Genomic DNA, 47,550 nt, shown 5'->3' on the forward strand with positions numbered 1-47,550 from the left:
CATTACGACAGCCTGTTCATCGGCGGCCGCTGGACCGCGCCCGCCGCCACCGAGCGCCTCCAGGTCATCTCGCCCGCGACGGTCGAGCCGGTGGGCAGCGTCCCGGTGGTCGGTCGCGCCGATGTCGACGCCGCCGTCGCCGCCGCCCGGCACGCCTTCGACAACGGTCCGTGGCCGTCCACGCCGCCCGCGGAGCGCGCCCAGGTATTGACGCGCGCCGCCCGCCTGATCGAGGAGCGTTCGGCCGATCTGCTCGCCACGCTCACCGCGGAAATGGGCGCACCGCAGATGATCGCCATGACGCTCAACCAGATTCCGGCGGTGGCCGCGCTCGACGCGTACGCCGGATTGGCCGAGTCCTTCCCCTGGCACGAAACCCGCACCGGCTTGTTCGGCACCACGCGGGTCTCGCGCGAGCCGCGCGGGGTGGTCGCGGCCATCACGGCATGGAATGTCCCGCTGTTCCTCGCAGCCAATAAGCTCGCGCCCGCATTGCTCGCCGGATGCACCGTGGTGCTCAAGCCCGCGCCGCTGACTCCGTTGACCGCCAATAAGATCGGGGAAATCTTCACCGAGGCGGGCCTGCCCGAGGGCGTACTGTCGATCCTGCCCGCCGAGGCTGATGCCGCGGAGTATCTGGTCTCGCATCCGGGCGTCGACAAGGTCACCTTCACCGGCAGCACCGCGGTCGGCCGCAAAATCGGCGCCATTGCGACCGGACAGCTCAAGAGCGTCTCGCTCGAGCTCGGCGGCAAATCGGCGGCAATTCTGTTGCCGGATATGGATATCGCCAATATTCCGGTGCTGGCCTTCTCCGGTCTGATGAACAGCGGCCAGGGCTGCGTCGCGCAGACCCGCATTCTCGCGCCGCGCAGCCGCTACGACGAGATCCTGGACGCCCTGGTCGAGCATGTGCGGACGCTGAAGACCGGCGATCCCACCGATCCGGCGACCACCTTCGGCCCCCTGATCTCCGAACGCCAGCGCGACCGCGTCGAGGGCTACATCGCCAAGGGCAAGGAAGAGGGCGCGCGACTGGTGCTCGGCGGCGGTCGCCCGGCTGGTGTGGACCGCGGGTGGTTCGTCGAGCCGACCATCTTCGCCGATGTCGACAACAAGTCGACGATCGCACAGGAGGAGATTTTCGGCCCGGTCCTGTCGGTCATCCCGTACGAGACCGAGGACGAGGCGGTGGCCATCGCGAACGATTCCGTATACGGCCTGGCCGGCTCGGTCTGGACCGCCGATATCGAGCACGGTGCGGAAATCGCGGCACGGGTGCGTACCGGAACCTATGCGATCAATTGGTATGCGTTCGACCCGAGCTCGCCGTTCGGCGGGTACAAGAACTCCGGCCTCGGCCGCGAGAACGGACCGGAGGGTCTGGACGCATTCTGCGAGCAGAAGTCCCTGCTGATGCCGTTGGGATGGACGGGATAGGAGCAGTCCACCGCTGGAAACCGGGTAACACCAGGCTGAGGCCAGGCGGTGGTACTGGGAACGGCAGTCAAGCCCCGGCATCAACCACCCGGACTACCGGCTGACGACCCGGTGCGTCGACGATGCTCGGCGCATCGGGTGGGTCGACGATTTCGACCTGCCAACCCGACGGCAGCGCATCCTGCAAACGTCCGACAGCGCGCTGCAGCGGGGTGCTCGCGGGCGCCGACTCGATACCGGCGACTTGCGGGCCGATGTCCAGATCGTTCATGGTCCAACCACCTCTCACGCGTCGATCTCATCGCTGGCCGCGAGTATGCGGATTCACGAATCGAAAGGGAAGTAGTTCAGTCGATTCAATTAATAGGTTAATAGTTGGCAATCGAACTGGGCGGTCACGTGACGGAAAACATGTGAAGCATTAGGCCCCTCCCGAGCATGCTTCCTTTTGATACAAAGCGCGGCCGGGCAAATCAACCGTAGCGTACCGGCGGCTCCAAATCCGCCAATCCGAGAACATCAGCCGATCGATACCGTAGGGCATGCACCAGTCGCCGACGAGATCCGCTAGCGGCGCAGCGACCGGCGATAACCAGCGGGCGTCGTCCCGGTAGCCGCGCGCAGATGCACCCGCAATGCGGTGACGCTACCGAATCCGGACTGCGCCGCAACAACTTCGACGGGCAGCTCGGTAGTCTCCAGCAACTCTCTGGCACGCACCGTGCGCTGCGCCTCCAACCAACGCCGCGGCGTGGTGCCCACCTCCGCCCTGAACCGGCGGATGAACGTGCGCTCACTCATCAGCGCATGTCCAGCAAGCGCCGAAACATCCGGCGCCGCCGCCGGATTCGCCACCGCCCAAGCCATGGTCGCGGCCAGGGCGCCGGGAAAGTCATTGCCGCCCAAAGCATCCGGAATGTATTGTGCCTGACCGCCCTCTCGGTGCGGTGGTGTCACATTCCAGCGGGCCAGATCGGCCGCCGCCCCCGCGCCCAGCTCTCGACGCGCGATGTGCAGGCACAGGTCCATTCCCGCGGACAATCCCGCCGAGGTGAGCACATCGCCATCGTCCACATACAGTGCGGCGGGGTCGAGCTTGACCGCCGGGAACAGTTCCGCGAATTCATCGCAATATGCCCAGTGGGTGGTGGCCGGCCGCCCGTCCAGGAGTCCGGCCCGCGCCAGGATGAATGCGCCGACGCAAATGCTCACCATGGTCGCGCCTCGTGCCGACGCGGCCCGGAGCGCATCGAGCACCGCATCGGCCGGCGGCAGCGTCGGCAACCCGATTCCCGGAACCACCACAATGTCGGCGCTGTTCAGCGCCTCGAGCCCCGCGTCGACCGCGAGTTCGAACCCGTTCGGAGTCCACACCGGGCCGGGCCGCACGCCACAGGTCCGCATCTCGAATCCCACCGGCTCCCCCGTCTTGCCCGGCCCGTGGCGGAACACCTGGACCGCACACGCCAGATCGTACGCCATCACGCCATCCAATGCCAACGCGACTACCCGCTTCACCCCATCAGCTTGGCACCAATCCGAGCACTACCGTAATTCCCGCCAAACAGCACTCGTGCGCCGACGCACCGGCTCTGGCCATCACACCTTGTGCGGACCAGTCGATTGCTTTGCCAGGCAAGCCGTCAAGACAGCGCTGAGAGGTTAATCGAGCTGACCCTCGAGGTGTTTCCGAGGAACAGGCCCGCGTGGCACTGAGCAAGACCACGCCGAAGATCAGCGTCGAGTCCGTCCCGGCCGATTGGAAGCCCAGACTCACCGAACCACCCCAGGTATCGACGATCGTCGCATCGGATCAAAGATCAGGTGGCGCTGGTGGCGGGGGCTTCTCGGGCGTTTGCCGCCACAGTTTCCACGTGATCACCCGTCCAGCGGGTTTCTGTGGTGGATTGGCGGGAATCCGAGGGTTACTGGCATTTGTGCCACTCGTCGGGGGGCGGTTGGGGGGATTCACTGGACAGCGAGATGTGGTTCAAGGAGAAGGAGAGCGACGTGGGTGCGCCTGTTGGGTTGGATTGGGAATGGGCGAGGCGTACCGGTGGGGTGCTTTCCGGTGGTCAGCGCAGGCAGCTGACCGCCAAGCTGGTTGCGGGAGTGCCCCGGCTGGTTGCTGGGCAGGTCGCGTTGGCGGTCGGTAGGCGGGGCAGCGGACGGGTGGATTTCGCGGCGCTGCAACTGCCCGATTCGACGCTGGCCAAGGCCGCGGAAGAGCAAGCGCGGGAATGCCTTTCGGTGCACGTGTTGGCGCATTCGTATCGGAGTTACTTCTTCGGACGGGCGCTCGCTGAATTCGATGGCACGCGATACGACGACGAGTTGGCCTACGTCTCCTGTCTACTGCACGATTTGCAGCTCGAACACCCGACACCAGGAAGGTGTTTCGCGGTGACCGGGGCGGAGCGCGCCGTCGAATTCGTCATCGGCGCGGGTGCGACACCGGAGCAGGCCGAGACGGTCGGTGCCGCGATCGCCGCGCATCTCACCGTCGGGGTGGCCGATACGGTCGACGATCTCGGCTTCGTTTCCGCCGGTGCGGCCGTTGACGTGTTCGGGGCGCGGATGTCGGATCTCGACCCGAGCTGGGTCGAGGAACTACTGCGCCGTCATCCGCGGCACAACTTCAAACAGCATATGACGGAAGCGTTCACGAACGAGGCGGCCGCGGTGCCGAACGGACGCGCCCAATGGCTCCTGCGAACCGCGGGCTTCCGTCAGCTGATCAGCCGCGCACCGTTCGCCGAATAAAACTCCGCCACAACCGAAACCGCCCGCACCATCCGAAAGATGGTGCGGGCGGCGCCGTGAGTTTCGGCGATTGCTCAGCCACGGAGCGAGAGCCTAACGAGCGAGGAGTTCGCGGCCCGTCTCGCGTCCGCGCGGAGGCGCGGCCATCGACTAGCCGAGCCGTCGAAGCGCACGCCCAGGCGCGCGTCTCGACACGCGTACCTCAGGTGCCGAACAACCCGCCATCACCGACCACCACGGAGCGAGTCTTACCAGCGACCCGTTCGCGGCCGCGCGGCCAACAACAGAGCACGCCGCGCCGAAGGCGCGGCAAATCAGGCTCAGCCCAAGCGCTCCTTCAGAGCCTCGAACTCGTCGCGCACACCGGACGGCAACTTGTCGCCGACGAACTCGAACCACTCCTCGATGAGCGGGATCTCCTTGCGCCATTCGTCGGCGTCGACGGCAAGCGCCTCGTCGACATCGGCGGGGTCGACCTTCAGACCCTCGAGGTCGAGCTGGGCAGCGGTGGGCACATTGCCGATCGCGGTCGCCTCGGCCTGCGCCGACCCCTCGATGCGGCCGACGACCCACTCCAGCACGCGGGAGTTCTCGCCGAATCCGGGCCACAGGAAGCGGCCGTCGCCACCGCGACGGAACCAGTTGACGTAGAAGATCTTCGGCAGCTTGTTCGCATCGGCGTTCTTGCCGACGTTGATCCAATGGTTCAGGTAGTCACCGACGTGGTAGCCCATGAACGGCAGCATCGCCATCGGGTCGCGGCGCACGGTACCGACCTTGCCCTCGGCGGCGGCGGTCTGCTCGGACGACAGGGTCGCGCCCATGAAGACGCCGTGCTGCCAATCGAAGGATTCGGTCACCAGCGGGACCGTGGTCTTGCGGCGGCCGCCGAACAGAATGGCCGAGATCGGGACACCCTGCGGATCGTCCCATTCGGGAGCCAGGATCGGGCACTGCGACATCGGCGTGCAGTACCGCGAGTTCGGGTGGGCGGCAAGGGTTTCGGTCTCCCGCAGGTACCAGTCGTTACCCTTCCAGTCGATCAGGTGATCGGGCTCGCCCTCCAGGCCCTCCCACCAGACGTCACCGTTATCGGTGAGCGCCACATTGGTGTAGACCGTGTTACCCGCCTCGACGGTTGCCATGGCGTTCGGGTTCGAGCTGCGGTTGGTACCCGGCGCGACACCGAAGAATCCGTACTCCGGATTCACCGCGTACAGGCGGCCGTCCTTACCGAAACGCATCCAGGCGATGTCATCGCCCAGGGTCTCCGCGCGCCAGCCGGGAACTGTCGGCTGGATCATCGCGAGGTTGGTCTTACCGCAGGCGCTCGGGAAGGCCGCGGCGATGTAGTACGCCTTGTTCTCGGGGGAGATCAGCTTGAGGATCAGCATGTGCTCGGCCAGCCAGCCCTCATCGTGGGCCATGGCCGAGGCGATGCGTAGCGAGTAGCACTTCTTGCCGAGCAGCGCGTTGCCGCCATAGCCGGAGCCGTAGCTCCAGATCTCCCGGTCCTCCGGGAAGTGGGTGATGTACTTGGTGTCGTTGCACGGCCACGGCACATCGGCCTGGCCCTCGGCCAGCGGCGCGCCGACCGAGTGCAGCGCCTTCACGAACGGCTTGTCGGTGCCGAGCTTGTCCAGCGCGGCCGCGCCCATCCGGGTCATCACGCGCATCGAGACCACGACGTATTCGGAGTCGGTGATCTCCACACCCAGCTTGGGGTCCTCGGCACCGAGCGGGCCCATGCAGAACGGCACCACGTACATGGTGCGGCCCTTCATCGAGCCGCGGTACAGCTCGGTCATGGTGGCGCGCATCTCGGTTGGGTCGACCCAGTTGTTGGTCGGGCCTGCGTCGGCCTCGGTCTTCGAACAGATGTAGGTGCGGGATTCGACACGCGCCACATCGGAGGGATCGGAGAGGGCGAGGAAGGAGTTCGGCTTCTTGTCCTCGTTGAGCTTGGTGAAGGTGCCCGCCGCGACGAGCTGGGCGGTCAGCCGATCCCACTCTTCATCGGAACCGTCCGCCCAGACCACTCGCTCCGGCTGAGTGAGTTCTGCGACGTCCTGTACCCAGGCGAGTAGTTCGCTGTGCGCGGTCGGCTGCTTGCCGTCGGAATCGCGAAGACCAGGAATGGTCGCTGAGGTCATGAAAACTCTCCTGAGATGGGCGGCTCGCGGTGTTTCCGCCTAGGCTGACCCTTGCGAGCGACCTGCGAGCAGTCGCTGCGGTTAGGCCCGTGACCAGCGCGAACACACCGAGCGCCACCGTTGGCGGGAAGGCACCCGCTACGACCAGTCGAAAGCGCGTCATGTCTGGACCGCGGACAAGGACGAAGCGGACGCCCAGGTTCCTGCTTTAGAGGTTAACGCGATGTGACGACCAGTACGGAATCGGGTTCGCCGAGGAGTACCCACTACGGTACCTAATCAAAAGAAGTCCGAAACCGATCGAGGATGACGATATCGCGTTCGCAGGCGGCCAGCTGACCCGGTTGCTCGGCCGCGGCGCGGCGCAGTCTGGCCTCCAATTCGGCCACTTGACGGTCGATTTCGACGATTCGCTCGGTGCTCGCGCGCATGACGCGCTCCGATAGCGTGGTCTCCGATTCCACCAGAGCGGTGGCGACGCGCTGCTCCAACTGGGCTTTCACATTCACCAGCGCGTCGGAGACCCATTGACGCAGGTGCGCACGGTCGGCGACCTGACCACGGGCCCGCACCACCCAGGCCGCCGCACCCGCTCCGAGCAGCAACGTCACCGGAACGGTCGCGAAATCGAGGGCCGGCACGAGCGAGAACGGGGCGACCAGTAGCCGGCCGATGCCGACCCCCGCTGAGGCGCCGAGCGCGATCATGAGGTGATCTTCGACACCCCGGTGCCTCGGCTCCGGATCCGGGCCGACGCGCGGGACTGGATCGCGCCAACGCGGCGGCATACCGCGGTCGTTTTCCGGCGCTGCGTCGAGGCGATCGGTGAGTTCGGACAGCCGCTGGTCGATGGTTCCGTCCGCGGCATCGGTCAGCTCTTGCACAGCCTGCTGTAGGCGTTCGGGATAGGCGCCGAATTCGGAGCGGCGCAGCCGATCGAGTTCGCCACGGGCCGCGGCGTGCAGCGCGCGGACCCTGGCCCCGACATCGGTCATCAGATCGACCCGGGCCAGCTGCAATTGGCTGCGCAGGGTGGACATGGCGGTGGCCCGCCCGCCGTCGCGTCCGGCGAGCAGTATGGCGCGTTCCTCGCGCCACTGGATCGGTTCCGCGCCGGAGCGCAGCACCGCGACCTGTTCGCCGACCCGTCGGCGGGTATCGGTCAGCACGCGTGTGGTGACGGCGGCGACCCGGTCGTCGGATCCGGTGCCGGCCGTGGCCGCCGCGAGTTCCACATGCAGCGCGCCGAGTCCGGAGCGATCGATAAGGCCCGCGTCTCCGCCCGCCCGCCCCGCCACCGCGAGTCGCGTCGAAACCGGCACGATCTCCAGATCGTCGATGCCATGAGCGGCGAGCAGTTCGAGGTTGTGCTGCTGTACGGCGCGCCAGTCCTGATAGGCGTGAATGCCGTTCATGGCGAGCAGGATCCGGGTCCCGTCGGCGCGCAGGCGTTGCACCACATGCAGTGTGTCCGAGCCGAGGGCACTACCCGCGTCCAACAGCATCAGCGCGACCGCCGACGGGGCAATATCCGACGGCGACGTGGTCTCCACCACAGCACTCGCATCGGGCACCGGATCCGACAGCACGATCCGCGGCTCGAACCGCGCCAACTCGGTGCGCAACAAGCTCGTATTGGCATCATCGGGCCCGATCAACGTGACCGCCGACGCCACCCCCGTCCCCCGCACCGCCCGCAACAGTGCCATGCCCTGCGGATTCCACCGCGAGATAACCGCCTCGACCTCCGGAGTCAGCAAAAGCTTCTCCGGAGCCTGCGGACGATCCCCCGAAGTTCTTGCCGACCCCACGGCGGGCCCACCCGAACCCGACATGTCCGGCGACCCCGGCGGGGATTCGGTCGACCCAGTGGCGCGTTCATTCGGATTGATCCCCGATCCCGCCGAGGCCGCGGGCGACCCCGGCGCGGCAGCCGATCCGCTCGCAGACGAACTCGGCACACCACCGACGACACTGTCCGACGATCCCGTGCCACTCGGGGCGGTGCTCGATCCGCGCGATGCAACCGCAGCCCGACCCGCTGCGGCAGCCGATCCGCGCACAGTCGAACCCGGCCCGCCAGCACCGCCGCCGGCCGGCGACGCCCCTAGGCCATCCGGAGCAGCGCACGATGCGCGAGGCACCGGCCGACCCGATATGTCCGGCGACTCGCTCGGATGCGATCCGTTCGGCGGTGACGGCTGCGCGTCAGGTCTCGGATCACTCGTGGCTGCGCGGGGAGCAGTGGCGGATTCACGGTGTTCGGCGGTGCCAGAGATCGACGGGTCCGTTGGGGCGGAATCCGGTTGTTCAGAGTCCGGCACTGCTCATCCGTTCCCATAGCCGGATGTAGCCGTTATGGACGCGGAGGGCGGCGCGGCGGGCGGCGGGCGACATATCGCTGGAGACGACCGCGCGCCAGCGGGCGGCGCGGGCGAGGGCGTCGTCGGCATCGGATGGTGCGGGTGCGCGATATCCGGCGGCCAGGTGGGCGACCTGCGGATAGGCAAGGCCCGCGCAGAGGCCGAGCCAGAGCGCGTCGTCGCCGAAGAGGTAGTCCTCCAACATGTCTCGGGCGTTCGCGCCGTCGACGGGCACGGCGCGGGCCGCGAGGCGAGCCAGTTCGTCGAGGAGTTCGCCGCCGCGCAGTGCGCTGACTTGTTCGTAGCGGCGGTGCAGTAAGCGGTGCAGCGGATCGATACCGCTGGCCGCGTGCATGATCTGTAGCAGTGCGTGCGGACCGAGTTCGGGGTCTTGGCGCAGTGCGGAGAGCGCGCAGATCACGCCGTACAGATCCCAACGCCGCAGCAGTTCTTCGCGCTCGGCGACATCCGGTCCGGCCGATGCCGCGACGAACAGGTCGGGCGAGAGCGTCAGCGCCGGATCCGCGGTCTCCGCCAGGCGGCGCAATGTGCCCAGATCGGCCTCGCTCACCGCGCCGGACCTGGTGCGCACCGCCAGCGAGGCGACCACCGGCAGTGTGACAGTGCCGAGGCCGCCGCTGTACTGCTCAGCGGCGGCGACCGCATCGCCCCACCTGGACCCGATGGCATCGGCCTTGTTCAGCACCGCGACCGTGCGCTCGGGCGGCAATTCCGACAGAATCCGCCGATCCGCGGGCTGCGGCGCACCGGAGAGGACGTAGACGATGATGTCGGCGTCGAGTTCGGGGTCGGCCGCACCCGGTTCATCGATCGGCGCCGTCTCCACCGCCGACATCAATGCCAGTGCATGCAGCACCGTGGTCCGCCCGGTATGCGCCCGTCCGGTCACCTGAATGCGTGGCGGCCGCCGCCACCGTGCGATGGCGGTCCCCACCTGGCCCACGATCCGCGGATCGGCACCCGAGCGCAGCATCGCGAGCAGGTGGTCGAGTTGGTCGAGCTCCTGTGCGGATCGAACCGGTCGGATCCGGGGCCCATCGGATTCGGTGGCTGTCGACAATGCTGCACACCCCCTTTTCGGTGCGCCATTCTTGCAGACATACCACGCCAACGGGCCGCTAGCGACTCCCTCGCCGGTCGCCGGAGCGGATCAGCTGCCGCTCAAGTATTTGTTCACGCCGCGCACCGCCCAGTTCGGCGCGTATTTCGCGGCGGCCGCCAGTACCTTTGCCTGCGCGCCGATTTCGTAGTGCACGCGTGGCAGCCGTCCGCGTTTGCGGGTCGCATCCCAGATCCCCTGCGCGACGTCCTCGGCGCTCAGGCGCACGCCGAGCGATTTGGTCGAGGCGGTTTGCACCCCGTCCACCATGCCGGTGGCCACGAACAGCGGCCACACCGCGATCACCCGGATATCGTGCCGCTCCCATTCGAGATCCAGTGCCTCCGTGAGGCTTTTGACCGCTGATTTCGTCGCGCCGTAGCTGGCGAGTTCGGGCTGACCGTAAATCGCCGATGCCGAGCACAGATTCACCACCTGCGCTCCCGGCGTATCGCGCAGATAACCGAACGCGGCATGCATGCCCGCTATCACCCCACCCAGATTCACATCGATGATCGCCTGATGGGTGGCCAGATCGAGAGCTTCGAACGGGCCGGCGCGCAGGATGCCCGCGTTGTTGACGAGGATGTCGAGCCGGTTCTCGTCACCGTTGAACTCCGCGAGACGCTCGACCCAATGCGTCTCGTTCGTCACATCCAGCACCCCGGTGCGCACACTGCCGTCGGCGGCGTGGATTTCGGCCGCGAGCCTGGTCAGCCCCACCTCATCGATATCGTATGCACCGACGTGATACCCCTGTGCAGCGAAAAGTAGGGCCGTGGCTCGGCCGATCCCCGCCGCCGCACCGGTGATGAACACAGTCGGTCTACCCATGCGCGCAGTCTAGTGCGGGGGCAAGCCCCCTACCTCGGGGTTTGCACGGATGCCTCGGCCACCTGAGCTGACCTGATGGTCGGCACCATGGTCGGTGCGCAGCTTCGCTTTTCGAACACGCGGCGCGAGCGACGGGACCGAAGGAGGTAGCTTACGTAACCACGCAGGTCCCCGGGAACGCCGCAATCGAATACCGGTGGCCGACCAGGCGGAATCGTTCCGCCCGTGCCGGGTCTCGATGAGGAGGTTGCCGTGACCGTTGATGTCATCGGCGCTGCTGAGCCGGACGCGTCCGGCGCGCGGAAGCCACTGCTACCCAGTAGCGATCCATTCCTCCGGCCGCCGAAAGGCTTCACGACTCGTCCGGCGGGGACCATCCTGCGCAGCCGTCGCGTCGAACTCGCACTGTTCGGTCTTGTACCGCAACAGGTCTCGGCCTGGCAGCTGCTCTACCGCAGCTGCGATATGCACGGCACACCGGAGACGGCGGTCACCACCGTGCTGCTGCCGCTGGACGCCGACCCGAACGAGGATCGCCCACTGCTGGCCTTCCAGACCGCCATGGACGCGGTCGCCGAGCGCTGTTCCCCCTCTTACGCCTTGCGTCGCGGTTCCCACGCACTCGGCTCGATCACCCAATTCGAATGGATGCTGGTGGCCAACGCACTGCGCCGGGGTTGGGCGGTGAGCATCGCCGATCACGAAGGCCCGCACGGGAATTTCGGCGCGCCACGTGAGCCCGGCTACCGCGGACTCGACGGGATCCGCGCGGCGCTGCACTTCGCACCGCTGGGGCTGCGGCCCGATACCCGGATCGCGGTCTGGGGTTATTCCGGTGGCGGCATGGCCAGTTCGTGGTTGGTCGAGATGGCACCGACCTACGCACCGGAGCTCGATATCGTCGGCGCGGTGCTCGGCGCGCCGGTCGGTGATCCGGGCCAGGTCTTCACCCGACTCAATGGCGGACACTATGCCGGACTGCCCGCGATCGTGGTCGCGGCGCTGCGCAGGCTCTATCCGGCGCTGGCCGCGGTCTTCGACAGCGATTGCGATCCCGAGGGCCTCCGGCTCATCGAACGCGCCGAACGGTCGACACCGCTCTCGGCCGTTCTCGGTCTCGTCAATAGAGATGTCGGTCACCATCTGAGCCGTCCGCTCGATGAGGTGCTCGCCACACCCGAAATGCGGGCCATGCTCGACGACCTGCGCCTCGGTCACTCCACACCGACCTGCCCGCTGCTGGTGGTGCAGCCGGTGCACGACCAGATCATCCATATGGACGGCGTCGACGACCAGGTCGAGCGGTATCGCCGCGGCGGCGCACAGGTGACCTATGTGCGCGACCGGCTCAGCGAGCATTTCTCGCTGCACCCGCTGGCCACCCCGATCAGCCTGGACTGGCTCGGCGATCGACTCGCCGGACGACCGGTGCGCGATGTCGGCGACAGCACGGTGTGGTCGGTCGCCGCCTCGCCAACCGGCGTGCGCGGACTGTGGGAAATGCTCGGCACCGCGGTCAAGGTGGCGCTGGGCAAGCCGCTGCGTCAGGAGACCGCGCCCGCGACTCGAATCTCCCGCATACGCGCCGCATAACCGGGGCGCGCGCCTTCGCCTTGGGTGACCCGCAAGCGATCCGCTATGACCGCATGCCGGCCACATCCTGCGATGCTGGACAATGGACCGCGTGAACGACGCCGCGAACCACACTGCCGAGTCAGTTCCCGGACCGCCGTCCACAACGCCGGCTCCGGCGGACGGTGGATCCCGAAAGGGCTCGGGCTCTCGCCTGTACCCCCGAGTGACGAGCTTCCGCTCGCGCCGGGGCGCACTTACCGCGACCCAGCAGCAATCCTGGGATCGCACCTGGCCGCACATCGGCCGCGATGTGGCCGACGAACCGCTCGACGCCGCCGCCTGGTTCGGCCGGGACGCCCCGCTCGTCATCGAGATCGGTTGCGGGACGGGCACCGCCACCGCCGCGATGGCACAGGCGGAGCCGCACCTGAATCTCCTCGGGATCGAGGTCTATCAGCCCGGTCTCGCACAACTGGTGCAGCGCATCGAGCGCGAGCACATCGACAACATTCGCCTGCTGCGCGGCGACGCTGTCGATGTGTTGGAAAACATGATTGCTGAGCAGTCGCTCACCGGCGTCCGGGTCTTCTTCCCCGACCCGTGGCCGAAGGCGCGGCACCACAAGCGGCGACTGTTGCAGCCCGCGACATTCGCATTGATCGCGCATCGCCTACGGCCCGGCGGCGTTTTGCACGTCGCGACCGACCACGCCGACTACGCCGAGTTCATTGCCGAGGTCGGCGCCGCGGAACCGCAGCTCGTCGGCCTGAACGAGACCACGGGCGGGGTCAGCGCCGAGCATCGCGACAGCGCGCCGATCGGCTTCGAAAGGCCCGTCACCAAATTCGAAGGCAAGGCGCATCGCGCGGGAAGCGTCATCAACGAGTTCATATGGGGGAAGATCGAATGATGAGTGTCGGCGAGATGGCCCATCAGTTCTCCGATGTTGCCGGGGAGGTGCACGGAACCGGATCCGAGGTGATCGGCGCGGTGGCGCCCGATGTGCGTCGGGTGCTATTGGTCTGGGACGCCCCGAATCTCGATATGGGCCTTGGCGCGATCCTCGGCGGTCGCCCGACCGCCGCCTATCGACCGCGCTTCGACGCGCTCGGCCGCTGGCTGCTCGCGCGCACCGCCGAACTTTCGGTGGGCAGTGTGACCCGGGTCGAACCGGAGGCGACCGTCTTCACCAATATCGCGCCGGGCACCGCCGATGTGGTGCGGCCGTGGGTGGAGGCGCTGCGCAATGTCGGATATGCGGTCTTCGCCAAGCCCAAGATCGATGAGGACTCCGATGTCGACGCGGATATGCTCGCGCACATCGAGCTACGCAGCCGCGGTGCCGGCCTGGCGGGCATCATGGTCGCCTCCGCCGATGGCCAGGCATTCCGCGAACCGCTCGAACGATTGGCCGCGAACGGAATCCCCGTTCAGATACTCGGCTTCCGTGAACATGCGAGTTGGGCGGTAACATCCGATACTCTCGAGTTCATAGATCTCGAGGACATCCCGGGCGTGTTCCGTGAACCGCTGCCCAGGGTCAGCCTCGACTCACTGCCCGACGAGGGTGCCTGGCTGCAGCCGTTCCGGCCGCTCTCGGCGCTGCTCACCTCTCGCCCTGCTCAAGGAGTCGCTTAGTGTTCACACGCTGGGGCGATCTGGTCTATCGGCTGCGCTTCGCCGTCATCGGCATTGTCGCGGCCGCACTGTTGGCACTTGGCGGTTACGGCCTCGGCTTGGAAGACCATCTCAGCTCCAGCGGGTGGGATGACCCCACGTCGCAATCGGCCATGGCGGCCAAGGTGTCCGACCAGGCGTTCGGACGTGATCACAACAGTGATGTGATCGTGCTCTACACCGCACCGAACGGTAAAACGATCGACGATCCCGAATTCCGGCAGACGATCGTCGACAGCCTCAACAAGCTGCCGCGCGAACATCCGGATGAGATCTCCAAGGTCAACGGCGCGTACTGGCAGACCGAAACCGGTCAGGCGTCACCGTTGGTCTTCGGTTCGAAGGACAAGAAGTACACCTTCGCCTCGATCGCCATCAATGGCGATAACGACACCGATATGGTGCGCAACTTCCGGAAAGTGAAGGATGTCTTCGCCATTCCGGGCGTCGATGTGCAGGTAGCGGGTCTGCAGGCGGTGGGGGGCACGCTCAATGACACCATGGCCGCCGACCAGAAGCGGATGGAGATCCTGGCCATCCCCGCGGTCGCGGTGCTGCTGTTCTTCATCTTCGGTGGTGTGGTCGCGGCGGCGCTGCCGCTGATCGTCGGTGGTCTCACCGTGATCGGCGCGAACGGCATCATCATGGTGTTGACAAATTTCACCGAGGTCAATTCCTTTGTCTCGGGCGTTGTCTCGATGATCGGCCTCGGCTTGGCCATCGACTACGGCCTGTTCATCGTGAGTCGGTTCCGTGAGGAACTCGCCGAGGGCTATGACACCCGCGCGGCCGTGCGCCGGTCGGTGATGACCGCGGGACGCACCGTCGTCTTCTCGGCGACCATGATCATCGCCAGCCTCGGCGGCATCCTGCTGTTTCCGCAGGGCTTCCTGAAATCGGTTGCCTACGGCTCCATCGCGACCGTCTCGCTGGCCGCGCTCACCGCCATCACCATCCTGCCCGCGATGCTCGGCATTCTCGGGTCGCGGGTGGATATGCTCGGGCTCAAGCGCTTCCGCAAGACCAAGACCGCCGAGGAAGTCGAGAACGGCTTCTGGGGCAAGTCGACCCGCTGGGTGATGCAGCATCCGCTCAAGATCGCGATCCCGATCTGCGTCCTGTTGCTGCTGCTGATCATTCCGGTCAAGAATCTGGCGTTCGGCGGTATCAACGAGCGGTATCTGCCGCCGGATAACACGACCCGGCTCGCGCAGGCGAAGTTCGATTCGATCTTCCCGCTACGCAAGTCCGATCCGATCCAGCTGGTTTTCGTCTCCGAAAACAGCAATGACGTCGGCAAGGTGTGGGCCGCGGCCAAGCAGGCGCCCGGCTTGAACGGCACCTTCGATGTGCCGTCGCGTTCGACTTCCGACCCCAACGTCTATCGCACCGATGCGACGCTCGCGGATTCGGAGAACCCGGATCCGACCATCGAATATCTGCGCTCCCTCGAAATTCCGGACGATGTGCAGATGTATGTTGGCGGACAGCCGGCAATCCAGAAGGACAGCATCGACGCGCTGCTGCACCGGATGCCATTGATGATCGCGCTGGTGCTGTTCGTCACCACGCTGCTGATGTTCCTCACCTTCGGCTCATTGGTACTGCCGCTCAAGGCCGCGTTGATGAGCGCGCTCGGATTGGGTTCCACGCTCGGCATTTTGACCTGGATCTTCATCGACGGACATGGTGCGAGCCTGTTGAACTTCACGCCGCAGCCGATCATGTCGCCGGTGTTGGTGCTGATCATCGCGATCATCTACGGTCTTTCGACCGACTACGAGGTATTCCTGTTGTCGCGCATGGTCGAAGCGCGCACGATGGGGGCTTCGACGACCGAGGCGGTTCGCATCGGTACCGCGCAGACCGGGCGCATCATCACCGCCGCCGCGCTCATCCTGCTCGTGGTGACCGGCGCATTCGCGTTCTCCGATCTGGTCATGATGCAGTATCTGGCCTACGGCATGATCGCGGCGTTGTTCATCGACGCCACGATCCTGCGCATGCTGCTCGTCCCGGCCACCATGAAACTGCTCGGCGACGACTGCTGGTGGGCACCGGCGTGGATGAAGAAGATCCAGCAGAAGGTCGGACTCGGCGAGCCGATTCTGGATGATGAGCGCCCCGGCGGGGGCGAGCTCCTCGACCTGGTGAAGGCCACACCGATTACCGATCCGGTGACGATGCAGATGCCCGCGCTCACCGATAACGCCACGACTCGGGCGCGATCGCCGCGCCGGCCGCGCACGGTCGCGGAGATCGAGGCGGAGGCGCCGACCCAACATATGACGAAGATCCCGGCCGAACCGCCGGTACCACCGCGGCCGGTCACGCCGCTTGATCCGACTCGGCCGCGGGCGAATTCGGCGTTGCACACACCGCAACCCGGGCCGCCCGCACCGGGATTGCCGTCCGGGCAAGCCGCACCGCCTGCGCCCAGGTTGCCATCCGAGCAGACCGCAGCTCACGGACAATCGGCGCCGCCCGCACCCGAACCCATTCGGCCGCGACCGGTTCCGACGATTTCGGAATCGGCCGAGCCGACTCGGCCGATTCCGCCCGCACCCGCGCCCACCCCGACGCCGCCCCCGCCGCCGGTTCAGCCGATGCCGATCCCGGCTTCGGACCATCCACCCCACCACGCGGCACGGGAACGGCCCGCCGATTCGAATGACGATGCGCCGGACGAGAACCGAAGCAGCATCGAGAACTGGATGGCCGAGCTGAGGTCCAGCCGTCGCCGCATGGGCAAGCCCGACGAAGGTCGGCACCACAGCACGGACGGGCGGACCGTCAGCGTGAATGAGCTGCTGCGGCGTCGGGATCGCGAGTAACACGTTGTGCGGCGGCAGCTCTCGTATTGCGCCGCGTCAGCGGCCTCCCTCTCCTGAATTCGGGTTTGTGGCACCGGCTTCGGCGAAGGCACGGGCGTAGCGGGTGCCGGCAAGGAGCAGCAGCACGCCGACTACCAGGAAGGCCGCTACTCGAATCAGGCCGTCGAGCGTGGCGAGGTCGAAGAGGAACAGTTTGGTCAGTGCGGCTGCGGTGACGAGGAGTCCGGAGCCGAGGGCCAGTTTGGCGACGGCCGCCGAGCGGGACAGGTTGCGCAGACCGAAGAACAGCGCTGCGGTGGCGGCGACCATCCACAGGATGGTGGCGGCGCAGTGGCCGATGATGAAACCGTCGGCGCTGCCGGTCGCGATGCCGATCGAGACGGCCCCGGCCGTTACGGCATACAGGCCCGCGATGCTCGCGACGACGAACAGCGTCGATTCGTCGGTTCCGCCCCTGGTCATGCCGGGCAATCTCCGGGCGCACCAGACGGCCACGGCGATGACCGCGCATGCGAGGACCGCGCCCAGTGTCGTCGCGATACCCAGGCGCTCCTGCGCAAGCCGTTGTGTCGCAAGCGCTTCCGGAGTCACGGTGGTGAAGCACACGATCGAGCCGATCATGGTGAACGCCGCGCCGATGGCGGCGGTGCTACGGGAGCGCTGCTGTCCGGCCAACCCGAGGTAGCAGAGCGCAACCAGGAGCAGTGCGATCGGCAGGGTTTGTACGCGCGTCACGCCGACGCATGCTTCGAGCAGTGCGAACGAACCGGCGATCGCCGCGGTAAAAACGATCGAACCCGGAATCCGTACCAACTCAGGCGATTTCGGCACTATTCGCAGAGCCGCCACGGCCAACAGCACCGCCGCGTAGACGGCCGCGACCGAGGTGGCCGGATGCCGCTCGAACATCACAGGCGCGGCCAAGAGCGGAACCGTGGACGCCGCGAAGGCCAGCGCGGCAACGATATCGCCGGATCGCCTACGCACCACCAGGACACCACCGATCAACCCGATCGCCGCGATCGCCGCGGCGGCGGTAAGCAGCGAGTACACCTGGCCCTGCGCCGGATCGTCCACTACGGCAACGACAATCGCGAACAAGGTCGCCAATGTCGCGGGCACTGTGCGCACCATATGCAGGAACGGCCAATCACGGACCAATTGCACCGGCACACAGGTCAACTGCAACAGGATCAAGAATGCGAGCAGCACCAGCTCCGTTGTGACGAATGGCGACAACAACGCCGCACCAGCGACCACCAGCACGGCGAGCGGCTGTGACTGCCACCGCATAGCCAGCCCGACCCCGCCCGCCGCAACACCCAATGCCACCGCGAGCCCGACCACTGGATGCAGCCACCCGTAGATCGCCGTCACCGCAACCACATCCAGATAAGCCCCGGCAATACCCGTGGCAGCCAGCGAAATTCCACCGACCCGACCACCGGCTCGACCGAACACCCGAACCCCCGCCCCCACCAGCGCCGCCGAGAACACCGCCCCGGCAACAACTCTCGGCACCGGTCCGAAGAACCCGGCCTGCGCGGCAAGTACCAGCAGCATCACCACCCCGATCAGTGTCACCCCCACCCCGGCCACCGCCAGCACCCGACTGATCATCCCCTCCTGCTGCCACCACGGCGTCTTCGGCGCAGCCGCGCCACCCCGCACCGGCGGACGCGGCGGCACCCCCGGCGCAGCCGTCCCACCCCTCGGCGACCGCGGGCCAAACCCCGGGGTCCCTGGCATTGCGGCCCACGCGGACCTGCCCGCCGCCCCATACCCGGGAACCGGCGGCGCCCAACCCGAAGGCCCGACCGGCGGCGCCGGAATACGCCCCGCAGGAACTGGTATCGACGGCACCGCACCCGCCGCAGGCACAACAGCAGCGCCCGCCGAGAAGCCAGTCCGCTCCTTCGAAACCGCAGATGCCGCAACCGAATCCGCAGCGATCTGCGCTTGTAACAAATCCAGGTCTCGGCCGAGGGCGCCCATCTGCGTGCCCAACACAGCGAACTCCCCGGACAGCCGCGAAAGCAGCGCCGGATCGATAGAGGTAGTCATGCCCTCAATGCTGATTTCCGCAACGCACCGGGACATGAGTAGAAACCACTGGTACTCATCCGAGATCTACTCGAATGCGCGATTTCGCGGGGCGAGCCGAGATCCGCTGGCTACCAGGTGACTTCAGGAAGTTCGATATCGATCGGGAAAGGACGGTCGACCTGCACGCGGGTCCGGTGCACCCCGGTCGGCGCATATCCACCTTCGGGCAGCAGCTCGAAGGTATAGACGACAATGGCACTAGCAGCAGATGGCCCTGATTGGGCTCTTCGATGGGCTGTGCGGCAGTCATATCAGGAGGCTGCCTTCCGGGGTGTGGGCGCAGCCAGGCTCTTGCTCTCCTGGCTAGCTTCCCATCAACCTGCGCCACTGGGCGCGCAGCGAGTGTTTGGCGGTGATCGCGCCGAAGCGGATTCGGCCGTGCACGACGACGTGCAGCGGGCCGAGGGGTGGACCGGTGCGGACCTTGTTGTTGACGGTGGACCCGATCAGGTCGACGGCATTGAGATCGACGGTAGCCTCGGCGGGGACGATCAGGGTCAGCGAGCTGAGGTAGTCGTCGACATGCACCTCGACGACCTGGGTGGACATGATCGCCTCGGTGAAATCGAGGGTGACGCCGGAGAGCCAGTTGTTCAGATGCAGTGTGGGCGCCACCTGCCATGGACCGCGGCGATTGAGGTTGGACAAGCGGCTGCGGATCACATTCCCGGGCGTGACCTGCGATGGGACCGAGGGCGGCGGTGCGACCCGCTTGGTGAACGCGGGCGAGGCGTTCACGAAGGTCGAGGGCGGCGCGGCCGGCTGCCCGACTAGTCGTACACCGGGCAGGTCGACCAGCACGGCATTGAGTTCGCCGCGGGTCTTGGCGGCCAGCGCGGTATCCATCCGCTCGGTGAACTCCCCGAGCGAGAGCATGCCGAGCCCGACGGCCCGCTGCAGCAATTGACCGACATGTTCGCGTTCGGCATCGGAAACGCGCAACTCACGATCGCCGACCACGTTACCGGAGCCGACGCCGTTGGATACCGATTCGGGTCCACCCATGAATCCGAGATTACCGAGCCGAGCACCTCCGACGCATCAGGGCATACCCCGACTCCGCCGTCCTTGTTCCGAATCCACCGAACAAGCCCACAACCATCGGGCATCCCGTCTCGCCACCGGGCACACGCCGGCGCATCGGCGATATCGAGGGCCGTCCGCGTGATTGAGCGCAGCCGCGAGGGTCCGGGTGTCGGCGACCCATCCATCAGCGGATCTGCCGACCGGGGCGCGAGGTCAAGGGGTTCCCGTTAGCGAGACGGGGTGCCCGGCAGGTCTGCTCGCCGAAACCGCTACTCGAGGCCCTGCTCGATGGCGTAGCGGGTCAGCTCGACGCGGTTGGCCAGCTGCAACTTTCGCAAGGTCGCCTGCACATGGTTCTCCACGGTTCGATGGCTGAGCCCGAGCCGCGATGCAATCTGCTTGGCGGACAAGCCTTTCGCCACCATCCGCAGCACTTCGGTCTCCCGCTCGGTGAGCGCGGGGCGATGCGGTTCATTCGGCTCGGCAGACGCGGTCGCCATTCGCCGATATTCACCGAGCACCAGCCCGGCCAGCCCCGGCGTAAATACCGGTTGTCCAGCCGCGGTGGCCCGCACCGCCTCGATCAACTCACCGGCCGACGCACTCTTCACCAGATAACCCGAGGCCCCCGCCTTGATCGCATCCAGCACATCATCGCGCTCGGCCGACGCCGACAACACCAGCACCCGGCTCTCCGGTGACACCCGCAACACCTCCGCGGTGGCCTGCGCCCCATTCCCATCCGGCAATTGCATATCCATCAACACCACCACAGGCCGTGCCGCCGCCGCCCGCCGGATAGCCGAGCCCACCCCATCGGCCGTCGCGGCAACCACGAATCCCGCCTCGGTCAGATCGCGCGAAACCCCATCGCGCCACATGGGATGGTCATCCACCACCATCACCGAAATCACCTCGGCCGCATCATTACTGGTCACACTGTCCTCCGCTGCGCGTTCGTGTCGTCGTGCCGCAAGCCCTCATCTCGCACCTCCCGAACGCGGCACTCGCAACTCCCATTCGGTGCCGAAGCCGACGCCACCAACCTCTTCGGTCAGCAATACCGCCGTTCCACCCAACCTCTCCATACGGCCGATAATGGAGCGCGAAACACCCATGCGTCCCTCGGCTTCCGCCTCCGCCAGGCGGCCCGGTGCGATCCCGATGCCGTCATCGCGCACACTGATGATCAGCTCGTCGCCGGTGTCCTCCAGTAGCACATACGCTTTCGCATCCGATCCGGCATGCAGTGCGACGTTGGACAATGCGTTCGCCACCGCCGCCGCGATCTCACCCGCCGACCAGCGCCCGACCCACACCGGCTCACCCGGCGTCGAAACGAAGACCGATGGCGTCGCATGCACGGTCAGCAGCGGCCGCAGGTCGACATCCGCACCACCGATATCGCCGTGTTTGCCCTGTTCGGAGATCAGAACCCGCAGTGCCACTTCCTGTTCCGCCGCGCGCTGCGCCAATTCCTCCGTAGGACCGCCGATCTCGTTGCCGCGTCGCTTGATGTAGCTGAGCACCTGCAGCACGCCATCGTGCACCTCACGAGCCAGCCGCTCTCGTTCCTCGGCCGCCGCGGTCAAGCGAACGGCCCGTTCCAGCTGTCCCTGCGCGCGACGCGCGGTATCGGCGGCGAGTCCGAGCGCCAGCCCGATGGAGACGAGCACCGGCGCGGTCGCGTCGGCCCACACATCCTGACCCCACTGCTCGCGCACCGTCACGATCACCGCCGCGATCAAGAGCCCGGACAGCACACCGGCGAGCGGTCCGCGCAGAATCGCCGCGGAGACAACGGCATTGGCGGCCCACAACGTGGTCGGCAGCGTCTGATGCCCGTGATACCAGCCGTAATCGGCGACCAACCTGGTCGAGGCGATCAGCGCGATCACCACCACATGATCCCCGATCACCACCCACGCCCGCAGCCGCGCCACATCGGGAAAGTGCCACTGCGACAACATGAAGGCCGACGCACCGGACCACACCGCCATCACGGCGATCAGCACCCAGCTCAGCTGCTGGTTCTGGTAGTACCGCACCGAGGCGATCTGCTGCCCGACCGCATAGAGCAGCGTGACCAGCCGCAACGCCTGCAGCGCACGCCACAGCGGCGCGGTCGCCACCTCGGCCGCGCCCAGCTCGGCCGCACCGATCTCAGTCGGACCCGGCCGAGTCATCCGACTGATCCTCCCGGTGCAGCTCCCGGGTCAATGTCGCGTCGACATCGAACCGGCCGGGCTCCGGTTTATCCGGCTCAGCCGCATACATTCGCCCCCCTTCGCCGGTGTGCAGTTCCTCGAACGCCTCCTCCGGACTCTCCGACAGCAGGGACCGAATCGCGGTATTCATCACCGCGACGAACGGCACCGCCAACAGACCGCCCGCGATCCCGCCGATCACAATGCCCGCGGCAATGGCCAGCACCACTGCGAGCGGATGGATGCTCACCGCACGCCCGAGCAGCAAGGGTTGCAGCACATGGCTTTCCAGCTGCATCACCGCGATGATGATGCCGAGCACGATCACCGCGGTCACCCAGCCCTTGGTCACCAACGCGATGAATACGGCAATGGTCCCGGCCAGGAACGCACCGACGATCGGAATGAACGCGCTGATGAACACCAGCGAGGCCAATGGCAATGCCAACGGCACCCCGAGAATCGCCAGGCCCGCACCGATGCCGATGGCATCGACGAGCGCCACCACCACGGTCGCGCGGACGAATCCGACCAGCGTGCCGAAGCCGAGTTGTCCTGCGGTGCGCACCTTTTCCCGGTGCGGGGTCGGCACGATCCGGGTCACGAAGTGCCAGATCTGATTGCCGCTGTAAAGGAAGAAAATGAGAATGAAAAGCGTCAAGAACGCGCCGGTGAGGACATGCCCGATCACCGTCGCGGTGGTCAATGCCCCGCTGGTGAGACCCTCCTTGTTGGACTGGATCGCTTTGACGATCGTGTCGCCCGCATTCCGAATCTGCTCATTGCTCAGATGCAGCGGACCATTGATCAGCCAGTCCTGAACCTCGTGCACGCTGTGGGTGATTTCGTCGGACAGCTGCGGTACGCCCTCGATGAACTGCTCGACGACGAAGGTCATGATCCCCGCGACCACCCCGAGTGATCCGACCAGCGCGACGAAAACCCCCACCGACCTCGGCACCCCGAGCCGCTGCATCCAATCCACCAACGGTGCCAACAATGCGGCGGCAAGCAGGCCGATGGCGAGCGGTATCACCACCGTCGCCAACTTCTGCACCACCATCGCGAGCGCAATCAGTGCGGCGAACATCACCAGCAGCCGCCACGCCCATTCGGCACTGACACGGACAAACGGGTGCACAGAATCAGCAGCCGACCGCGCAGCAGTGGCTTCTTCGAGAGCACTTACCTTCTGGTCGGTCACTTCAGCGAGCCTAATAGCCGCAGAGCGCCGCGGACATGCTCGGATGACCTGGACGCTAGATTGGTCATCGTGTCAGCGCCCCTGGAAGCGGTCAAACAGACCATGCGAACCCGCTGGCCGCTGTACCTGACATCGATGCTGTTGGCCAATGCCTTTGGTGCGGTCCTGGTGTGGGCGTTCATCCAATATGGACTCCCGGTTCCCGAAGGTGAGGCGGCCGGTGCGCGCCGCGCCGGCCTGGTCATTCCCGGTGTGGTTTTCACCACAGGTGGTTTGCTGAGCCTGGCCGCTTCGGCACTCATGCTGCGTCCGGTCATGCGCTGGCAGATGCGCGGTGGGCCGCCGAGCCATCAAGAACAGATGGCCGCACTGCACGCGCCGCTGCGCCAGGCGTTCCTGCATCTGGTGCTGTGGTTGATCGGCGGCGCCATCCTGGCGGCCACCATTATCGTGGACGCGCCGGAGTTGGCGGGCGCGGTCATCGTCACCGAATGTATGGCCGCGACGATCGTCTTCGGTTTCACCTACATGCTCGGCGAACGGATTCTGCGCCCGGTCGCCGCGCAGGCCCTCACCGAGGGCTCATTCGACCACACGCTGACGCCGGGCGTCGGCACCAGAATGGCGATGACCTGGGGTATGGGCACCTTCGCCCCCACCATCGCCATCGTGCTGCTGTGCGTCACCCAAATCTCGTCGGACGTGAAGTTCTCCGCGCAATCGCTGGCGATTTCGATTCTGCTGCTGTGCGGTGTGGTGATCATGCAGGCGCTGGCGCTGTCGATGCTGACCGGTTCCAGCATCTCCGACCCGGTGCGCCAGCTCAGTCATGCCATCGACCGGGTGCAGCAGGGTGCCCGCGACGTGCAGGTCGAGGTGTTCGACGGCAGTGAGATCGGACTGCTGCAGGTCGGCTTCAACCGCATGATGGAAGAGGCCGCCAAGCGTCGCCAGCTGCAGGAACTCTTCGGCCAGCATGTCGGCGAGGAGGTGGCCCAGCGCGCACTCGACTACGGCACCGAACTCGGCGGCGAGACCCGATTCGTGGCGGTGCTGTTCGTCGATATGGTCGGGTCCACCGCGACCGCCGCGGAGCGACCACCGACCGAGGTGGTCAGCCTGCTCAACGAGTTCTTCCGCATCGTGGTCGACGTCATCGATCGGCACCACGGCTTTGTCAATAAATTCGTCGGCGACGCGGCATTGGCGATCTTCGGTGCGCCGCTGGACCGCCCGGATGCGCCGACCGCCGCCCTGGCCGCCGCCCGTGAACTGCGCGAAGTCCTGCGCGAGGTGCCCGGACTCGATATCGGTATCGGCGTTTCGGCGGGCCTGGCCGTCGCCGGAAACATCGGCGCCGCAAACCGCTTCGAATACACCGTGATCGGCGATCCGGTGAACGAGGCATCGCGCCTGACCGAACTGGCCAAGGATCAACCCGGCCGTGTACTCGCCTCGGGCAGCGCGCTGTATTTCGCCGATGAAAGTGAGCAGGACTTCTGGCTGACCGGCGAGGAAGTCCAGCTGCGCGGGCGGCGCCGCAAGACCGGGTTGGCCTGGCCGAAGGACGGGTCCGCGGTACCAACGGACCCGGCGGAGGCAGCCGAAGTAACCACGGAGAGTCCCGGATAGCTACTGGCCCGCACGTCGATGCAGACAACGAAACAGTCGGTTGGTTAGGCTGACCGCGTGACGGCCAATGGGGAACTAGCCGGCGATCCTGCGCCGCAGCCGTCCGACGACCCCACCGACGGACCGGCGAAACGTGGCCGTCGGCGCAGATTCCGGTGGGTCAAATGGGTGGCGGGCATCGCCTTGCTCGCACTGCTGATCGGCGAGGGTTACTACCTCTGGCCGCGACTACACGATTCCTGGAACAAGCTCACCGAAATTCATTGGGGCTGGGTCACCGCCTGCGTCTGGATGCAGGCGGTGTCGATGAGCGGATTCAGCCGAGTGCAGAAACAACTGCTGCATGCGGGCGGTGTCGAGGTCCGCCAGCGCAAGTCCGTCGCCGTCGTCTACGGCGCCACCGCGATGTCGGTGACGCTGCCTGCCGGGCAGGTGTTCTCCACCGCCTTCACCTATCGCCAGACCCGCCGTTGGGGTGCGAATTCGATCGTCGCCTCCTGGCAGTTGGTGATGTCGGGCGTGATCGCGACCGCCGGGCTCGCACTGCTCGGCGTCGGCGGCGCGCTGCTGGTGGGCAACCGGGTCGGGCCGTTCAAGCTCATCGTGTCGCTGGTCGGTGTGATCGCGCTGGTGTGGGTGGGCAACTATCTGTCGAAGAATCCGGGCGCGCTGGAGGCCGTGCTGCGCCGCGCACTCGCACTGCTCAACCGGATCCGCAAACGCCGCGCCGAGCAGGGCATGAACAAGATCGCCGATATGCTCGGGCAGCTGGAATCGGTGGATCTCGGCAAGCGCGACGGCGTATCGGTCGCGGCTTGGGCGCTGGTGCACCGCCTCGCCGATGTGGCCTGTCTCGGCGCGGCCTGCTACGCGGTGGGCGCCGATCCGAAGTGGGCCGGGCTGCTGATCGCGTTCACCGCGGGTAAGGCCGTCGGCTCGATCCCGTTCGCACCGGGCGGCATCGTCTACGTCGATGCGACGCTCATCTACGGCCTCACCGCGGGCGCGGCCCTGCCCGCCTCCCAGGCCGTCGCCGCCGCCTTCGTCTACCGCCTGGTGAGCTTTGTCCTTGTCGCGATCATCGGCTGGATCGTCTTCGCCTTCCTCTTCCGCACACCCCAGGCCGACGACGCGGAATTCGAGAAGGAATTCGAACAGCGCCGCGCGCTGTGACATTTCGCAGCGCCTGCGGCGCTGCGTGTTCGCTCGTAATACTCGCTCCGTGGTGGTCGGTGATGGCGGATCGTTCGGCACCTGGTGCGCGCTATCGAGACTCGCGCCCGCGCTTCGACGACTCGGCTGAGTCGATGACCGCGCCTCCGTACGAACGCGAGACAGGCCGCGAACTCCGCGCTCGTAAGACTCGATCCGTTGGGTCGACACTGTGGGGCTGTGGGCATGGCTCCGAACCCGAGGCGCGCGGGACAAGAGGTCGGCCAGCGAGGGTGCAGCAGGTGTCGGATCTCAGCGACTGATGCGGGCACTACTACGCTGGCCAGCGTGAGGAAACTGGTGCCTTTGGTGGTGGACGCACTGCTGGTGGTCTTGTTCTGCGCGATCGGGCGGCGCAGTCATGACGAGGCGATATTCACCGGACTGCTGAAGACGGTATGGCCGTTCGCGGTCGGGCTCGCGATCGGCTGGGTGGTCGCGGTCGCGGTGGCCAGCCGAGGATCCGGTGAACAGAAGGCACGATTCGACGGAACCGCGCTGTGGCCCACCGGAGTTCTCATCTGGCTCGGCACACTCTGCGGCGGCATGCTGTTGCGCGTGATCAGTGGTCAGGGCACGGCGTTGAGTTTCATGATTGTCGCGGCATCTGTGCTCGCGCTGTTCCTGCTCGGCTGGCGCGCGGCCGTCAAGGTCATCAACTGATTACAGCTCCGGTTTGGCCAGAGCTTGGAACAACCTGGCCGCCATCCGCGCGGTCGCGTCGCCGCTGTCGGCGTCGTTGATGTGGATCGCAAGAGCCAGATCCCCCGCATTCGCGATGAGCCAACCGTCATTGCCCGCGGTGGCCATAAAACCGATGACGTCGCGGTAGGGCCGCAGCGGCGCGAATTCCGGTCGGCCGGCGCCGTCGCGCAACATCGCGCGCAGTCGCTCGGTGAGCTCCGGTGACATCTCCGCGACCTGCGCGTCCGTCGTGGCCGGGCGTCCGGCCTCGATCATCGGTGGCGGCACCTGTCCGCGCGCGATGGCGGCCGCGGCGATCGCCATGCCGAATGGGCTGGCCAGCACCGCATCCGTACCACCGCCCTGGCGCACCTGCTCGGCACTGCGACCCGCCACCGCGACCCGACCGGTCACCTCGTCCAATCCCGGCACCTTGTAATCGACACCGACGCCGAGATTCGGCGCGGATTCGGCCGCATCCTGCACCGAAACGTCCTGCGGTGCCTTGTTCTTCAGCACCGAGGCCACATTGCGGAACAGATCGATATTGGTGCCGACCGGGTAAAGCCCGGTAAACGCGACCGAGCCGTGCTCAGTGGCCTGCGAATTCTGCGCGACGGCGACGACCGCGCCGCTGGACGGTTGGATCGCCACGATCGAGGCGGGCGTGCCGACGCTCACCACCGCATCCTCGGCGGCGCGCTGCAGGCGCTGATCCATGGTGGCCGCGATATCCGGACCGGGCGGGCCCTGGTAACCGGCGATCTGGCCGACGAAACGTCCGTCCTGTTCATAAATCTGCACACCCCAACCGGCGTGCTGATCCTGGTCGTCCTGCCATACCTTGCGCAGCGCGTCCAGCATCGGCGACCAGGTCCGACGGTCGGCGGAGATCAGCCGCGGCTGCTTCTCCATGACCACGCCGGGCACCCGGGCCAGCGCGGATTCCAGGATCGCGAAATCGGGTTCGCGCAGATTCACCGCGACGATCGGCTTGCCCTGTGCGGCCGACAGCTGCTGCAGCAGCGCCGGTCCGGTGATCAGCGGCGCGACCGGTTCGATGGCCTTGGCCAGCGCGTTGGCCGAGGCCACCTGATCGGTCGTCTTGGTGGGGTCGAGTGTTATCACATTGATGATCTGCTCGGTCATCAGCGCTTCGCCGGCGATGTCCTTGACCCGCGGCGGTGGGGTCGGTGTGGTGCGCACCAGCCGGACCGTGCGGTTGTGGTCCAGCTGCGGCATGACGACGGCGGGATCCCATGAGATGCGCCAGCCGATCGCCAACTTCCGCACATTGCCCTGCAGGCTGTATCGCCAGGTCTTGTTCTCGCCGAAGTTCCAGGCGACATCCATGCTGAACAGGCCTGCCTCGCGGTCCAGGCCGATGAATTGGGTTTTCTGGTAATCGACCTTACCCGGCTGCAATCCGGCGAACATTTGTTTCAGCGTTGCGGATGCGGCCGTGGGATAAGATGTGAGCTCCGCGGCCTTGGTGTAGTCCTGCTCGTCGAGCAGTGCGGTGAAGCGATCGACAACATACTCGGCCTCATCACGCTTCACATCCGAACCACAAGCCCCGATTGCGATAGCCAGCGCCACCACCCCCGAGAGTGCGATTGCGCCCCGGACGCGATAGCGGCGGGATCCCCACACATCCATGTCGCCCACTCTTTACTCTTGTCACTCCAGTAACAAGACCACCGTACCTGAAATTAGCTGCCCGCCGTGCCGCGCCGGCCGGATGTTACCCATGCTCAGCATCTCCAATTGTGCCCGAAGCCCGTGCTTCGGTTGCTCGACCATGGACGTTCCCCGCCCCATTGCGGCAACCGGCGCCGCAACCGTACCGGCCGGAACACGAACTTGCCAGAAAACGGCCCGCGTCGGCGTTTCGGCTGCCCCTCGCCCGCGTTTCGATCGTGCAGGCCTCATTGACCAGCACACACCTTTCTTCGGCGTATCCGCACGGCCCGTGACCGAAACCGTTCGCACAGAGCGGAACCACTCGCACGCCTTGCGGGCGTAATCTTGTAATCAGTGAAATACAGGCACCACAGTAAGTAGGTGAATCCCAATGAGGCATGAGCATCGGGGACGGGGCTTCGGACGACCGGGCGGCTGGCAGCAGGCCGATCTACCGGATCCCGCGGATGCCCCCGATTGGTTCGCTGGACGATTGCCAAGCGACTGGTTCGCCGGGCCGCCCGTCATCGAAATCGACCGGGACGAGATCGTGGTGATCGGTACGCTTCCGCCGGTATCGGAAAAGGAAGACACTCCCGGCGACGAGGTCCCGGCGGCGACGAAAGAGGGCGCCGTCGCCCGCTTCCGCGAGACCACCCGCCCGGCCCGCATGCAGATCGCGAATGAGGCCCAACGCCGCTACGGTCGCAGCGTCGCCTGGGGCGTCGCCGTGGACGGCGAACGAATCATGTTCACGCACTTGGCGGTCCCGGTGATGACTCGACTGCGGCAGCCGGAGCGCAAGGTGCTCGACACGCTCGTCGATTCCGGCGTGGCGCGCTCGCGCGCGGATGCGCTGGCGTGGACGGTGAAGTTGGCGGGAAAGCATGCCGAAGCCTGGCTCGAGGAGTTGCGCACCGCCATGCGGAAGGTCGACGACCTGCGGTCGGAAGGTCCGCAAGGACTCTGAACACGGCGGACTAGTGTCTTAGCCATGTCGACACCTGGTCCGATCCTGGTTCTCAACGGCCCGAACCTCAATATGCTCGGCACCCGCCAGCCGGAGGTCTACGGGTCGGCCACACTCGATGATGTCGTCGAATTGTGCCGAAAGACCGCCGCCCGGTACGGCCGCGAGATCGATGCGTTCCAGTCGAATTCCGAAGGAGCGCTGATCGATCGGATCCACCGGGCGCGCGGCGTCGAGTCGGGCATTGTCATCAATCCCGGTGGGCTCACGCATACTTCGGTCGCGCTGCGTGATGCGCTGGTGATTCCGGAACTTCCGATCGTCGAGGTGCACATCAGCAATGTGCACGCGCGCGAGGAGTTCCGGCATCACTCCTACATCTCTCCCATCGCCACCGCGGTGGTGGCCGGAATGGGGATCCAGGGCTACGCCGCCGCGATCGAATTCCTGATCAAACGCTGACCGAATTGCCTTGTCACACTAGGCGAGGCGGAAGACCGGGAAGCCCGGTGCGATCTCGGCCAACTCCGCATCCGTGGCGTCCGAGGTGACGCCATCGAAGAACTTGCCGACCTCCCAGCCCCACTTCTGCAGGTAGAGGCGCAGCAGCGGCACCTTGTCCGCATCGGCCACTTCGGTTGCCGTGAACGCCTCGACCTTGCGACCCAGCCGCAGTTCACCATCGCCCGCGACGCGCAGGTTCCGCACCCACTGGGTGTGGCCGCGCGGCGCGACCAGGTAGCGCGCGCCGTCGGTATCGGTCAGCAGATTGACCATGGTGGTGCGCCATTCCCCACTCTTGCGGCCGCGCACGGCCAATAGCCGCGACCCCATGATGCTGATGCCGAGGCGCGGCAGCCAGTTGGCGATCTTGTTCACAATCGGGTCCATGCCGGTGGGACTGATGTAGCGGGTGCTGGCGTTCATTTCCTACTCCTCGTGAGCACTGCTCTCTGTTGAGACCAGTGTTCCATGCCGGTTCGCGCCATGTCAAGAGCACTGCTCTCTTTTCCTGGCGATGGTGTTGCCAGCGGGTGGTCGTCCCGCGGCGCGGCGCTGGGATATACCGCGCGGATTGTCCGGGTATTCCGCGGCGGCGAGCTGCGAGTGCAAATGGTCGATCGTGCGCGGACCGATGATGGCGCTGGTCACGCCGGGATGTGCGGTTACGAAACCGAGCGCGAGCTGGATCATCGTCAAACCGGCCGCGTCGGCGACGTCGGCCAGTTGCTCGACCGCAGCCATTTCGGCCCGGTTGGCCGGGATGGTGGTGTCGAAGCGTTGTCGCCGACCCGCGACCGCCAATAGAGCGTCAACGTGCGCCGGCACGTGCCTGCCCGACCTCGCTCGCGAAACGCCGACGCTGCCCCATCACAGCGACACCCACCGCGACAGCGGTAAAGGCGGCGCTGCACCACAATGCCGCGGTTGGTCGATCAGCGCGATCGACAACCAGACCTGCAGTGACAGGGCCGAGAACAGCGCCGATGTTGAAGGCAGTGGTTGCCAAGGCGCCAGCGGTACACGGAGCAACCGATGTAGCGGTCTGCACGATTGTCGCGATCAGCGTCGAACCGACACCGAACGCGACCGCACCCGCCACCACCGACATGACCAGCACCGCGATCAGCGCGTCCGCGGTCACAGCGGCCAGCAGCCAGACTCCGGCGAGTACGACCGTTCCGACGACGACGATCCGCCGCCGGTGGCGGTCGCTGTAGCGACCGGTGACCGTCACGCCGAGAAACGAGCCGACGCCGAACAAGGCCAGCACCAAGGGAACCCACCGGTTACCCCCAATGCCGGTCGTGATGGTGCCGAGATAGGTGAACCCGGCGAAGGTTGCGGCGTTGACCAGGACTCCGGCCAGGACGGCGACCTGGACCGGCCGCTGCCGCAGCACCGGCCATTCGCTCCGCATCGACGGTGCTTGCCCATCCGGCAGAGCACGGTCGCGCACGTCACCACCGAGCATCATCCATACCGGCACGAGCACGGCCGCGCTGGTGACGGCAACCGCCCAGAACGCCGAACGCCAACCCCAGACCTGACCGAGCAGCGTGCCCGCGGGAACACCGGCAATGCAGGCCACCGTCACACCGGACACCACAACCGAGGTCGCGCGCCCGATCACCGCCGGACCGACCAACCTCGGCAACGCGGCCAGCACGATCGCCAAGAATCCGGCATTGGCGACCGCCGCGACAACGCGAGTCACCAGCAGAACCGCGAATCCGGTTGTGACAGCACCGACAATATGAGCGGCACAGAACAACCCCAAGAACGCCGTGACCGAATATCTGACAGGCAACCGGCCCGCCGCCAGCGCCAGCACCGGTGCCCCCAACACCATGCCAGCCGCGAACAGCGAGGTCAGCAAACCAGCGGCACCGAGCGAGACCCCGATATCGTCCGCGATCTGCTCCAGCAATCCCGACACCATGAACTCGGATGTGCCCTGCGCGAAAACCGCAACAGCAAGCGCGAACACCACAATGGGCATAAGAGAGAACTCCCCGGATACAGGGCGCCACAGTAAGAATCACGGCACCCGAGATGGATTGCAGAATCGGGCGAACCATCACCCGACAGCAAGAAACCAACATCGTCCGGCGCTGCGAGATACCAAACCGCGCCAGCCGCTGAGCGACTGGCGAGAACCACACTCACAACGCCGCCCAGCACACAGGCCAGGCGGCTACCTTCTGGACGCCTCCGGAGAACTCACCCCGACACCCTAACAAGCCAAATGACTGTGCGTCCCAAGTGCTGGACGACGGCCGGAATTCGGGAGCGCCACCCATCCGACCGCGGCCTATCTGATCGAGTAGACGAACTTTCGGTGTTGCTGAACCAGTCTCCTGGAGTTGAATGGCCGGGTAGGAGTTCAAGCGGCTAGGGCCTGGGTCCGACGTGCACCCGCCGGTATTACACCCGACAATGTGGGGATGATATCCGCGCCCCGGGTGGTGATCGCCCCGGACAAGTTCAAGGGCTCGCTGACCGCCGCCGAGGTGGCGGCTGCCCTGGCCGCAGGCATGACGCGCGCTTGTCCGGAAGCGAAGATCCGGCAGGTGCCGGTTGCCGATGGTGGCGAAGGAACCGTCGACGCATTCGTTTCCGCCGGTTGGGAGCGGATCGAGGTCGATGCGCCGGGGCCGACGGGAGTGGCCGACACGGCCGCCTACGCGGTGCAGGGAACCACGGCGGTGATCGAATTGGCCGCAGCGGTCGGGCTGACGAAACTGCCAGGGGGACAACTTGATCCGCTAGGGGCGCACACCTATGGACTCGGTGTCGTCATCGCACATGCGCTGGATCGAGGGGTAACCGATATCGTCCTCGGCTTGGGCGGCAGCGCCTCCACCGACGGTGGGGCGGGCATGCTGCAAGCACTCGGCGCTCGGATCCTCGACGCAGACGGCACTGAATTATCCACCGGCGGGGCGACTTTGGCGCGTGCCACGCGATTGGACCGCACCGGATTGCATCCAGGGATCGCGACGGCGACCTTCACCTTGGCCTGCGATGTGGACAATCCACTACTCGGCCCGACCGGCGCGGTCGCGGTATATGCGCCACAGAAGGGGGCGACGCCATCGGATCTGCCCATTCTCGAAGCAGCACTGACGAATTGGGCGACTGTCGTCGCACCGGAATTCGCGGAGGTACCCGGTGCGGGCGCGGCGGGCGGCACCGGGTTCGGCGCACTCGCGGTGCTCGGCGCACGGGTTCGCAGCGGGATCGAGGTCGTGCTCGAACTCCTGGATTTCCCAACACTTCTCGACGGAGCCACTCTGGTAGTCACCGGCGAGGGTGCCCTCGATACCCAAAGCCTGCACGGTAAGGCCCCGATCGGTGTCTGCGAGGCCGCGCGCAGAGCAGGCGTCCCGGTGGTAGCCGCAGCTGGCCGAACACAATTGACGCCCCATGAGATTCGAGCGGCGGGCTTCACCGCCTGCTACGCTCTCGCCGATCTGGAACCGGACCCCGCCCGCTCCATCGCCGATGCGGCGCGGTTGCTTGCTCACGTCGGCGAGCAAATAGGTCTGGACAACCTGTGAAATGCGTTTGGCTCGAGTTCAACGTCGACGGGTCGGACCGTGGACCCTGGATGATCTTGAATGAAGTTCTCTTGGGCGATGATTCCTCTTGCGACAGAAGGAAATTAACTCCAAAAGCTTCGTTGAACAGTGTGCACAATACCGGCCGCGCCGGTGCGCTCGGGGACTTGTCGGGGTTCGGGTCGCGCCCTGGCTAGCCTGCCGCGGCCAGCAGATTGCCGAGCAATTCGTCGCGGTGCTTATCGCCCCAGGCCTCGAGCGGGCGTAGCGCCACTTCGAGTTCTTCGCCGAGTGGCGTGAGCGAGTATTCGACGCGCGGGGGAACCTCGGGGAAGACCTCGCGGTGGACTACACCGCTGGCTTCCAGGTGACGCAGATTCTCCGCGAGCACCTTTTCGCTGACTCCGGTGAGCAGCCTGCGGATCTGACCGAAGCGCTGCGGACCAACGGCGAGCACCCACATCAGATGCAGCTTCCACTTGCCGCCGACGACGTCGATCGCCACCGACATGCCGCACACATTGTGATCCATGTCACTGCTCACGCCCACCGCGCTCCTTCTGACCTGAATTCGAACCTCGAGGTAAGCAACCCCACCTGAACGTGCGGTCTTCCCGACCCTACCTGCGACAACGACCATGGATCTCGCGCACGACAACATATCGAACAAGAACCGAAGGGGCACAACATGTCCGAACAGACCTCCGTCTCCGTCGTCGGCCTCGGGCCGATGGGTCAGGCCATGGTCCGAGCCTTCCTGGATGCCGGTATCGAGGTGACGGTGTGGAATCGCAGCACCGAGAAGGTCGACGCCATGGTCGAACTCGGCGCGCGGCGGGCCGCCACGGTCGCCGAAGCGCTGGACGCCAATGCGGTCACCGTGCTCAGCCTCACCCACTACGCCGCCATGTACGACGTATTGGGGCAGGCCACCGACCACCTCCAGGGCAAGGTGATCGCCAACCTGTCCTCGGACTCGCCGGAGAAAGCGCGCAAGGGTGCCGAGTGGGTGCGTTCGCACGGTGCGGAATTCATTTCCGGCGGCGTCATGTCGGCGGGCGACAATATCGTCCATCCGGCGTCGTACATCTTCTACAGCGGCCCGAAAGCGGTCTTCGACGCGCATGCCGAACTGCTGCGACCGCTGAGTCCGCAGGAGTACCTCGGCGCGGACGACGGTCTCGCGCAAGTCTTCTACCAGGCGCTTTTGACGATCTTCCATCCCTGGCTGCTGGCTTTCGACCAGGCGACCGCGGTCATCGAGCGTTCCGGCCACAGCATCGCCCAGTTCATCCCGTTCGCCGTCCGCTCGAATGCCGCATTTCCCTACTTCATGGAGACGCACTCGGTCGCCAACCAGAACGGCGGCTGGGCAACCCTGGCCAGCCTGAAAATGATGGACGCGGGTGCGCAGCACATTATCGACGCCAGTGAAGAGGTCGGTGTCGATGCGACGTTCTCCCACACCGCACAGGCATTCTGGCGCAAGGCCGTTGCCGCCAGCGAGCAGCACGGCCGGGCCGTTTCCACCTACGCTCTCATGCGTGGCAAGGCGGTGTGACGATCAGGCATCTCCTGCGGCTCGGGCGGATTCGACGCCGGAACCCAATCGCGGGAACGGGGTGGCGGAGAAGATGACCTCCACCGCGACCTCGAAATACGCCGCGATCCGCAATGCCAGATGCAGGCTCGGACTGTACTCACCGCGCTCGAGGTAACCGATCGTCTGATAGTGCACGCCGAGCGCTTCGGCAAGCTCCCGCCGGGAGATGCCGCGCTCGGCCCGCAACATGGCAATGCGGTTGTAGATGACCTCAGTAGGCACCCTGAATCGCCTTCTCGCGGCGCGCCGCCACGTTCGACCCGGACTCGCGACGTGCCATCCTACGCAGCACGATCGGCGCGAGCAGCAGCCCGGCCACCGCCCAGACACCTAGCACGGCAATGGTTTCCAGATGTCGCCAGGAATGACCGAGTTCGATGGCCACCGCATCACCCGGCAGCATCGCCGAACGCATGCCGAGCCCGACCCAGTAGACGGGGAACACCTGCGCCACGCCCTGCAGCCAGCCCGGCATGGAGGTGATCGGATAGAAGATGCCGGAGAACCCCACTATGCCCATGATCGGCAGCGCGACGAAACCGACGTTGCGCGGGCTGCTGAACAGCGATCCGAGCACCGCGCCGACCGGCATGGTCGCGAGCATGCCGAGCGCGACGACGCCGATCAGGCCGAGCCAGGAACCGACGCTGTCCATTACGGTGCCGTCGACCAGGAAGAGCCCCGAAATCAGCACGATCAGGAACGGTATGACTACCCAGCCGGTGGTCGTTACGATCTTGCCGATCAGGTAGCCGACCATGCCGTTCGGAGTTGCCTTGGCGCGCAACAGTGTTCCGTCTTCGCGTTCCATGGTCAGCATCTGGGCAATGCCGAACATACCGTTGAAGGCGACGAGCAGGCCGAGGATGCTCGGCAGGGCCAGCGACCCGAGTGCGAAGCCGCTCGCCTCGAAGGTCGCCTTGCGCATGAAGAACAGCACGATGACCATAGCGACCGGCGCGAACAGCATGCCCCACAGATCCTGCACATTGGTGAGCATTTGCCGCATTTCGATCAGTCCACGCCGGATACCGGCCCGGACCGTGGCGTCGATCGGATTCATCGCGTAACCTCCTCCAGCGAATGGACCTCGGTTTCGAGCCGCCCGGACTCGTATTGCCGCACCAGCGCCATATACGTGTCCTCCAACGAGGCACGGCGCACCTCTAGTTCGCCGATCTGGTCGCCGTGCTGCTTGAACAGCTCGTAGACGAACTCGGTCGACTCGGTGCTGGTGTGCACAAACCGTTGTCCATCGTGGGTCCAACGGATTTCGGCCTCGCCCGCGATGCGGCGCGACAGTTCGTCGGCCGAGCCGTCGGCGATGATGCGGCCACCGGCCAGGATCATGATGCGGTCGGCGAGCTTCTCGGCCTCGTCGAGATCGTGCGTGGTGAGCAGGATGGTGGTCCGGTCGTCGGCGAGCTGATGTACCAGATCGTGGAATTCGCGGCGGGCCTGCGGGTCGAAGCCCGCGGTCGGTTCATCGAGGAACAGCAGTTCCGGGCGGCCAACGATGCCGATGGCGACATCCATACGACGGCGCTGCCCGCCGGACAGCGATCCGATCTTGCTGTTCGCCTGCTCGGTGAGACCGACGGCGGCAATGAGTTCGTCAGTGTCCCAAGGCCGGTGGATCGTATCCGTGCCATATGGTGCGTAATACGAGCCGAGGTGTGAAAGCAGTTCGCGCACACGCCATTTGGCATGGTCGCGCCAGGACTGCAGGACTACACCCAAGCGCGCCCGCCAAGCTTCGTCGGCATGCGCCGGATCCATGCCGAGCACCTCGACGCGGCCCGCGGAGCGCATGCGGAAACCTTCCAGAATTTCAATGGTCGTGGTCTTACCCGCGCCGTTCGGACCGAGGAGCACCAGCACCTCGCCCGGCCGGGCTTGGAACGTCACATCGTGCAGGACATCGGTCGTGCCGTACCGCATCCGCAATCTTTCGACGTCGAGCGCGACGCCGTCACCCATGGTCATCTCATCCTCCCGTTGTGAGATCGGGACTATTCGTAGTATATCTACTACATTGCGCCGCGACAATGCTGTTTCTTGCCAACACTGATTGACATGCAGCCAAATGGCTGCCTATTGTCTCGGAAATGGTATGGCACCAAAAGGATTGGACCAGTAAGGACGCGAAACAGGTTGTCTTGGAGGCGGATCCGTACACCCGGCTCTCCTACACCTGGCACACCTTCGACGCCACCTTCGCCACTACCTTCGAAATGAACCCGGATGACGTGGCGGCCTGGGCCCGCGAGCCCCGCTCGACCTTCGAAATCGAGCCCAAGGGCGAAACCGTGAAATTGACTGTCATCCATGATGGTTTCGAGCCCGGAAGCGCTGTACTGGCGGGAATCAGCGGCGGCTGGCCGAGCATCTTGTCGAATCTCGAGACCTTGCTGGGGACGGGCGAGACCCTGCCGGAACCGGACGTATGACTGCCGTCGGGTGACCCTGATGGTGGCGTGCGCGAGACGGCCGACGTGATGATCGATACGGCCCAAACCGTCGGCGCGACAACGGCGGTCGCGCTTACCGACGAGGTTCCGTAGAGCCTGGTCAGCATCGGTGTGCCGCCCGACGGCGAGCTGAAGCGGCTATGATCTGCGGGAATCGTCAGCGGCGCAATGTGTCTCGTGAACCATCGTAATCGGACGCCGGTGCAACGCAGGCCAGGCCCCAGCCACCGCCGCCCACGACGTCGACCACGGCCAAGTCGCGGTGCTCGCCGAACGGTTCGACGGGAATCGACGGACGAACGTGAGATCGACTGTCGGACGGCCGGCTACCACGATTCGATCAGCGGGACATCATGCTCCTGCCGCTGCCATTCCTCGTTGAGCCGACCGAGTCGGTCCTGAGCGGCGAGGCCGCGCACGCCTGCGATCTTGTCGTCACGGATCTCCAGGATCAGGACGCCGAGCACCCGATTGTCGATCGTGGCGAGCATGGCCGGGCAGCCGTTGACCACGACGGCATGGATCGAGGGCGAGCCACCGGCGAGTCTCCGCTTGGCCGGAGACGGTTTGAAGCCGGCCCGCATCGCGCTGGCGATCCGCTCCGGAGTCGAGTACCGGATCAGCTTCTCGGCCAGCCCCAGCCCGGCGCCGTCGGAGACGCCGGTCGCGTCGTCGGTCAGCAGCGCCACCAGCCGTTCGGTCCGGCCCGAGGAGGCGGCATCGACGAACGCCTCGACGATTCGACGCGCGGAGGCATGGTCGATATCAGTGCCGTTGCCGGCGACGGCGATTCGACGCCGGGCTCGGTGAATGTGTTGCTGACTCCCGGACTCGGTGATGCCGAGAATCTCGGCTATCTCGGCGTGGCTGTACGCAAAGGCCTCGTGCAGCACGTACGCGGCCCGTTCGACCGGCGACAGACGCTCCATGAGGGTCAATACCGCCAGGGTCACCGATTCGCGCTGCTCGACGGTCTCGGCCGGGCCCAGCATCGGGTCGCCGTCGAGGAGCGGTTCGGGCATCCAGGTGCCGACCGCGCGTTCGCGCCGCACCTTCGCCGAACGGAGCCGGTCGAGCGCCAGGTTGGTGACGATCTTGGTCAGCCATGCCTCGGGCACCTCGACGTACTCCCGGTCGGCGGCCTGCCATCGCAGGAACGCGTCCTGCACCGTGTCCTCGGCGTCGGCGGCCGAGCCGAGCAGACGGTAGGCGAGCGAGGCCAGCCGATTGCGGCTGGCCTCGAAACGCGCCACGGTGGCAGTGTCCATGAGCACGACTCTATGCGGCGACCACGTCGGGCGAGTGCTCTCGGGTGGTGGCCAGGCGGTACTTGTGACTCGGCATTCCGAAGGTCGGGTGGCTCAGGCTCCAGGCGGAAGTATCGAGGATCGCCGACTTGACGCGCGCGGCCGCCCGGCCACGTAGGGCCCACGACTTCGATTGCGCGTCACCGTCGACCAACTGGAACAGCCCGTCCTTCCGGCCGAGGCTGATGTGGTTGCCGACATACAACAGCGAGGTCGTCGAGATCTTGCGCCCGGTCCGGTCCCCGATGATCGCGGCCGTCGCCTGCATGCTGGTGAATCCCGCGGAAGCACAGGACATCGGCAACGGCCGACCGTTGTCGCCGATGACGAAGGCGCTGTCACCGGCAACGTAGACGTCCGGGTGCGAGACCGACCGCATCTGACGGTCGACCGCGATCTGGCCGTTGGGTACCACCTCGAGGCCGCTGGCGGCGGCGATCGGGTGGACAGCGAAGCCAGCGGCCCACACGGTCGCGTCGGAAGCGAAAGCGGTGCCGTCGGCGGCGACCGCCGCCGCCTGCTCGACGCGTTCGATGGTGGTGTGCTCGTGGACCGTGATGCCGAACCGGTCGAAGGCACGCAGCAGGTGACGGCGGGCCTTCGGGCCCAGCCAGCCGCCCAGTTCGCCGCTGGTGGCGAGGCTGACCCGAAGTCCTGGACGGGATTCGGCGATCTCGGTGGCGGCCTCGATCGCGGTCAGGTTGCCGCCGACTACCAGCACCTTCGCGTCCTCGCCCAGCGCATCCAGGCGTGCGCGCAGGCGCAGCGCGGACGGCCGCGCGGCCACGTGGAAGGCGTGCTCGTCGACGCCCCGAACGTCGTGGTCGGCGGTGCTGCCGAGCGCGTAGAGGAGGGTGTCGTATTCGAGCCGGTCGATGCCCTCGCCGTCGGCGAGTGTGACAGTCCGGTGCTCGGCGTCGACGCTGGTTACCCGCGCCAGTCGTAGCCGGATGCCGGTGCCGGCGAACACCTCCGCCAGCGGCCGGTGGCGGAGATCCCGCCCGGCGGCGAGCTGATGCAGGCGCAGCCGCTCGACGAAATCGGGTTCGGCGTTGACGACGGTGATCTCGAAGTCGTCGGAGTGGAGTTGGCGGGCCAGATATCCGGCGGAGAAGGCTCCGGCGTATCCGGCCCCGAGAACGACAATGCGGTGCTTCATGGTTCGCTCCTGTCTGGTTCGCGTGCTCCTTGAACGAGACAGCCCCCGAATTCCTGACAGCATCAACCAGTGACGTGGCTCACCCCCGAGGCCCGCTCGGCGGGCCAGCGATCTCATCGTAGACGGGTGGCGAGTAACTCTGCGCACGGCCGCGACCGCACGGGATCGGCTGGCTTCCCGTGTCGCAGAACTGCATCCGTGGGATAGCCCGGAGGTGTCCGCGTCACCGCTCGAATGGTGTCTCGACAGCTATGCCGAGCTGGATCGAGCGCACTACAGCCGAGCAGGGATAGGCGCGCAATTGGCTACCGTATGTGCCAGTTCCGAGCCCGCCCGCGAGACCGGTTGCGGCACATCGTCGCAACCTTCGGTAGACGCACGAGAGGCGGCGATGTCGGCCGTACGCGGGGTGTCGGCCGTGCCGCGCGGGCTCCCCTACTGCAATGGCGCCTGGTCGGCGTGGTCGATGGTGACCTGACCGGTGCACAGATACGTCATCACGGCGTCGTCGACGGCGGCGTTGCCGCGGCCGAATGCGCCGTGGTCGCCGCCCTCGACCGTGATCAGTGACCCGCCGATGGCCTGGGCCATGGCCGGGCCGCCCGCGTACGTCGTCAGCGCATCCCAACGGCTCTGTAGTAGCAGTGGGCGGGTGCGCAGATCCTTGCCGGTGATCGGTACCGGCTTGGTCACCGGTTTCCAACTGCCGCAGGCGGTTCCGGAGCGGACCAGGTCGGCGCGGGCGTCCATGGCGTTGCCGCCGGAGGCGATGGTGGCGAAGGCCGAGCCGATCAGCTCGTAGCGGCCGGGCACATTGTTCTCATTGCAGGTGATGGCCGAGAAGACGAAGCGGCCGGTGGGATCGGTGCTGGTCGCACCCTCGATGGCGAGTAGCTGGCGGACATTCTTCGGATCGATATTCGCCGCCGCCATCGCCTTGGCGAAAGTCGGCCAGAAAGTGCGGGTGTAGGTGGCGACCGCGGTCGCACCGACCAGCGGCACCTGTGCGGACGCACCGCCGGTGACCAGCAGGCGCACCAGATTCTGTACCTTGCCCGCCTGTTCCATACTGTCGTTGAAGCCGTCGCGGGCGATTTCGGCGAGCGGTTCGGGTAGCGCGCCGGGCAGGTCGGCGACGCTCGCGGGTGGCGGGGTCAGGTTGGCGTACCAGCCGCCGCCCTGGTCGGCGACCAGGCGCACCCAGTTCTGGTAGACCTGCAGTGCGGTATCACCGAGCCCGTATTCGCCGCCGTGTTCGGCGATCCAGGCGAACAGATCGTCGAGCCGCTGCTTGCCCGCTACCTGCTGCTGAGCGAACTCCTCGGTCCATACCCAATCAGGATTGACGTTGGAGTCCAACACCATTCGATCCACCCGGCTCGGGAACAACGACGCGTACACCGCGCCGAGATAGGTGCCGTATGACGTGCCGAGGTAACTGATCCGATCCACGCCGAGCGCGGCACGCACCTCGTCCAGATCGCGGGCGGTGCTCTCGGTGGTGATGGTGTCGAGGTAGCCGGGCAGCGCGGCGTCACAGGCCTTCTTGATATCGTCGCGGTTCCCACCGCCGAGCGAAACTTGGTCGCCCTCAGCCGATTTCGAGGCCGCGCTGGTGGTTTGCGAATCGCAGCGCAGCGGCGTGGCCCAGCGCAGTCCGCGCGGCTGCACCGCGACCCGATCGTAATGCGTATTGAGCTCGGCAGGCATCGAGTCGATCCGGCGGGCCCAGTAGTCGAGGGCATCCGCACCGGGCCCGCCCGGATTCGCGACGATGACGCCCCGACGCTCCCCGGTCGCGCCGATGCGGCTGACGGTGAGTTCGATGCGCGCGCCGCCGGGGTCGGCGTAATTCATCGGGACGGAGACCACCGCGCACTGCACACCGCGGCCCTCGGTCACCGACGAGTCCGGGCAGGCGCCGAAGGATGCGGCGGGTGCGGCCGCAGCCCAACCCGTCACGATCGATCCGCTGATCAGGCTCGCGGCGGCGACCGTGACCAGCGCTCGCGCAAAACCTGGCGTCCTCATCATGTTTCGTACCTCCGCCGGGCTCTGCTGTATTCGATTGGCGGCGTTCGCGGATCCGTCCGTGGGTCGAAAGCGTTCGGCACGACCATCAGCATTCTGGTCAGCCGCGCGCCGGTAGACAAGTCGAGCGGCCGATCGACTGCGATTGGCATTGCGGTGCAAACCCCTTCGCACCCACCGGAGTAGCGTCGAGCCATGTCGACTGAGGTCCGTAACAACTTCGCGCTGGAACGCTTCGAGATCTACGTCGACGGTGCCATCGCCGGCTACGCCGAATACCAGGACACCGGCGCCGAGCGAGCCTTCATACACACCGAGCTCGATTCCGGGTACGAAGGCCGCGGATACGGCCGGGTGCTGGTACAGGCGGCTTTGAACGCCTCACGTCAGGAGGGTTTCGGCATTCTGCCGATGTGCCCCCTGGTGCGGCACTTCGTCCAGTCGCAACAGGAGTACATCGCGACGGTTCCGCAGTGGGCGCGCCAGAAGCTCGGCCTGCCGCTGTAGGTCAGTACGCGGCGACGGCTCCGTCGAGTGCCTGCTGCAGATCTGTGCGCACCAGCCGGGCGATCTCCGCGGGCTTGCTCGGCAGCTCGGTGATCGGCACCCCGAAATAGAAGCTGGCCGCCTTGGCCTCCTCCTTGGTGACCGGCAGGCTGGGATCGGGTCGCGGCCCATAGCTCAACCCCAGGCTGACCAGGACTGGCTGCGCACCCAGCTTCATGGCGCGGAACGCGATATGCCCGATCCCGCTGCCCACCGTCTGCACCTCGGTGTGGTCGACCTCGTTGCAGGTGCCCTCCGGGAAGACCGCGATGCCGTCGCCGTCGGCCATCCGCTCCGCGCAGATATCCATCATCCGCTGCCCGGCCGCATTCACCGCCCGCAGGCCGTGGTCCTTACCGCGGAATACCGGGATGCCGCCCATCATGTCGATCTTGCGGCGCTGGCCGGAGTCGAGGAACAGTTCATCCTTGGCCAGCACGCGGACCCGCCCGATCACGCGCCGCAATTCGCTGCGCCAGGCCGTGGCGGCGACGGTGTACGGGTCGGATTCGGAGAGGTGGTTGAGCGCGACGAGCAACGGCCTGCGCTGGCGAATCACCTGGTGCAGTAACTTTTGCGCACCCTCGGCATAGGTGACGCGCGGATGGTATCGACGCCCCAGAAAGGCGTATGCGCTCCACGCCTGGAACCGGTTCTGCCGGTGGTCGCGATAGAAGTCGTACACAGTGTCAGCGTTGTCGAGCAGGACCTCGGGCCGTTCCATGGCCACACCCTAACCGGTCTGTTTCGGGGTGTTTGCGCTCCAGGGCGCCCTATGTCCGAGAATCCGCCACGCCGCTTGACCGACGAACCGCCCGTGCCAGTGCGATGATGTCGAGGTGGCACGCGCAGATGACCCGGACGATCGGAAAATTCGCGGCGGACACGGTGACCGCAGGCGACGCGATTTCCGGCAGGGCGAGCAGGTGGTGCGCGCAGGCACCCTGCTGGTGTCGGCGACCGAACTGGTCGAGCCGACCTTCCGGCGCACCGTCGTGTACATCATCGAGCACAACGAGGCGGGCAGCCTCGGTGTGGTGCTCAACCGCCCGAGCGATACCGCGGTGCACGACGTGCTTCCGCGCTGGACCGAGGCGGCCGCCGCACCGCGCACGCTGTTCATCGGCGGCCCGGTCAAGCGGGACGCGGCGCTGTGCCTCGGCACCGTGCGGGTCGGCGCGTCGATCGCGGGCGTGCGCGGACTCCGCCGCATCGATGGTCGCGTCGTGCTCGTCGACCTCGACGCGGACCCGGACCAGATCGGTCCGCTGATCGAGGGCCTGCGGATCTTCGCTGGCTATGCGGGCTGGACCTTCGGCCAACTCGAGGGCGAACTGCAGAACAACGACTGGATCGTCCTGTCGGCGCTGCCGTCGGATCCGATCAGCACCGGCCGCCGGGACCTGTGGGCCCAGGTGCTCCGCCGCCAGCCGCTCCCCCTGTCGCTACTCGCCACACATCCGATTGAACTGGAACGCAACTAGGGACGTGGTCTGCATGAAGGAGGAAATACCGACATGCGACGAGACAACTGATCTGGTGAGAACATCGGCACCTCGCCGGGTAGATCCAGAAGTCGACCACCCCCGCAACCGCCGGCCCGCGACGATGCCCACGGACCACCCAACGACCGACAAAAGGCGCGGAGAGGCGGGGAGCAGGTGACGGATGCCCGAAGAACTGGCCGAGCTCATGCGGGTTCTGTATCAAGACTGGCAACATCATCCTCCGCGGAACGGTCTGACGCGCTGGCGCGACAGTCTATCCCCCCGCCGAATTCGGCGGGGGGATAGACGCTTTCGGTGATTCAGCGCTTGGCCTGCTTGCGGAAGACCGAGATCGACCAGAAGTATCCGACCAGCGCGAGGCCGACGCACCAGGCGATCGAGATGATGCCGTTATTGCCGATCTCCGTGCCCATGAGCAGGCCGCGGATGGTTTCGGTGAGCGGGGTGAACGGCTGGTACTCGGCGAACTGCCGCATCACCACCGGCATGGTGTCGGTGCTGACCAGCCCGCTGCCGAGGAATGGCAGCATGATCAGCGGGAAGGGCATATTGCTCGCGCTCTCCGGACTCGACGCGACCAGTCCCATGCCGACCGCGAGCCAGGTGAGCGCGAACACGAGCATGGCGAGCAGTCCGAATGCGGCGATCCACTCGACGACACTCGCCGACGGCCGGAAACCGACGAGCAGCGCGACACCGACCATAGCCGCGATGCCGAGCAGGGCCTGGATCAATGCCCCGATCACATGTCCGACGAGTACCGAGGACTGCGAAATCGCCATCGTGCGAAAACGATTCACAATGCCCTTGGTGGTGTCGGTGCAGACCGAGACCGCCACACCCGCGGTCAGATACGCTGGGATCATCAACAGCATGCCCGGGGTCAAGTAGTCGATGTAGTGACCGCCGGACGACTTCTCCAGTGCGCCGCCGAAAACGTAGTTGAAGACGAGCAGCAGGATGATCGGCATGAGGATGATGCTGAAGGTCATGCTCGGGTACCGCTTCGCATGAAGCAGGTTGCGCCGCAACATCGTTTTCGAGTCGGCGAGCGCGTAAGCCATAGTACTCATCGCGCAAACTCCTTTTCGGCGGTGGGATGTCCGGTGAGGGTGAGGAATACGTCGTCGAGGGTGGGGGTGTGCACGGAAAGTCCGGCGACCTCGATCTGTTCGTAGTCGAGCCGGTCGAGCACCGCGCGCAGCGATTTGACACCGCCATCGCTCGGGACGGCGAGGGTGAACTCCTCTTCGGCCGCGTCATCGACGACGCGCGCGTCCGGTCCCAATGCCGTTGCCGCGGCGGCGAGTCCGAGCTGATCGGCGAATTCCAGTCGAATATGTCCGCCGGGTATCCGCCGCTTCAATTCGGCGGCGGTGCCCTCGGCGACGATCCGGCCGTGGTCGAGCACCGCGATCCGGTCGGCCAGTTGATCGGCCTCCTCGAGATACTGGGTAGTGAGGAAGACCGTCACGCTGTATTCGTCGACCAGCGTGCGGATCATGTCCCAAATCGCCCGCCTGCTGCGCGGATCCAGGCCGGTGGTCGGCTCGTCCAGGAAGATGATGCGCGGATCGCCGACCAGCGTCATGGCCAGATCCAGCCGCCGCACCATACCGCCGGAATAGGTGGCCGCGGTCTTGTCACCGGCCTCAACCAGATCGAAGCGCTCCAGCAGCTCCGCGGCCAGCCGCTTACTGTCGCGCCGCGGCAGATGATGCAGATCGCCCATCAGGATCAGGTTTTCCCGTCCGGTCAGCAATTCGTCGACCGCGGAGAACTGGCCGGTGACACCGATCGCGGTGCGCACGGCATCGGGTTCGGTGACCAGATCATGGCCGTCGATGCGGATATCGCCCGCGTCGGGGCGCAGCAGCGTGGTGAGGATCTGCACTGTGGTGGTCTTGCCTGCGCCGTTCGGGCCGAGCAGGGAGTAGATCGTGCCCTCCGGAACCGTGATGTCGATGCCGTCGAGCACCACGTGTTCACCGAACGATTTACAGACGCCCTGCGCCGCGATGGCGGGGGCGCGATGACCGTTGGTCATGGTCTTCCTTCCCGAAAGTTTCATAAATTAATTCGAATGACAGCATGAGTTACCTGCACCGCGACCGGAGTCCGGTGCGGCGTCGAGTGTGTTGTATTCGGTTGATTCGACGGGTTGTCGAGTTCGGCTAGATATCGAGTTCCTCGACCGGCGGGCGGTCGGCGATATCGGCTATCCGCTCATAGAGCTTGTCCGGAATCTTCCCCTTCAATTCGCCCAGCGAATCGACGACCTCGAAAATGAAGTCGCCCCAGTCCTGATCGCCGACGCCGAGCAGGCGACGCCAGTTCGTCAGATCCTTGACCCAATTGGTGTTCTGTGGATATTCGGCCCAGTTCGAGTACTGGGCGTGGAGGACGAACTTGCCCTTCCGGCTGCGATACACCCGGACGTGTTCGATGCGCTCTTCGTTCACATCGCGATGCTCGCCGAGCAGAGCGCCGGAGAAGCGGACCTGACGCGCGCCGTTGTGACCGACCCGGAGTACTACCTCGTCGTAGCCCTCCAGCCTGCCCTCTTCCAGCTCGATGAACCGCCGCAGCGCGGTGGTCACCGCCCCCGAAAGGTTGCCGCCGACCAATTCCTGCGCGCGCTGGAATAGCGGCAGATCGTCATCGGCAACATAGATCGTCTTGTTGGGCATGAACTCACTATACGTAGATGTATACGTACACGCAAGAGGTGACGGCACACAAGAATTTCCTGATGAATCAAGATCAAGTGGAGCCTATGGCGGGAGCTTCTCGGCTGGATTCAGGCGATGCCGCCGTATGTTCCACCTGATCTTGATCGCGCGGTGGTTCGATGGGGAGGTGGTGCGGTGGCGGAGGTTCGAGGTGAATGGGGCGCCGGCGCGGGGGACGGCGAGTCGGGTGCTGTTCCGGTTGACGCTAGGGCGGCGCGAGGTCATTGGCCGCCAGACGGTTATCGAACCGGGTGGGACCAGCGGCTGGCACTACCACGACGGCACGCTGCTGGTTCTGGTCGCCCGTGGCATCCTCGACCACCCCGGTGCCGACTGTGTCCCGGTCACCTACCGCCACGGCCGCATCTTCCGCGAACCCAGCGGCCCGTCCTACCCACATGTGGCACGCAATCTCGGAACAAAACCGGTGACGCTGTTCGTGCTGTACCTGAACCCGGTCGGCAGCCCGCTGTCCCACCACGTCGACCCGCCTGAATGCGCCGACCAATAGCGTTCGAGCCAACAGTGCTGGCCGCACGCCCCGATGAACAGGAATCTCAATGACGATGTCAAGCTGCGACCGGGGCTCCGGTGACGCTCGGGGGCTTGGTGTCGAAGGGCCGGTTGTCGCGCAGCAGTGCCCACA

General features: G+C 66.0%; 43 protein-coding genes (1 of these 43 cut by a window edge). 17 read left to right on the forward strand and 26 right to left on the reverse strand.

Annotation, left to right across the window (positions count from 1 at the left end; genetic code table 11):
• On the forward strand, positions 1-1,440 hold the 3' portion of the coding sequence (locus AB0L63_RS28250) for an aldehyde dehydrogenase (protein WP_364506657.1). 3 nt of this gene lie to the left of the window's left edge; 1,440 of the gene's 1,443 nt are visible here — the last part of the coding sequence; the start codon falls outside the window, past its left edge; its stop codon occupies positions 1,438-1,440.
• A 67-nt stretch (positions 1,441-1,507) separates the two neighbouring features.
• On the opposite strand, the gene AB0L63_RS28255 is transcribed toward AB0L63_RS28250, so the two are convergent.
• Both AB0L63_RS28255 and AB0L63_RS28260 read right to left on the reverse strand, forming a co-directional pair.
• On the reverse strand, positions 1,508-1,711 hold the full coding sequence (locus AB0L63_RS28255) for a hypothetical protein (RefSeq protein WP_364506659.1): 204 nt from the start codon (positions 1,709-1,711) through the stop codon (positions 1,508-1,510).
• Between the two features lie 296 nt (positions 1,712-2,007).
• Positions 2,008-2,958, reverse strand: a complete 951-nt coding sequence (locus tag AB0L63_RS28260) for a helix-turn-helix domain-containing protein (protein WP_364506662.1) — start codon at positions 2,956-2,958, stop codon at positions 2,008-2,010.
• Positions 2,959-3,423: 465 nt separating this feature from the next.
• Here AB0L63_RS28260 and AB0L63_RS28265 point away from each other — a divergent pair, with 465 nt between their 5' ends.
• Positions 3,424-4,203 carry a phosphohydrolase gene (locus AB0L63_RS28265; protein WP_364506785.1) on the forward strand — a complete coding sequence of 260 codons (780 nt, stop codon included), beginning with the start codon at positions 3,424-3,426 and terminating at the stop codon, positions 4,201-4,203.
• A gap of 320 nt (positions 4,204-4,523) precedes the next feature.
• Here AB0L63_RS28265 and AB0L63_RS28270 read toward each other — a convergent pair whose 3' ends face one another.
• The 4 genes from AB0L63_RS28270 to AB0L63_RS28285 all read right to left on the reverse strand — a co-directional run bounded on the left by AB0L63_RS28270 (position 4,524) and on the right by AB0L63_RS28285 (position 10,673).
• Complete coding sequence (locus tag AB0L63_RS28270; RefSeq protein ID WP_364506665.1) at positions 4,524-6,356, reverse strand: phosphoenolpyruvate carboxykinase (GTP); 1,833 nt, start codon at positions 6,354-6,356, stop codon at positions 4,524-4,526.
• Between the two features lie 275 nt (positions 6,357-6,631).
• Positions 6,632-8,116 (reverse strand): hypothetical protein, encoded by a 1,485-nt coding sequence (locus AB0L63_RS28275; RefSeq protein WP_364506668.1) that lies wholly within the window; start codon positions 8,114-8,116, stop codon positions 6,632-6,634.
• A gap of 550 nt (positions 8,117-8,666) precedes the next feature.
• Positions 8,667-9,800 carry a hypothetical protein gene (locus tag AB0L63_RS28280; protein WP_364506671.1) on the reverse strand — a complete coding sequence of 378 codons (1,134 nt, stop codon included), beginning with the start codon at positions 9,798-9,800 and terminating at the stop codon, positions 8,667-8,669.
• A 90-nt stretch (positions 9,801-9,890) separates the two neighbouring features.
• Positions 9,891-10,673: an SDR family oxidoreductase gene (locus AB0L63_RS28285; RefSeq protein WP_364506674.1), complete on the reverse strand. Its 783-nt coding sequence runs from the start codon at positions 10,671-10,673 to the stop codon at positions 9,891-9,893.
• Positions 10,674-10,925: 252 nt separating this feature from the next.
• On the opposite strand from AB0L63_RS28285, the gene AB0L63_RS28290 reads away from it, so the two are divergent.
• From AB0L63_RS28290 to AB0L63_RS28305, 4 genes are all read left to right on the forward strand, one after another.
• Positions 10,926-12,266, forward strand: coding sequence for a lipase family protein (locus AB0L63_RS28290; RefSeq protein ID WP_364506677.1), 1,341 nt, complete (start codon positions 10,926-10,928; stop codon positions 12,264-12,266).
• Positions 12,267-12,348: 82 nt separating this feature from the next.
• Positions 12,349-13,158, forward strand: coding sequence for a tRNA (guanosine(46)-N7)-methyltransferase TrmB (gene trmB / locus AB0L63_RS28295; RefSeq protein ID WP_364506680.1), 810 nt, complete (start codon positions 12,349-12,351; stop codon positions 13,156-13,158).
• Positions 13,158-13,886, forward strand: coding sequence for an NYN domain-containing protein (locus AB0L63_RS28300; RefSeq protein ID WP_364506683.1), 729 nt, complete (start codon positions 13,158-13,160; stop codon positions 13,884-13,886). Before trmB ends, AB0L63_RS28300 begins: the two co-directional genes overlap by 1 nt.
• Positions 13,886-16,759 (forward strand): MMPL family transporter, encoded by a 2,874-nt coding sequence (locus AB0L63_RS28305; protein ID WP_364506686.1) that lies wholly within the window; start codon positions 13,886-13,888, stop codon positions 16,757-16,759. Before AB0L63_RS28300 ends, AB0L63_RS28305 begins: the two co-directional genes overlap by 1 nt.
• A 36-nt stretch (positions 16,760-16,795) precedes the next feature.
• On the opposite strand, the gene AB0L63_RS28310 is transcribed toward AB0L63_RS28305, so the two are convergent.
• The 5 genes from AB0L63_RS28310 to AB0L63_RS28330 form a co-directional block, all read right to left on the reverse strand.
• On the reverse strand, positions 16,796-18,823 hold the full coding sequence (locus AB0L63_RS28310; RefSeq protein ID WP_364506689.1) for a DUF2339 domain-containing protein: 2,028 nt from the start codon (positions 18,821-18,823) through the stop codon (positions 16,796-16,798).
• 345 nt (positions 18,824-19,168) lie between these two features.
• On the reverse strand, positions 19,169-19,870 hold the full coding sequence (locus AB0L63_RS28315) for a DUF1707 domain-containing protein (RefSeq protein ID WP_364506692.1): 702 nt from the start codon (positions 19,868-19,870) through the stop codon (positions 19,169-19,171).
• Between the two features lie 290 nt (positions 19,871-20,160).
• Positions 20,161-20,793, reverse strand: coding sequence for a response regulator transcription factor (locus tag AB0L63_RS28320; RefSeq protein ID WP_364506788.1), 633 nt, complete (start codon positions 20,791-20,793; stop codon positions 20,161-20,163).
• Positions 20,794-20,871: 78 nt separating this feature from the next.
• The gene (locus AB0L63_RS28325) at positions 20,872-22,077 is read right to left on the reverse strand and encodes a DUF5931 domain-containing protein (protein WP_364506695.1); all 1,206 of its coding nucleotides are present in this window, start codon (positions 22,075-22,077) and stop codon (positions 20,872-20,874) included.
• A complete protein-coding gene (locus tag AB0L63_RS28330; RefSeq protein ID WP_364506791.1) occupies positions 22,055-23,239 on the reverse strand; it encodes an AI-2E family transporter in 1,185 nt (394 codons plus the stop codon). Before AB0L63_RS28330 ends, AB0L63_RS28325 begins: the two co-directional genes overlap by 23 nt.
• A gap of 165 nt (positions 23,240-23,404) precedes the next feature.
• Here AB0L63_RS28330 and AB0L63_RS28335 point away from each other — a divergent pair, with 165 nt between their 5' ends.
• From AB0L63_RS28335 to AB0L63_RS28345, 3 genes are all read left to right on the forward strand, one after another.
• Complete coding sequence (locus tag AB0L63_RS28335) at positions 23,405-24,934, forward strand: adenylate/guanylate cyclase domain-containing protein (protein WP_364506794.1); 1,530 nt, start codon at positions 23,405-23,407, stop codon at positions 24,932-24,934.
• A 57-nt stretch (positions 24,935-24,991) separates the two neighbouring features.
• On the forward strand, positions 24,992-26,107 hold the full coding sequence (locus AB0L63_RS28340; protein ID WP_364506698.1) for a YbhN family protein: 1,116 nt from the start codon (positions 24,992-24,994) through the stop codon (positions 26,105-26,107).
• A 327-nt stretch (positions 26,108-26,434) separates the two neighbouring features.
• Positions 26,435-26,809, forward strand: coding sequence for a DUF3054 domain-containing protein (locus AB0L63_RS28345; RefSeq protein ID WP_364506701.1), 375 nt, complete (start codon positions 26,435-26,437; stop codon positions 26,807-26,809).
• On the opposite strand, the gene AB0L63_RS28350 is transcribed toward AB0L63_RS28345, so the two are convergent.
• Positions 26,810-28,489, reverse strand: coding sequence for an NTF2-like N-terminal transpeptidase domain-containing protein (locus AB0L63_RS28350; RefSeq protein WP_364506704.1), 1,680 nt, complete (start codon positions 28,487-28,489; stop codon positions 26,810-26,812). It lies immediately after the preceding gene.
• Positions 28,490-28,904: 415 nt separating this feature from the next.
• On the opposite strand from AB0L63_RS28350, the gene AB0L63_RS28355 reads away from it, so the two are divergent.
• Together AB0L63_RS28355 and aroQ are read left to right on the forward strand one after the other, a co-directional pair.
• Positions 28,905-29,483, forward strand: a complete 579-nt coding sequence (locus AB0L63_RS28355; RefSeq protein WP_364506706.1) for a hypothetical protein — start codon at positions 28,905-28,907, stop codon at positions 29,481-29,483.
• A gap of 24 nt (positions 29,484-29,507) precedes the next feature.
• Positions 29,508-29,945, forward strand: coding sequence for a type II 3-dehydroquinate dehydratase (gene aroQ / locus AB0L63_RS28360; RefSeq protein ID WP_364506708.1), 438 nt, complete (start codon positions 29,508-29,510; stop codon positions 29,943-29,945).
• 18 nt (positions 29,946-29,963) lie between these two features.
• On the opposite strand, the gene AB0L63_RS28365 is transcribed toward aroQ, so the two are convergent.
• The 3 genes from AB0L63_RS28365 to AB0L63_RS28375 form a co-directional block, all read right to left on the reverse strand.
• The gene (locus tag AB0L63_RS28365) at positions 29,964-30,410 is read right to left on the reverse strand and encodes a nitroreductase family deazaflavin-dependent oxidoreductase (RefSeq protein ID WP_364506710.1); all 447 of its coding nucleotides are present in this window, start codon (positions 30,408-30,410) and stop codon (positions 29,964-29,966) included.
• A 63-nt stretch (positions 30,411-30,473) separates the two neighbouring features.
• A complete protein-coding gene (locus AB0L63_RS28370; RefSeq protein ID WP_364506713.1) occupies positions 30,474-30,812 on the reverse strand; it encodes an aldo/keto reductase in 339 nt (112 codons plus the stop codon).
• On the reverse strand, positions 30,796-31,986 hold the full coding sequence (locus tag AB0L63_RS28375) for a Cmx/CmrA family chloramphenicol efflux MFS transporter (protein WP_364506717.1): 1,191 nt from the start codon (positions 31,984-31,986) through the stop codon (positions 30,796-30,798). Before AB0L63_RS28375 ends, AB0L63_RS28370 begins: the two co-directional genes overlap by 17 nt.
• A 445-nt stretch (positions 31,987-32,431) precedes the next feature.
• On the opposite strand from AB0L63_RS28375, the gene AB0L63_RS28380 reads away from it, so the two are divergent.
• On the forward strand, positions 32,432-33,547 hold the full coding sequence (locus AB0L63_RS28380) for a glycerate kinase (RefSeq protein WP_364506720.1): 1,116 nt from the start codon (positions 32,432-32,434) through the stop codon (positions 33,545-33,547).
• A gap of 193 nt (positions 33,548-33,740) precedes the next feature.
• Here the strand turns inward: AB0L63_RS28380 and AB0L63_RS28385 are convergent, their stop codons facing one another.
• The gene (locus AB0L63_RS28385) at positions 33,741-34,097 is read right to left on the reverse strand and encodes a helix-turn-helix domain-containing protein (protein ID WP_364506723.1); all 357 of its coding nucleotides are present in this window, start codon (positions 34,095-34,097) and stop codon (positions 33,741-33,743) included.
• Positions 34,098-34,235: 138 nt separating this feature from the next.
• Here AB0L63_RS28385 and AB0L63_RS28390 point away from each other — a divergent pair, with 138 nt between their 5' ends.
• Positions 34,236-35,108 (forward strand): NAD(P)-binding domain-containing protein, encoded by an 873-nt coding sequence (locus AB0L63_RS28390; RefSeq protein WP_364506726.1) that lies wholly within the window; start codon positions 34,236-34,238, stop codon positions 35,106-35,108.
• A 3-nt stretch (positions 35,109-35,111) separates the two neighbouring features.
• Here AB0L63_RS28390 and AB0L63_RS28395 read toward each other — a convergent pair whose 3' ends face one another.
• Genes AB0L63_RS28395 through AB0L63_RS28405 form a run of 3 tightly spaced genes read right to left on the reverse strand, consistent with a single transcriptional unit; the run spans position 35,112 to position 37,136 of the window.
• Entirely contained in the window at positions 35,112-35,372 is a 261-nt protein-coding gene (locus AB0L63_RS28395; protein WP_364506729.1) for a helix-turn-helix transcriptional regulator, read from the reverse strand.
• Positions 35,362-36,213 (reverse strand): ABC transporter permease, encoded by an 852-nt coding sequence (locus AB0L63_RS28400; protein ID WP_364506732.1) that lies wholly within the window; start codon positions 36,211-36,213, stop codon positions 35,362-35,364. Before AB0L63_RS28400 ends, AB0L63_RS28395 begins: the two co-directional genes overlap by 11 nt.
• Positions 36,210-37,136: an ABC transporter ATP-binding protein gene (locus AB0L63_RS28405; RefSeq protein WP_364506735.1), complete on the reverse strand. Its 927-nt coding sequence runs from the start codon at positions 37,134-37,136 to the stop codon at positions 36,210-36,212. Before AB0L63_RS28405 ends, AB0L63_RS28400 begins: the two co-directional genes overlap by 4 nt.
• Before the next feature lie 122 nt (positions 37,137-37,258).
• On the opposite strand from AB0L63_RS28405, the gene AB0L63_RS28410 reads away from it, so the two are divergent.
• The gene (locus AB0L63_RS28410; RefSeq protein ID WP_364506737.1) at positions 37,259-37,600 is read left to right on the forward strand and encodes an SRPBCC domain-containing protein; all 342 of its coding nucleotides are present in this window, start codon (positions 37,259-37,261) and stop codon (positions 37,598-37,600) included.
• 347 nt (positions 37,601-37,947) lie between these two features.
• Here AB0L63_RS28410 and AB0L63_RS28415 read toward each other — a convergent pair whose 3' ends face one another.
• From AB0L63_RS28415 to AB0L63_RS28425, 3 genes are all read right to left on the reverse strand, one after another.
• Positions 37,948-38,889 (reverse strand): sigma-70 family RNA polymerase sigma factor, encoded by a 942-nt coding sequence (locus AB0L63_RS28415; RefSeq protein ID WP_364506739.1) that lies wholly within the window; start codon positions 38,887-38,889, stop codon positions 37,948-37,950.
• A 10-nt stretch (positions 38,890-38,899) separates the two neighbouring features.
• Positions 38,900-40,087: an FAD-dependent oxidoreductase gene (locus AB0L63_RS28420; RefSeq protein WP_364506742.1), complete on the reverse strand. Its 1,188-nt coding sequence runs from the start codon at positions 40,085-40,087 to the stop codon at positions 38,900-38,902.
• Positions 40,088-40,522: 435 nt separating this feature from the next.
• A complete protein-coding gene (locus AB0L63_RS28425) occupies positions 40,523-42,121 on the reverse strand; it encodes an alpha/beta hydrolase (RefSeq protein ID WP_364506745.1) in 1,599 nt (532 codons plus the stop codon).
• A 192-nt stretch (positions 42,122-42,313) separates the two neighbouring features.
• On the opposite strand from AB0L63_RS28425, the gene AB0L63_RS28430 reads away from it, so the two are divergent.
• Complete coding sequence (locus AB0L63_RS28430) at positions 42,314-42,625, forward strand: GNAT family N-acetyltransferase (RefSeq protein ID WP_364506747.1); 312 nt, start codon at positions 42,314-42,316, stop codon at positions 42,623-42,625.
• Position 42,626: 1 nt separating this feature from the next.
• On the opposite strand, the gene AB0L63_RS28435 is transcribed toward AB0L63_RS28430, so the two are convergent.
• Positions 42,627-43,388 carry a 1-acyl-sn-glycerol-3-phosphate acyltransferase gene (locus tag AB0L63_RS28435; RefSeq protein WP_364506750.1) on the reverse strand — a complete coding sequence of 254 codons (762 nt, stop codon included), beginning with the start codon at positions 43,386-43,388 and terminating at the stop codon, positions 42,627-42,629.
• Positions 43,389-43,503: 115 nt separating this feature from the next.
• Here AB0L63_RS28435 and AB0L63_RS28440 point away from each other — a divergent pair, with 115 nt between their 5' ends.
• The gene (locus AB0L63_RS28440; protein WP_364506752.1) at positions 43,504-44,148 is read left to right on the forward strand and encodes a YqgE/AlgH family protein; all 645 of its coding nucleotides are present in this window, start codon (positions 43,504-43,506) and stop codon (positions 44,146-44,148) included.
• A 323-nt stretch (positions 44,149-44,471) separates the two neighbouring features.
• Here the strand turns inward: AB0L63_RS28440 and AB0L63_RS28445 are convergent, their stop codons facing one another.
• The 3 genes from AB0L63_RS28445 to AB0L63_RS28455 form a co-directional block, all read right to left on the reverse strand.
• Complete coding sequence (locus AB0L63_RS28445) at positions 44,472-45,245, reverse strand: ABC transporter permease (protein WP_364506754.1); 774 nt, start codon at positions 45,243-45,245, stop codon at positions 44,472-44,474.
• Positions 45,242-46,219: an ATP-binding cassette domain-containing protein gene (locus AB0L63_RS28450; protein ID WP_364506758.1), complete on the reverse strand. Its 978-nt coding sequence runs from the start codon at positions 46,217-46,219 to the stop codon at positions 45,242-45,244. The genes AB0L63_RS28445 and AB0L63_RS28450 overlap by 4 nt, the downstream gene beginning before the upstream one ends.
• Positions 46,220-46,346: 127 nt before the next feature.
• The gene (locus AB0L63_RS28455; RefSeq protein WP_364506761.1) at positions 46,347-46,862 is read right to left on the reverse strand and encodes an EXLDI protein; all 516 of its coding nucleotides are present in this window, start codon (positions 46,860-46,862) and stop codon (positions 46,347-46,349) included.
• Positions 46,863-47,055: 193 nt separating this feature from the next.
• Between AB0L63_RS28455 and AB0L63_RS28460 the strand changes: the two genes are divergently transcribed.
• Positions 47,056-47,415, forward strand: coding sequence for a cupin domain-containing protein (locus AB0L63_RS28460; protein ID WP_364506764.1), 360 nt, complete (start codon positions 47,056-47,058; stop codon positions 47,413-47,415).
• Positions 47,416-47,550: the final 135 nt, after the last annotated feature.

It is taken from the genome of Nocardia sp. NPDC051990, from assembly GCF_040680755.1.
Classification (GTDB): Bacteria; Actinomycetota; Actinomycetes; order Mycobacteriales; family Mycobacteriaceae; genus Nocardia.

Bases quoted from the DNA above. Each gene is read 5' to 3' on its own strand.
- AB0L63_RS28255 (WP_364506659.1), bottom strand. From the start codon at position 1,711: ATGAACGATCTGGACATCGGCCCGCAAGTCGCCGGTATCGAGTCGGCG.
- AB0L63_RS28265 (WP_364506785.1), top strand. From the start codon at position 3,424: ATGTGGTTCAAGGAGAAGGAGAGCGACGTGGGTGCGCCTGTTGGGTTG.
- AB0L63_RS28270 (WP_364506665.1), bottom strand. From the start codon at position 6,356: ATGACCTCAGCGACCATTCCTGGTCTTCGCGATTCCGACGGCAAGCAG.
- AB0L63_RS28285 (WP_364506674.1), bottom strand. From the start codon at position 10,673: ATGGGTAGACCGACTGTGTTCATCACCGGTGCGGCGGCGGGGATCGGC.
- trmB (WP_364506680.1), top strand. From the start codon at position 12,349: ATGGACCGCGTGAACGACGCCGCGAACCACACTGCCGAGTCAGTTCCC.
- AB0L63_RS28300 (WP_364506683.1), top strand. From the start codon at position 13,158: ATGAGTGTCGGCGAGATGGCCCATCAGTTCTCCGATGTTGCCGGGGAG.
- AB0L63_RS28310 (WP_364506689.1), bottom strand. From the start codon at position 18,823: ATGACTACCTCTATCGATCCGGCGCTGCTTTCGCGGCTGTCCGGGGAG.
- AB0L63_RS28315 (WP_364506692.1), bottom strand. From the start codon at position 19,870: ATGGGTGGACCCGAATCGGTATCCAACGGCGTCGGCTCCGGTAACGTG.
- AB0L63_RS28320 (WP_364506788.1), bottom strand. From the start codon at position 20,793: ATGGTGGTGGATGACCATCCCATGTGGCGCGATGGGGTTTCGCGCGAT.
- AB0L63_RS28325 (WP_364506695.1), bottom strand. From the start codon at position 22,077: ATGACTCGGCCGGGTCCGACTGAGATCGGTGCGGCCGAGCTGGGCGCG.
- AB0L63_RS28335 (WP_364506794.1), top strand. From the start codon at position 23,405: ATGCGAACCCGCTGGCCGCTGTACCTGACATCGATGCTGTTGGCCAAT.
- AB0L63_RS28350 (WP_364506704.1), bottom strand. From the start codon at position 28,489: ATGGATGTGTGGGGATCCCGCCGCTATCGCGTCCGGGGCGCAATCGCA.
- AB0L63_RS28355 (WP_364506706.1), top strand. From the start codon at position 28,905: ATGAGGCATGAGCATCGGGGACGGGGCTTCGGACGACCGGGCGGCTGG.
- aroQ (WP_364506708.1), top strand. From the start codon at position 29,508: ATGTCGACACCTGGTCCGATCCTGGTTCTCAACGGCCCGAACCTCAAT.
- AB0L63_RS28365 (WP_364506710.1), bottom strand. From the start codon at position 30,410: ATGAACGCCAGCACCCGCTACATCAGTCCCACCGGCATGGACCCGATT.
- AB0L63_RS28375 (WP_364506717.1), bottom strand. From the start codon at position 31,986: ATGCCCATTGTGGTGTTCGCGCTTGCTGTTGCGGTTTTCGCGCAGGGC.
- AB0L63_RS28380 (WP_364506720.1), top strand. From the start codon at position 32,432: ATGATATCCGCGCCCCGGGTGGTGATCGCCCCGGACAAGTTCAAGGGC.
- AB0L63_RS28390 (WP_364506726.1), top strand. From the start codon at position 34,236: ATGTCCGAACAGACCTCCGTCTCCGTCGTCGGCCTCGGGCCGATGGGT.
- AB0L63_RS28400 (WP_364506732.1), bottom strand. From the start codon at position 36,213: ATGAATCCGATCGACGCCACGGTCCGGGCCGGTATCCGGCGTGGACTG.
- AB0L63_RS28405 (WP_364506735.1), bottom strand. From the start codon at position 37,136: ATGACCATGGGTGACGGCGTCGCGCTCGACGTCGAAAGATTGCGGATG.
- AB0L63_RS28410 (WP_364506737.1), top strand. From the start codon at position 37,259: ATGGTATGGCACCAAAAGGATTGGACCAGTAAGGACGCGAAACAGGTT.
- AB0L63_RS28415 (WP_364506739.1), bottom strand. From the start codon at position 38,889: ATGGACACTGCCACCGTGGCGCGTTTCGAGGCCAGCCGCAATCGGCTG.
- AB0L63_RS28420 (WP_364506742.1), bottom strand. From the start codon at position 40,087: ATGAAGCACCGCATTGTCGTTCTCGGGGCCGGATACGCCGGAGCCTTC.
- AB0L63_RS28425 (WP_364506745.1), bottom strand. From the start codon at position 42,121: ATGATGAGGACGCCAGGTTTTGCGCGAGCGCTGGTCACGGTCGCCGCC.
- AB0L63_RS28430 (WP_364506747.1), top strand. From the start codon at position 42,314: ATGTCGACTGAGGTCCGTAACAACTTCGCGCTGGAACGCTTCGAGATC.
- AB0L63_RS28435 (WP_364506750.1), bottom strand. From the start codon at position 43,388: ATGGAACGGCCCGAGGTCCTGCTCGACAACGCTGACACTGTGTACGAC.
- AB0L63_RS28445 (WP_364506754.1), bottom strand. From the start codon at position 45,245: ATGAGTACTATGGCTTACGCGCTCGCCGACTCGAAAACGATGTTGCGG.
- AB0L63_RS28450 (WP_364506758.1), bottom strand. From the start codon at position 46,219: ATGACCAACGGTCATCGCGCCCCCGCCATCGCGGCGCAGGGCGTCTGT.
- AB0L63_RS28455 (WP_364506761.1), bottom strand. From the start codon at position 46,862: ATGCCCAACAAGACGATCTATGTTGCCGATGACGATCTGCCGCTATTC.